Source organism: Sinomicrobium oceani (assembly GCF_900119185.1).
GTDB lineage: Bacteria > Bacteroidota > Bacteroidia > Flavobacteriales > Flavobacteriaceae > Sinomicrobium > Sinomicrobium oceani.
In genome coordinates, this window is record NZ_FPJE01000020.1 from 1 (window position 1) to 57,671 (window position 57,671).

Sequence of the window (57,671 nt, forward strand, 5' to 3'; positions counted from 1 at the left end):
TGGCCTCTACTTCATAAGAGGTCAGCTGGTAACGTTGAAAAAAAGCGATGTACTTGCTTACGGTATTACGGGAGATCCCCAACTGGGAACTGATCCGGCGCTTACTGACCCCGGCACTGTATAACTTGAATATCTTTTTTACTTTTCGCATTTCTATTTGTTTGTTGGCCATAATCTTTTTAACAAAAAAAGACTATTGCGCACACTTCAAATAGAATCGATTTTTAGTGGTTCACTTTCATCCGTTTTAGGTGGTTCACTTTCACCCGCTGTGCTATGCTCACTTTCACCCGTTTTTAGTGGTATACTATATCCGTTTTTTGCAAACAGATCAAGGATTATGAGGGACGTTTGTCATACGCCAGGGATTTATTGTCGACCCGGCAAATCGATCCTTTGGATTACCGGGATATGAAGTCGGATTACGGGGAGGAGATCAGCAAACTCGAAGGCAATTTGGCCAGAATAAGTAATGAAACAGAAGATGTGGAAGGATTGCTTAACGAAGGCATTGACGAGCTGTTAAAACTCAATAATTGCTTTAAACACGGGGGCTGGGAAGAATCCCGGAGCCTGATCGGTTCGATTTACCCTGAAAATCTGACATTTGACGGATTTTCATTTCGAACCGCAAGGGTTAACGATGTAGTAGATATTATCTACCACATTAACAGCATATTACCTCCAAATAAAAACGGGACAAAAATGGATTTTTCCACTTTGTCCCGTCAAGTGACCTCGGCAGGATTCAAACCTGCAACCTTCTGAGCCGTAATCAGATGCGCTATTCAGTTGCGCCACGAGGCCTTTTTGCGGGTGCAAATATATTCTTTTTTATATGGCATACAAAGAAAAAACGATGAAAATTATTCTGATGCCCGTTAACTTTAAAATACACTGGCTGTTACGTGTCAAAAAAAATATACGATTCTCAATCGCGTTACAAATTTATGGAATTATCCGTAATTTGTATGGCATAAATGAAAAACGTTAAAAATGAAGTTTGGAAAAGTAGATCATCCGGAAACCGTAGATTTTTCTTTCCCCGAAGACCATCCCGCAACCGCGGGGGTGTTGGCCGGTAATAATAAAGGAAAGCCTGCTAAAATCTATGTCGGTTGTGCCAAATGGAACCGTCAGGATCTGAAAAACTTTTACCCGAGAGGAACCAAAGACGAGCTGGCTTACTACGCGACCCAATTTAATGCTATTGAAATGAATGCGACCTTCTACAGGAATTTCCCGCCGTCGCAATTTGATTCATGGTATGAGAAAGTGCCGGAAAATTTCCGTTTTTTTCCGAAGGTAAACCAGATGGTGAGTCATATGAAAAGATTGCTCGACGTTAAGGGCCCGGTAGACGAATACCTGGATGGCGTGGTGCATCTGAAAGAAAAACTGGGAACTGTCTTTTTGCAGATGCACAACAATTTTGCCCCCAAGAATTTTGACAGGGTAGTGAGCTTTGTCGAATACTGGCCGAAGGAAGTGCCGCTTGCCCTGGAGTTCCGGCATACCGATTGGTTCAACGATACCAGGGTTTCCGAAGAACTGTATCATCTGCTCGAAGAGAATGCTATGGCCAATATCATTGTCGATACTGCCGGAAGAAGAGATCTCATGCACATGAGACTGACCAATAATGAAGCTTTTGTGCGGTACGTAGGTGCAAATCACGTGAGCGATTATGACAGGCTTGACGACTGGGTCGGAAGATTGAAAAAATGGGTAGATGAAGGCCTGGAGCATATTCACTTTTTTGTACATCAGAATCTGGAGAATGCCTCCCCTTTGTTATCGGCTTACCTGATCGGGAAACTCAATGAAGAACTGGGGAGTAGCCTGATTATTCCGCATACGCTGGTCGATGCACAGCAAAAGCTGTTTTAAAGTTCTTTTATAAATTTCGCGTCATTGCAGGGATGAAATGCGATAAAAATTAGGTTAAACTATTGCGAAGTACAATCAGGTATGTTAACTTTGTAATCAGATGTATTGTTATTTGCAGGTATGAGTGATATTACAGAAATTGTTGATTCTCTTGAGAATAGGGTTAGCAGATTGCTTCACAAAATGGAGATTTTGAAGCAGGCTAATCTTAAACTTACGGAAGAATTGGCAGATTCCGCAAAGGTCATAAGGGAAAAAGAGTCCGTTATAACCGGGTGGGAAGAGAAATATAATGCACTCAAACTGGCTAATGCAATGTTGGGCAGTAATGAAAGCAAAACTGAAACTAAGCTTAAGATAAATACTTTAATACGGGAGATCGATAGCTGTATAGCACAACTCTCGGAATAATACTCTGTAAAAACCGTGTATGGATAAGCTCAGAATAAAGATTTCGATAGCAGATCGCGTCTATCCGCTTACCATAGACCCCGACCAGGAAGAAGGGTTGCGAAAAGCGGCAAAGAGTATTGAAGGGCTTGTAAAACAGTTTGAACAGAATTATGCCGTTAGGGACAAACAGGATGTGCTGGCCATGTGTGCCTTACAGTTTGCCTCGCGGCTGGAACAGGAAAGTATAAATGAAGAAAGAGGAGACGAAGAAGTAAAAGAACGTCTTGAGGCGTTAAACGAACTGCTTCAATCCAAACTTAGTTCATAAAAACGAAGTTCTTTAAATAACATAAAGGTACTGCCTACATTGGTGTAATTGTTTGATAAACTCAACGCTATTCAATTAGAAAGGGTGAGTCTCGGTTGTAAAAGCATGCCGTTTCCGGTTTTTCCGGATGAACGGATCCTTGATCAGCCGGTTAACCCTAAACTTGTTTTTTGGGAGTTTATACATAACCCTTGCCGATGTAGGCTTTTTTTTTAAAAGCGAAAACAAGATGGATACAACTATGATTATTGTTGCGGGTATAATTGGCGTGGCCCTGGGGTTTTTCATCGCCAAAATTATGGAAAAGAAAAACGCCTCTAAAATATTGGCAGGAGCCAAAAGAGAAGCGACATCCATTGTAAAGGAGGCCAAAACAGAAGGAGAGAGTATAAAAAAAGATAAGATATTCCAGGCCAAGGAAAAGTTTCTGGAGTTAAAGGCAGAACACGAGAAAGTCATTGTAGCAAAAGACAAGAAGATTGCCGAAATAGAAAAGAGAACACGCGATAAAGAGGCACAGGTAACGGGTGAACTGACCCGAAATAAAAAACTCAACGATGAACTCGAAACTAAACTGAAGGATTATGAGTACAGGGTGGAGATCCTGGACAAAAAGCAGGCAGAGGTAGAGAAGCTTCACAAGAGCCAGGTAAAGCAACTCGAGATCATATCCGGACTGCCGGCAGAAGAGGCAAAAAGCCAGCTTATAGAATCGCTGAGAGCTGATGCCAGAAGCGATGCTATGAGCTATGTGCAGAATACACTGGAAGAAGCCAAGCTTACCGCGCAGCAGGAGGCCAAAAAGGTCATCATCAATACCATACAGCGTATAGGTACGGAAGAAGCGGTAGAAAACTGTGTTTCCGTGTTCAACCTGGAGTCCGACGATATCAAAGGTAGGATCATCGGCCGGGAAGGACGTAATATACGCGCTTTGGAATCCGCTACGGGCGTAGAGATCATCGTAGACGATACCCCGGAAGCCATCATATTGTCCTGTTTCGATTCGGTACGAAGGGAGATCGCCCGTTTGTCACTTCACAAACTGGTTACCGACGGACGGATACACCCTGCGCGTATCGAAGAAGTGGTACAGAAAACAACCAAACAGATCGAAGAGGAAATTATCGAAGTAGGGAAAAGAACGGTTATAGATCTCGGTATTCACGGACTCCATCCGGAACTGATAAAAATGGTAGGACGTATGAAGTACCGTTCTTCTTACGGACAAAACCTGTTGCAGCACTCCCGTGAAGTGGCTAAGCTGTGCGGGGTAATGGCAGCAGAACTCGGTATAAACCCTAAACTGGCGAAACGGGCAGGATTGCTTCACGATATAGGAAAAGTTCCGGAATCCGAAACCGAAATGCCGCACGCTATACTCGGTATGGAGTGGGCGGAAAAATACGGGGAGAAACCGGATGTTTGCAATGCCATAGGGGCACACCACGATGAAGTGGAGATGAAATCGCTTATAGCACCTATCGTACAGGTTTGTGATGCCATCAGCGGTGCAAGGCCCGGAGCGAGACGACAGGTATTGGATTCTTATATACAACGCCTCAAAGACCTCGAAGATATCGCATTCGGTTTCCACGGTGTCAAAAAGGCGTATGCCATACAGGCCGGTAGAGAATTACGCGTTATCGTAGAGAGCGAAAAGGTAAATGACGATAAGGCAGCAGAACTCTCTTTCGAGATTTCACAGAAGATCCAGACCGATATGACATATCCTGGACAAGTGAAAGTTACCGTGATCCGCGAAACGAGGTCGGTGAATATTGCCAAGTAAGAAGAAAAGAAGTTAAAAGATAATGAAAACGGGGCCCTGTCTTGCACAGGCCCCGTTTTGTTTTTTGTCAGCAAAGCAGGCCTTAAAGCGTATGGTGGAGGCTGAGCTGTAATTGTCCTTTGTCGACCGTATTGGTAGATTGCCGCATATATCCGGCCTGTACCCTAAGCTGATCGGTGATGCTGTATCCAAGTGCCGTATACAGGCGGTTTCTGTCGAAAATCTCTACCGTATTTCCATGGCCCGTATCTTTTTGTCCGTTGATAAAAACTTCGTTGTACAAGGCAATATAAACCGCACCCTGATCAAGGGTGGTACGGTTTACCGGGACATTCAGGAAGAGGTTATACCGGATCCTGGTCCGGAAATCCTGATTTTCAACCCATCGCTGTTCATAACGGAAACGGTGGGTCAGGTGAAACCGGTCCGCAAGTCGGTGAGGAAGCAAGGCTTCCTGGTACACCCTGCTTTCTTTACGGGTTGTACCGGAAGAACCGTAAGTGCCTGATAATACATAAGCATAACCAAGAGTAAATTTGATATTGGCTTTTTCCGGCTCGTATGTCGCTCCCCCACGTAGAAGAAGCTGCTCCAGGTCGCCTATCATATCCCAGTTCCGATATTGGAGATCTCCCTGAAGACCAAACCTGCTGTTTTGAAAGGTAGTATTCCAGAAATACATATACCATGCGCCTGTTTCGTTTTCATTGACCTGCGCAGTAGCATGGTCAGGAAATGAGAGATAAGCGATCAGAGCAAGGAAAAAGACTGTTTTTCTCATAGGTGTTTAACGTTTGTGAGTTATATGATACAGGTCAGGTGGTGGTATTGTAGGCTGTGGAAGGCAAAGCAATGCCATGCGGTTTGGACAGGAGTAATCCTGTCTACGAGCGTTGTATACAACCGCTGAAGGAAGGGGGAAAACCCGGAATCGGGGAAACGGATCTTAATCCATTTCCCTGAGTTGCGCGAGTTTTGCTTTCCATAAAGAAAGTGTTTCTTTATGTCGGTTTATATTCTTGTTGACTTCCCTGACGATAGGGTTGTTGTCATCGGCATTGATAAACTGGAGGTTGTTTTCCAGCTGACGGATTTCGCCTTTGACTTCGTCGATCTTACGACGGATGAAAATGATCTCGTTATTGATGAGGTCTTCCTGATCGGCATTGGCGAGTACTTCCAGTTTATTACCGTATTTGATAAGTTCGATGTCGCGTTTGGCAACATTTAGTTTCTTGAAGAGCGCGTCGATAATCTTGTTGAATTTCCCTTCTATATTCTTTTTAAAGTAAGGGACACGACCGTAAGAGCGCCATTCGGAAATAAAGTTTTTCACCGTTTCGATATCCTCATCGTGATTACCGGTAAGCTGGAATTTCCGCAGTCTGTCGAGCAGGGCTTCTTTGGCATTATAGGCCTCCGTTTCTTCCTGGCTGCCGTCCTGCTTATGCTTGTGAAGCCTGTCGAAATAATGGTTACAGGCCGCTTTGAACTCTTTCCATATCCGGTCCGAGTATTTGCGGGGTACATGTCCGATCTTTTTCCAGTCGGACTGTATTTTTTTCATAAGTGGAGTTACGACTTCCCATTCGTCACTATCCTTGTTTTCCTGTGCTATACGGATGAGCTCCTGTTTTTTGGCCAGGTTGTCCTGTTGGTCTTTTTTCAGGGCTTTGTAGAACTCATTCTTCCTGCGATTGAATTTTCGTACTGCTGTTTTAAAGGCTGTCCAGGTCTCTTCGTTTACTTTTCTGGGTACTCTTCCTGCATTAAAGAAGGCTTCCCGGAGTGCTTCCATCTCCTTGATCTGTCTTTGCCATTGGCTATGAGCGTCGATCTCGTTGTTTGCAATATCATTGATTTTCGCAATTATTTCTTCTTTTCTCACGAGATTCTGCTCATGGATCTCATCCATGTTCCTGAAATAATCCTGCCTTCTTTCATGGATGGCCCTTGTAGCTTCGCTGAAACGGTTCCATACGTCTTCCCGGTGTTCGCGGTCTACCGGACCGATTTCTTCCTTCCAGATTTTGTGCAGGGACTGCAACTCCCGGAATGCCGTATTGATGTCGGGTATTTCTGCCAGTTCTTCCGCTCTTGCTATCAGCTTCTCCTTTTCTTCCAGGTTGTGTTTGAAGTCGAGATCCCTGAGGTCGCGGTTGATATCGAGAAAATCGTAGAAACGCTCCACATGGTGCTGGTAAGTGCGCCATACGTCATTGTAGTTCATACGGGGGATAGGCCCCGCTACTTTCCAGCGTTCCTGCAGCTCTTTGAAATGTTTGTAGGTGGTATTGATGTCCTCTTCCACATTGATAAGCCCCTTGAGCTCCTCTATGATCTCCTGTCGTTTGGAGAGGTTGTTCTTCAGGTTCTGCTCCAGGTTTTTGTAGTAGGCATTACGCTTTTCCCTGTATTCGCCATAAACCTTGTTGAATTTCTGTTTTACAGGACTGGTGTAACGAAAATCTATTTCATTTCCACCATCGTTAAGAAATTCTTCCTTCTTTTCTTCGAGCAGTTCCTGGTACTTCAGGTCAAATTCGTATTTAATACCGTCAACATGTTCTTTTATCGCCTGGATTTTTTCGTTTTTAATGAGTTTTTCCAGTTCGTTGACCAGTTTGTCCATATTCATGGCGTGATAGTCCAGTACCGGGATAGAATGCCGTTTTACATTGTCCTCGTCTTCGGCATCTTCGGCATTGGATTCGTCTATCTCGTTGAGAACCTCCGCATCGTTTACCTCCACGGCATCCGGGCTTGCCTGGCCTGCTGTCTCCTCCGTCTTGTTTTCCGCCGCTGTTTCGGGAGTAGTCGTCTGCTCTACGGCAATTTCTTTATCTCCTTCGATATGGTCGGAAGCATCATTCTCCTCTGCATGGTGCAGGTTGCTGTCTTTTTGGTCTAACATCTTAAAAATGTTTAGGGTTCATCATCACTTTAGAACGTGAAAGATACTAACAACTCTCAAAATAGCAAAACTTTTAAAGCTTTTAGAAACCCCTAAAGGTAAAATACAGGCATGTTTTTTAGGGAAACGATGATTTGGATAGGAGGAGCTCCTGGGGTGTCATTAATGGGGTACCAGGTTCATGGGTTAATGAGAAGTGAAACTCCGGAATAACGGAGCAACTCCGTAACTCCACAGACCAAATAACTCAAGAACCAACCACAGTAGCCCGAGCTCAGCGTTTTCAGCCTTTATCTTAATTTCGTGTGCTTTGTGTTACCCTTTACCTCGGAGGGGTATTCCAGATCTCCCAGGCTTTCTCGGCCTGAAAACGAAGCATCTGCAATCCGTTACTGGTAGTTGCTCCTTTTTCCTTGCCTGCTTTCAGAAACGAGGTTTCTGCCGGGTTGTAAATAAGGTCATACAGCAGGTGTTCCGGTCCTATAAGATCATAGGGGAGCTGCGGTCTGTCTTCGACGTTCGGAAAAGTTCCCAGGGGCGTACAGTTGATGATCACCGTATGAGACCTCATGATCTTTTCGTCGAGGTCGTAATAAGAAAACTGTCCTTCTTCCGGTTTACGCGAAACAAAAGTATAGGCAATACCCAGTTCTCTAAGACTGAATGCAATAGCTTTTGAGGCTCCTCCCGTACCGAGGATCAGTGCTTTCCGGTGGTCTTTTCGCAATAAAGGTTGTAAGGAAGCCTGGAAACCGTAATAATCGGTATTGTATCCTGTGAGTTTATCCTTTTCGATCTTAATGACATTGACAGCACCGATCTCTTTCGCTTTGTTGCTCAGTCCCGAGAGGTACGGTATAACAGCCTCCTTGTAGGGAATAGTGACATTACAGCCCATAAGATCGGGGTGTTCCCGGAGGGTCTCCGGAAATTCACGGATATCCTGAAGGTCAAAATTGACATAGGTATGATCCGTCAGTTGTAATTTTTCAAATTTTTCCCGGAAATAAACCTGGGAGAAGGAATACGATATGTTTTTTCCGATAAGTCCGAATAGTGGCATATATTCTTTTTTTGTTCAGAGCCCTGCCGGAGCGGCATTGGTGTTTAAGGGCCGTTTAGCAAAAAGTTTAGGTGTTGATCCTTTTAGTGTACCTCCCGTACCATTCCAGAGCAAGTACGATCAAGACTCCAAATATAATAAAACCTATGGCACCCCAGGTCTCGGGGGAAGAAAAATCGGGAATATATCTTTCGTAGTTCTGTATAATACGGTGCCCTTCACTGTCCAGGATATAGCTGCCGTTTTCGTGCATCCTGTACATCGTTTTTTTCCAGGGCCAAACGACCCCGAGCGATCCCGTAATAAAACCTATGATAATAGCCGTAGTTATATTTCTGAAATGTTTGAGAACGTAGCTCAGTAAATGGGAGAGGGTTACAAGTCCGGTCGCCGATCCGAGGGTGAATACGGCGAGTATCGTAAGAATGTTCAGCCGTTCCTGGTTTTGCAGGAAGGAGAAATCGCCCCGGAATATTTCGGCCATGGTATCGTACAGTGCATTAACCGAATCGACGAGCAACAGTACGTAATTTCCCAGCAGGATGAGTATAAAAGAGCCGGAGAGCCCGGGGAGTGTCATCCCGGAAACACTGATAATCCCGCACAGAAAGACGAAGAACAGGTTGGTGTTTTCCCTTGCCGGACTCAGGAAACTGATCGATATCCCGGCGATAAGCCCTATAACGGCCGATATCACGGTTTTGCGATTCCAGGAAAACCCCCGGGAGATGTAGTAGATCGACCCGATGATCATTCCGAAAAAGGCAGCCCAGACATAGAGTTCTTTCCGGGCAATAAAATAATCGAGTATCCGGGAAACGCTGAAATAGCTGACCAGCATACCGAAAATAAGAAGCCCCAGAAATTTTCCGTTGATATAGCGGTAAAATGACCTGAACCTCCCGTTAATGAGAAGTTTAAAGGCCTTCAGGTTAACTTTTTGAAGCGAATAGATAAATTCCTCGTAAAATCCGGCTACAAAAGCTACAATACCACCGGATACGCCGGGCACCTTGTTGGCGGCCCCCATAGCGAGTCCTTTGATGACCAGAAAGATCTGGTCGCCTGGTGTTCTGTAGCTGTTCATTAGCTTTTCTGAGCTTTTACGGCAATTTTTTCCAATAAATATATGGTAAAAAACCCTGCCAGTGCAAGTAGACATGCAATAAGCAGCTGGCTGTCTCCGTCGACATGGAAAGGAGAGATACTGCGCTGCAGTACGGGTACTTCCTGCTGGTGTGAGTTGATACGCCAGGTCAGGGTTTCTTTCCAGGGCCATATCTTGTTGAGTGACCCGATCATAAAACCGGTGAGCAGCGCAAGAGTGGTGTTTTTATGATGTTTGAACATCCAGTGGAGCGCTCCCGAAAAAACCTTAATGCCCAGCAAGGCTCCAATGCCAAAAACGGCAAGTTTGGAGAATGCCTGCCCCAGTACCTGCATATTTCCTTCAAACAAGCCTTCCCGTAACTGATTGATCGTGTTGATAACAATCTCGTACGAACCCATAAGCAACAGGATAAATGCTCCGGAAATTCCAGGCAGGATCATGGCAATGATGGCAATGAAACCCGAAAGGAAAAGATAGGTGTAACCATCGGGGGAAGATACCGGATGTGCAACGGTGATGTAATAGGATACGATACCACCCAGTACTGCCGCTATGATTACTTTTGCCGACCAGCGGGTAATTTGTTTTCCTATAAAATAGATACTGGCGATAACCAGTCCGAAAAAAAACGACCATACGGCGATGGGATGAGTGTCGAGTAACCAGCTTATGAATCGTGCCAGGGAAAATATACTGATAGCGATCCCGGTGACGAGTGCCAGCAGGAAATTCCCGTTAATACTGGTCCACATGGCTCTGAAGCCACTTTTTTTCCATAGTTTAAGTGAGGAAAAGCTGATATTGTTGATAGATTGTATCAGCTCCTCGTATATCCCGGAAATAAATGCTATAGTTCCCCCCGAAACGCCGGGGACGACATCGGCGGCTCCCATAGCCATTCCTTTAAGAGTGATGATCAGGTAATCCAGTAGCCTTCTTTGCATGTGCTGTTCTTTGACGAACAAAAATAGGTAATTTTAAATAGAAGCCTTTTTAAAATCTGTTATAAAATTCTTAACGGTCTTACTGTCAAATACCGATGGGAAGAGCTCTTCCAGGATAATCTGTTCGTCGTAGTTATCGGTAAGTGCATTTTTCAGATGCGAACGTCCTTTACGGTAATCGGACAGGGTAAAATAGAGGCCTGCGATACGGTATTCCAGACATGCTTCCTTCGGATAAAATTCCAGGGCCTGCAACATCACGTGTACTGCATTTTCGAATTCCCCTATTTTTACGAGGATGTCACACCATGAAGTCCAGGTCTGGAGCTCGTAATTTCCGAGTTCTATGGTTTTCTGGTACGAGATGTCCGCTTCCTCGTAGAGATGCAGCTGTTTGTTGATCTCCGCACATCGCTTCCAGTAAGCGATGTTCTCACTGTCGATATTAAGAGCCTTGTTGATATAATACTTGGCTTTCTGGTAATTGAATTGTTTCAGGTAAAAATCGGTAATAGCTATCCAGCCCTTATCCAGCAGAGGGTCTTCATGGACGGTTTTGTAATAATACTGCTTGGCAATATTGTCATTACCGAGTTTTTCGTGACATTTTCCTATGCGCAGGTATGCAAAAGAGGTGGGGTCGTCCAGGCCGAGGGTAAGCTCGTAGTTGGCTATGGCTTCATTGTAGCGGCCGAGTTTTTCCAGTACTTTTCCTTTTTCCAGGTAAGCCCCTATGAACGTGTCGTCCGAAATGATGGCAAAATCAAAAGCGGCAAGGGCCTCCTTCAGCATTTTTTTATGAAAGTACTGTTTTCCTGCCTGGTGCCAGCCCACTTCACTGTACGGGTTACGTTCCAGGTAAGTGTTCAGGTATGAAATGGCTCCGTCGTGATCTTCGAGAAAATCAAAACAGTAAATAATATTGTAAAGCGCCGGGTAGTCTTCCGGGTCTTCGTCGAGACATTTTATAAAACAATCCTTGGCCTCGGCATACTGATCCAGAAAAAGGTGCTCCATACCGATCAGCGAATATACATCGGCACTGTCGTCCGTATACACCAGGGCCTCCTTAAGAAGCTCGATAGCCATGACGTGATTGTCCTTTTTGGAGTATATATTGGCCCGTTGTATGTAAATCTCTTCGTTGGACGTTTCTATCAGGGCGAGTTCGTCGAGCATTTTTTCTGCCACGTCAAACCTGTTTTCGAAGATCAGGACTTCGATATGCAGCAGTTTTAACGTCGTGGAAGAGGTGTGCTGTTCCAGTCCGATCTGTATGGCCTTTTTGGCCAGAGCCACTTTCCCCATATCGAGATAGTGGTGAATAATGTCCTCAAAATCATCCGCATCAAAAAAATAAACATCATTTGTTTTGAGCATGGACTCGAATTTCGAAATGGGAAAGTTTCGGTCTTCGTTAGAACTAAATGGCATAAGCATGCTTTTTTAGGATTCCACGTTAATAAATTTAGGAGTTGTGGTTTTTATTTCCAGCAAATTCCTCTATATGTTATCAACAAAGTAGTTAACATTAATCGTGCCATTGCTCCAGGAGCTCCAGGATAATGGCACATCCTTCCCGGATTTCACTTTCGGAAATGGTCAGGGGAGGGGTGATGCGCACTGCATCGGGCTCAAACAACAGCCAGAACAGTAACAGACCTCTTTTCAGCGACTCCAGGATGATGTAATTGGCAACATCGGCGTTTTTAACCATAATGGCAAGCATCAGCCCTTTGCCCCGGACCTCACGGATAAGCGGATGCGTGAGCAATGTACGAAAAAGGTTCTCTTTTTCCAGGGTCTCCTGTATAAGCCGGGTTTCCGTCACTTCGCGTAAGGTAGCCAGGCAGGCTGCTGCAATAACCGGATTTCCGCCGAAGGTCGTGACATGCCCCAGCTTAGGCCGGTCCTTGAGTTGTGACATCATGGCAGCAGATGCAGTAAAAGCACCGACGGGCATACCGCCACCCATGCCTTTTCCCATAACGAGGATATCGGGTACGATGCCGAAGTGTTCAAAACCGAAGAGTTTTCCCGTACGTCCGTATCCCGGTTGTATTTCGTCGAGTATAAGCAGGGTACCTGTCGCATCGCAGCGATTCCTTACCTTTTGAAGGTAATTGTCGTGTGGAAGAATAAACCCTGCCCCGCCCTGAATGGTTTCGAGCAATACAGCGGCTGTTTTCTCCGTGATTTTCTCCAGATCCTTTTCGTTGTTGAAGGTTATAAAACGGCTGCCGGGAATCAGGGGACGGAAGGCTTGTCTGCGCTCCTCATGTCCCATAACGCTCATCGAGCCCTGGGTGTTGCCGTGGTATGCGTTTGCGGCAGCTATGATCTCTGCCCGTCCCGTCACTTTTTTGGCCAGTTTCAGGGCTCCTTCTATGGCTTCCGTGCCGGAATTGACCAGGTAGGTGGTCTCCAACGGATCGGGAAGCATGGATGCCAGTAAACGGGTAAGTTCGACGGCGGGTTTCTGGATAAACTCTCCGTAGACCATAACGTGCATATACGTTTCGGCCTGTTGTTTTACCGCTTCGACGACCCTGGGGTGGCTGTGTCCGAGCGTGTTTGCCGATACACCGGCTACAAAATCCAGGTGTGGCTTTCCCGAGGTGTCATAAATATAGCTCCCTTTGGCATGCGATACTTCCATAGCCAGGGGATGCGGTGAGGTCTGTGCCTGGTAATTAAAAAAATCCTGTTTCATCATGGGCTTTCCTTGTTCGTCTTCGTCCTTCTAACGGCCCGTTCCCGCAGGCGTTTCTTTAGGTGCAGGGGGAACTTCTTTCTTTTCCGGAAGTATGGAATCGGTTTCCCTTACGGGAGCGATGCTGTCTGTCTTTACTTCCGGTATACTGTCATGCAGAGGAACTGCCGGTGTTAATGTGTCTCTTATGCCGGTACTGTCCGCAGGCTGTAGGATACTGTCTGTTTTTTCTCCCGGAGGGGGCAGTGTCAGAGAGTCTTTGGTTTTGTCTGTCGGAGCAATACGGTCCCGTAGACTGTCTTTTACGATCAGGCTGTCCGAAGTCTCTTTCGCGTCAGTCCGGATGCTGTCCGAAACCTTAGAGGGAGGGGGAACTGACTCTCGTGGTGGCAGGGTTGCTCCTTCGGTATCGAGGGCCTTTCGGTATTCTTCTTCTTCGGCTTCAATGTCAATAGGATTGTCGATTCCCCGTATTTTAACGAGCTCGACATTATTGTCATCCGCATCGAAAATATCATCTTTGGTCCGGATCATCTCATCGCCATACCAGACAAATCCACGGAGTTTCCGGGCATTTTCCGGAAGCTCGGCCTCCGGGTATAATACCGCATCGGGATTGATAAAGTAGGAGATATCCTGAATTTCACTGTTCTCGAGGGTAAACTGGATATTACCGCTTACATGCTTGTCGATACCGATGAGGTCGTTATTGTCATTACGGGTATAGTAAATGGATTCCGCGTTCTTGATGATGTCCACCACCCTGAGTTCGTTTTCCTCGAAATAGCCCAGCAGTTCTTTCCCTTTGATCTGATTATAACCGTTTTTGGAAAGGGAATCTTTCTGTATGACGAAAGCATTGTCCCAGACCCGGAGGGAATCCAGTTTTTCCGTTTCGGGATTGGATAGCAGGTTGATGCTATCGCCTGTCATTTGTGTTTCCCCCGACCATAATATGGGGCGGGTGATGAGTTGGGTGACCCCTGTTTTCTGGTTGGAGTGTATGGAGTCGCATTTTCCGCTGAGGTCCGATTTATAAAAACGGGCTTCCCGGAAGGCGCGGATAATACGGTTTTCCGGTTTACCCGTGACCATAAGGGTGTCTCCGTGGATGTATATGGAGTCCTGTTCGACCAGGTTGACCGCAACAGCCCTTTTAGTGATAAAAACAGAGTCTTTTTCTTTAAAAACCTCCGCATAATGGCCCTTGACGATCCCTTTGTTGACCGTATCGGTGATCTTGATGTTGTTCGTGGCCGAAGCAAAATTTTTCAACTGATTGAAATACAGGCTATCCCCGTTGATAATGCGGTTGTTGTAATCCACCCTGGAATTTTTAACGAAGTAGCCTTCTTCTTCTTCGGTCTTATAAAAACCTCTTTCGCAATAGATGGTATAATCTTCTCCGATTATGGTAGAGGGGCCGAACATATAGGCGTGTTTGGTGGTGGTGTAATAATCGAGACGCAGGGAATGCAGGTCGTATTCCGGGTTATCGATCTTAACATTTGTTATAAACTTACATTTTTTAGGGATGAGGTAATAGCGCCCTTCCTTACTGGTAAGTACGTTGGAGGAGTCCTTCACCGTACCGAACGAATTGTAATATGCCTCTTGTATGTTTCGGTCAAAGTAGAGCGTGTCCGTAGTAAGCGTTGCATCTGGGTTTTGTAGAACTACATTTTCTATGGCAATAGCAAGCTTTGTGTTTCCGTCGTATTCTAAATATTCGCTATTCATCTGAAGTGTATCGCCCTGTTGCAGGAATACGTTACCAAAGGCTTTCAGGAGGTTTTCTTTCTGGTAGAATACGGCAAGGTCGCACCAGAGATCAATCCCTTCGTGTTCAAATTGTACCTGCCTGTCGTCCCTGCTGAAAATAGAGGCTCCGGGATACTTTTCTTCATTCTGGTTGTATTCCCCGCTGTATATGATATTGATCTTCTTTTTCTTTTCCTGGGCGTTGAGGGCCAGGGTAAGCAAAGTCATAAGACCGACAATTATGTTCTTGAAAGCTACCGGCACGTCGTGAAATTTGTTTCAAAAATAGTTTTTTTGAACAAGGAAATTGCGGATTTAAGAGGAATTTAATAGAGGTAGGTGATATATTCCGGGTTGCAGGGTACAGGTGCCGGGATATAGGGCCTGCCTGTTGCAACCTGCAACCCGGAATCGTAAATCTACCTGTAGATCGTCTGGGTCCTGTCCGGACCTACGGAAACGATCTTCACAGGCACTTCCAGGTTCTCTTCCAGGAAGGTAATGTAATCCTGGAGCTCTTTAGGAAGCTGTTCTGCCGAAGTCAGTCCGGTAAGGTCCTGATCCCATCCTTTAAGTTCGGTATACATCGGAGTTACATTCTCTTCTTCTATAGAAAAAGGCATGTGCTCCGTAATTTTTCCTTTGTATTTATATGCCGTACATACTTTCAGGGTCTCGAAATTGGAAAGTACGTCGGCTTTCATCATCATCAGTTGTGTAACGCCGTTTACCTGTACGGCATATTTCAGTGCAACGAGGTCGAGCCACCCGCAACGACGAGGTCGTCCGGTAACTGCTCCGAACTCATTACCTATTTTAGCCATGCGTACACCGTCCTCATCGAACAGTTCGGTAGGGAAGGGGCCGCTGCCCACACGGGTCGTATATGCTTTGAATATCCCGAAAACCTCACCGATACGGTTAGGTGCTATACCGAGCCCGGTACATGCCCCTGCAGCCGTAGTGTTGGAAGAAGTAACGAAAGGATAAGTACCGAAGTCGATATCGAGCAGGGAACCCTGTGCGCCTTCCGCCAGGATTTTCCTGTTTTCTTTCAGTGAACTGTTCAGGAATTCTTCACTGTCGATAAAGGTGAGTTCTTTAAGTGTTTTAACGGCTTCGAAGAATTCCGCTTCCATTTCCGGCAGGTTGTACTGCAGATCTACTTCGTAATGACGGATCATATTCTCGTGCTTTTCCACCAGTGCACGGTACTGGGTTTCGAAAGTATCCAGCTCCAGGTCACCAACGCGAAGACCGTTCCGTCCCGTTTTATCCATATACGTAGGACCGATACCTTTAAGGGTAGATCCGATCTTGGCTTTGCCCTTGGCAGTTTCCGAGGCCGCGTCGAGAAGACGGTGTGTCGGGAGTATGAGATGTGCCTTTCTCGAAAGGATAAGCTTACTCTTGTAATCGATGTCAAATTGTTTCAGACCTTCGAGCTCTTTGACCAGCACGACCGGGTCTATGACCACACCGTTGCCTATGACATTGATGGCATTGGGATGGAAGATACCTGAAGGAATGGTGCGTAAAACGTGTTTGATCCCGTCAAACTCCAGGGTATGCCCTGCATTGGGACCACCCTGAAAACGGGCTATAATATCATAATCTTTGGTGAGGACATCTACAATCTTGCCTTTTCCTTCGTCTCCCCACTGGAGTCCGAGTAGTAAATCTACTGCCATGGTCTTGTTCGTGTTTATCTGATCTTTCGTTAATACAATATGGCGACTTCCGTCAGAAAAATAATGTGCTGTCCGGTAAAACCGAAAAGCCTGACAGGAAGCCTTAGGTCTTTATTATACGTTCGGGTATTATGATTTCTCCTCTTCTTTTTCCTTGGTAGCGTAAAAATAAAGGGAGTGATTGTGTATCTTGATATTAAAAACTTCTTCTATCGTCTGTTTGATAGACTGGATACGGGGATCGCAGAATTCCATCACCTCCCCGGTATCGGTAAGGATCACATGGTCGTGTTGCCTGTCAAAATACGATTTCTCGTAATGTGCCTGGTTTTGTCCGAACTGGTGTTTCCTGGCCAGCCCGCATTCCAGAAGTAATTCTATGGTATTGTACAGGGTGGCCCGGCTCACCCGGTAATTCTTGTTTTTCATTTTAATGTACAGTGATTCGATATCAAAGTGATCCTCACTGTCATATATCTCCTGGAGAATGGCATAACGCTCCGGTGTTTTCCTGTGACCGTTGTCTTCCAGAAAACGGGTGAAGACGTTCTTTACGATCTCCTGATTCTTCTTGTTGATTGTTTCATTTGTCATAACAAAGGACATCAAAAAATTAACACGCAAACTTACATATTTTTTTTCCGTTCCCGCAACATTTTCAGCATTCCGGAAAATTCGTAAGCTATTGGTATAAAATGTTTAAAGTGCAAAATCCGCCTGCTTATAACGTTTTTGCGTCAAATTGTAGGATAATAAACGATCCGCATAATACCGTACAAAATAAATATATCCGGAACACTTTGCCCCGGATTATCCGTTGTACAAAGATACGTAAAGATTTTGGTTTGAGATCATCCCTTTTTTACACACCTGTTAACGATACCGGGAGGACATAAACGACTTACAGTCTCGACACCTTGTCGATACCGTTTACTTTCTTCAGGTTTTCTATGAGTTTCCGCAGAATGGTATTGTTTTTTACTACAACGGTGATTTTACCGGAAAATATGCCGTCGTTGGTGTCGAAATTGATGTTTTTCATGTTGACGTGCATATTGTTGGAGATCACTTTGGTAACGTTGTTTACCAGTCCCATGTTGTCTATTCCGGACAGGCTGAGCATGGCTACGAATTCCTGTTGTGTGGAGTCTACCCATTTGGCCGAAATAATACGGTAGGCGTAATTGGATTGCAGTGCTATGGCATTCGGACAGTCCTTTTTGTGTACTTTGATACCCTCGTTGACCGTGATAAAACCAAAAACGTCATCACCGGGGATGGGGTTGCAGCAATTGGCCAGTTTATAGCTCAGCTTTTCCTCTTCCTTTCCGAAGACCAGCATATCGTATTTGGCGGTAACTTCTTCCTTGTGCAATTCTTCCTGCGGTGGGGCCGAAGGGGTTTTGCGCATCCGGTTCTTGAAGAAGTTGATAAAAGTATTGGTACGTGACGCCGCGAAGTTCTTGAGCATCTGGTTGTCGATCGTACCGATACCTACCCGGAAAAACAGGTCGAGACTGGTTTTTAGCTTGAAATACACGACCAGTTCGTTGACGACTTTTTCGCTCAGGGTTATTTTGAGATGTTTCAGTTTTCGGCGCAGGAGTTCCTTGCCCTCTTCGCCGATCTGTTTCTTATCTTCTTTGAGCGAAGTCTTTATTTTGGCCCTTGCCCTTGCCGTAGTGGCGTAATCGAGCCAGTTGGCATTGGGTTTGGAATGATCGGAGGTGATGATCTCCACCTGGTCCCCGCTTTTCAGTTCATAACTCAAAGGCACCAGTTTACTGTTTACACGGGCGCCGCGGGTATGCATACCTACTTCGGTGTGAATGTTAAACGCAAAATCGAGTGCGGTAGCCCCTTTGGGAAGCGATTTGAGTTCTCCCTTGGGCGTAAAGACAAAAATCTCTTTGGAGTACAGGTTAAGCTTGAACTCTTCCACAAAATCCACGGCATTCGCATTGGGGTTTTCGAGCGCTTCCTGTAACCTGTTGAGCCAGATCTCTATACCCTGTTCTTTCTGGTCGCCATGCTTGTATTTAAAGTGTGCCGCATATCCTTTTTCGGCAATTTCGTGCATGCGTTCGCTTCGGATCTGTACTTCGACCCAGCGTCCCTTAGGCCCCATAACCGTGATGTGCAGCGCTTCATACCCGGTAGATTTGGGAGAAGATATCCAGTCGCGAAGACGAACGGGATTGGGACGGAAATGATCGGTAACTATGGAATATATTTTCCAGGCGAGAAACTTCTCATTTGCCGCATCGGATTTATAGATGATCCGGATGGCAAACTTGTCATACACCTCGTCATAACTTACGTTCTGGACTTTCATCTTTCTTCGGATCGAGAAAATAGATTTTGGCCTTCCCTTGATCTGGTAATTCAGTCCTTCCTTGTCCAGGCTCTCCCGGATAACATCCGAAAATGAAGTGATATAGGCTTTCTGATCTTCTTTACTCTCTTCGACTTTACTGAGGATATCGTTATACACATCCGGTTCGGTATATTTCAGTCCCAGGTCTTCCAGCTCTGTTTTTATATTGTACAGGCCTATCCGGTGGGCCAGCGGAGCATAAATATACAGGGTTTCGGAGGCTATTTTTACCTGCTTGTGTTCCGGCATGGATTCCATGGTCTGCATATTGTGCAGCCGGTCTGCGATCTTAATGATGATTACCCGGGCATCATCGTTCAGTGTGAGCAGCATTTTCCGGAAGTTCTCCGCCTGAAGGGATATATCCTTCTCTTTGCTCAGGTGAGAGATCTTGGTCAGTCCGTCTACGATAACCGCTACGGTTTTCCCGAACATTTCTTCGATATTATCCAGGGAGTATTCCGTATCCTCAACCACATCATGAAGCAGTGCTGCGGCGATAGAAGTCGCATCCAGCCCGATTTCCGAAGCCACGATCTTGGCTACCGCTATAGGGTGGAAAATATAAGCTTCCCCGCTTTTACGCCGCTGGTCTTTATGAGCATCAACAGCCGTGTCAAAAGCTTTACGGATGAGTTTTTTGTCCTCATCACTAAGCGTCTGGTAGCTGATGCGCAGCAACTCTTTATATTGCTTGGCAATTTCTTTGTTTTCTTTTTCCGTATCGATCACTACAGCCATACAAGCACTTTCTTTTATCGGTTACAAGGTTTATCTACAGCCTGCTTTCCTGTTGAGGTCCCGGGAAGTGCGGCGGCTATACATAAAGTTAATAAAACTTTATAAATAATCTGCAAATATCATGCCTTTAATCGCAGATCATCCTTTGCGAAGGTTCTGTACACGTTGCAGGAGGGTAGGGTGGGAATAATGCATCTTTACGTAAGCCGGATGCGGGGTGAGATTACTCAGGTTCCCGGCCGACAGTTTTTTAAGAGCGGAGATCAGCGGTTCGGCACCGAAGCTCTCCCGGGCGTAGTCATCCGCCTGGTATTCGAATACTCTGGAGCAGTAATTCATAATAAAACCGGTCAGTTCCGAAATGGGGCTGTAGAGTATCCCGAAGGCGATCAGCCCGATATGAAAACTGCGTTCCGGTACCCCGAGCGCGTATGACAGTTCGGGGATCTGTATGCATAGCGAAAGTATGTAAAGAGTGATCCCCGTAAGGAAAAGAGAGGTCCCCATAGTAAACAGTATGTGTTTTTTCTTATAGTGGCCTACTTCATGGGCCAGTACGGCGACGATCTCATCGGTTTCCAGGTCATTGATCAGGGTATCGTAGAGCGTGATCCTTTTTTGTGATCCGAAACCGGAAAAATAGGCATTGGCCTTGGTAGAGCGTTTGGAACCGTCGATGACAAAGATATTGTCGAGGGTAAACCCTGCGGCAGCAGCATATTTTTCGATAGCGGAACGAAGTTCGCCTTCCTCAAGGGGCGTCTGTTTGTTGAAAACAGGGACAATGAGTTTGCTGTAGAACATATTGGTGAACACGGTAAACACGGCAACTGCAATCCAGGCATAGATCCAGAAGTCAGGTCCGGCGATGTCGTAAAACCAGATGATAAGTGCCAGTATCCCGCCACCAAGAAGCCCACCTATAAGCCACCCCTTTAGTTTGTCGAGAAGGAAAGTTTTTACGGAAGTTTTGTTGAACCCGAATTTTTCCTCGATCACAAAGGTATGGTAATACGCAAACGGGGTGGTAAGGATGTCAGAGGCCAGGAATATGATTCCGAAGAAAAGCAGGGCAATACCGATCTCGTTGTCCGTGATGCTCCGGGCTATACGGTCGACATAGGCAAAACCGTCCAGAAAAAAGAAGGCCAGGGTAAGCAGCAGGGAAAAAGCGGCCGACAGCCTGGAAAAATTATAGTTTGCTTTTTTGTACGCCTGGGATTCGAGGTATTTTTTATCGCTGTAGATATCACGGAGTATTCCGGGAACAGCATCGTTAAAATGCCGTGCATTCAGGTAGTCGATACACTGGTCTATGACAAAGTCGAGGACCAGGATACCTATAATGATATAAAACAGTGTGGCGGGAGTCATGTGTTTGTTAGGTTTTATCCCCGATCGTTACGCAACTGCGGGTTATGGAAGGTGCCGGAAAGAAACAGCTTCACCGGGATCGGGATATTGTTGTACAGCTATAAAAATTGTCGTTGTCTTTTGGCTTCGAAGATGAGGATGGCGGCACTGACCGAAACATTCATCGAGTCGATTTCTCCCTGCATGGGAATAATAATATTCTGGTCCGAATTGTCCAGCCAGGCAGCACTGAGTCCTGTGGCTTCCGTACCTACTATGAGGGCAGTGGCACCTGTGTAATCGCAGGTATGATAGGGTACCGATGCGGTAAGTGCGGCACCGTATATGCCTACATCGTGCTTACGCAGAAAAGCAATGACTTCTGCTGTAGTTCCCGTAGCGATATTTCTTGTAAAGAGACAGCCTACGCTCGACCGGATGATATTGGGATTATACAGGTCGGTTTTCGGATTGGCAATAATAACCGCATCGGCATCAGCCGCATCGGCCGTACGGAGGAGAGCTCCGATATTTCCCGGTTTTTCCGGGGCCTCGGCTACGAGGATCAACGGATTTTTCCGGGGCATAGGAAGCGCATCGAGGTGGTGTTCCCTGCCTTCGGCAATAGCGAGGGTCCCTTCTGTGGTTTCGCGGTAAGCGAGTTTCCTGTAGACATCCCCGGACAGCGCTATGAGCTCGGGGGGAGTCTGGAGACCAGTACACTGCTCCCGGATAGTTTCGGCAGTACAGATGGTATCGTCAAAAAGAACGGACCGGATAATATAGCCGCCTTTTATGGCCAGCGACAGTTCTCTCCGGCCTTCTATAATAAATAATCCCGAGCTTTTACGGGCCCTGGATTTTTCTTTGAGCTGGATGATCTGTTTTACCAATGGATTCTGAACGCTGCTTATTGTTTTCAAGTCCGGATGTTTTAAAGGCAAAAATACAAATCTTACGCTTACCCGAACTATAAATAAACAGGGCCGTCTTTCGGATAAAAAAGACGGCCCCGGGTGTGTACTACACAAACATTGGCTATTGTCCGGCCTCGTATTTGCCCATGTAGCGTTTCCATAATTGGGTCTGGTGTGATTCCAGGCTTATTTCCCGGCCTTGTATGTAGGCATGGGGTATACTATTTGTGCGCATGTCCAGGGCATCCCCTTCGGAGATAAACAAGGTCGCATCTTTCCCGGTTTCCAGGGTTCCCGCAAAAGCATCGATACCCAGTATACGGGCATTATTCCCGGTAATAAGCTGTACCGCTTTTTCCTTGTCCAGTCCGTAAGCCGCAAAAGTACCGGCATAGAAGGGCAGGTTCCTCGTATTCATACGCTCCATGGCCCCGCTCATTTCAAGGCCTACCAGTACGCCTTTGTCCGACAGCATTTTGGCCAGCAGGTACGGTTGTTTTACATTGTCATCTTCTCCCGAAGGCAGCCTGTGGGGTCTGCTCAGAATGACGGGAACATCGTTTTCGACCAGCAGGTCGGCAACCTTCCAGGCTTCGTTTCCACCGACGACAACCATGTGCCGAATACCGTTTGTTTTGGCAAAGCGGACTACATCGGCGATTTCCTTTTCGCCGTCTACATTGACATAAAGTTTCTGAGAGCCATCGAACAATCCGGAAACAGCCTGGTAAGGAAGGTTTTCGGGAGATTTCGGGCCGCTCAGATACGTTTTGGCCCCGCTGATAAAAGTCCTGATCTCCCCGATCTCTTTTTCGTAATCTTTATTGGGAACAAATTCACTCGGTCCGCTGAAGCCCCATCCTTTAGACCGGAAAGCACTGGGCCAGTGCAGGTGAATACCGTCGTCGGTCTTTATGGCTGCATCTTCCCAGTTCCAGGCATCGAGCTGAACGACCGAGGATGTCCCGGATATCAGTCCGCCTCGTGGCGCTACCTGGGCCATGAGGATCCCATTGGGGCGACAGCTTTCCACAACCTTGGATTCGCTGTTATAAGCTACAATACTCCGAACGTGGGGGATGAGGTCGCCCGTGTCCGACTGGTCGTTACTGGCGCGTACCGCATCGACCTCTACAAGGCCGAGTGTGGAATTTGCTGCTATAAATCCGGGGTAAACGTGTTTTCCCGAAGCATCGATAACCCGGTCGTATGCACCTGTCGTAACCCCGGAAAGTGGTCCGGCATAGGTGATTTTTCCGTCTTTGAAGCCTATGGCACTGTTATTTATGGTACTTCCGTTACCTATATGTGCAACTGCACCGGTGATCAGTACGGAGGCTGTCTGTCTGGGGGCCGGGGTCTGTTGGGCTATGCCCCAGGTACCTGTCAAAAGGGCTGCACCGCAGAGTATATTTTTGAGTTTTAACATGATCTTTCTTTTAAGGGATAAACATTAAATTCCGTACACTTCGGTATCGCAGTGGAAATGCTTTTCGTCGGTCTTCTTCGGGGCCTGGGTTTTCATTCCCTTGTTTTTGGCTTCGATCATCTGGTTGATCAGCGTGTTGCGTTCCTGTGCGATATTCGCCTGCATTTGTTTCATGGTTTCGTAATCGTAGTACGGCACGCCTTCGATCAGTGTTTTTTCGGCGATCGCGTAGATGGATAACGGATGATCGCTCCAGAGCACCACATCGGCATCTTTACCTTCTTTGATGCTTCCTACCCGGTGATCGAGGTGAAGCATTCTGGCCGGGTTGATCGTCACCATTTTCCACGCTTCCTCTTCCGAAACCCCACCGTATTTCACGGTTTTCGCAGCCTCCTGGTTCAACCGGCGCGACATTTCCGCGTCGTCGGAATTGATAGCGACATTCAGTCCCTGACTGTGCATAATGGCCGCATTATACGGAATGGCATCGTTGACCTCAAACTTATACGCCCACCAGTCCGAAAAGGTAGAGGCCCCTACCACACCGTGCGCTTTCATTTTGTCTGCTACCTTGTAACCTTCGAGGATATGGGTAAAAGTGTTTACCGGGAAATCGAATCTTTCCGTGACTTTCATCAGCATATTGATCTCACTTTGTACATAGGAGTGGCAGGAAATAAAGCGTTCTTTGTTAATGATTTCGGCCAGCGTCTCCATTTCGTAATCAAAACGATAGGGCTTTCCGCTTTTCTTAAGGGCATCGTATTCTTTGGCACGCTGGAAATAGTCCATATACACCTGTTCCACACCCATACGGGACTGCGGGAAACGTACGGTCTGAAGATCTCCCCAGTTCGATTGCTTGACGTTTTCCCCGAGCGCAAACTTGATGAACTTCGGGGAATTCTTATAGATGAGTTCCGCTGCGGGAAGTCCCCATTTGAGTTTTATAATGGCAGATCGCCCGCCTATGGGATTTGCAGAACCGTGAAGGATCTGTATGGAAGTGACCCCTCCGGAAAGGTTGCGGTAGATATTGATGTCGTCCGCATCAATGACATCTTCCATAAGCACTTCTGCCGAAGAGTTGTGCCCGGCTTCGTTGATGGAGGCGGCTGCAATATGGGAGTGCTCATCGATGATTCCTGCGGTGAGGTGTTTGCCGGCGGCATCGATAACACGGGCTCCTCCTGCGGAAAGGTCTTTGCCGATCCGTGCTATTTTTCCGTTTTTGATCAGGACGTCGGTATTTTCGAGGATTCCTGCATCTTCACTGGTCCATACGGTAGCATTTTTGAACAGTATATTTTCCTGTTTCGGAAGTTCCGGAAATCCGTAAGCCTTGTTAGGGTAAGTGACTGCGGCTGTCTCCGGAAGGAATTTTTCTTCCTTTGCCGTGTCTTTGCTCTCCTTGTGGCCCGCTGTCCTGGTCGCTGTCCAGCTTCCTTCGGTGCCGTTGCCGCGTACTGTTTTTCCCCCGAATTTTTCCGGGGTAGCGACCAGTCCGCTCAGCCTCAGGAAACCGTCTTTGCCGCTATCCGGTGCAAAAAAGAGATTAAACCATCCGTTCTGATAGGTGAGTTTGCTGCCGATTTTTTCCGTGCCGGCAGTAAGTTCGGGTTTGGGCGATGCAGCTTCCCCGGTCATAGTCAGGGTATATGTTGTACCTCCGGCATTCAGGGTGTATGTTCCGCGGATATCCTTGATGTCCATGTCCTCCATAATATGCCGGGCACCCAGCACCCAGTTTTCGTACAGTATACTTTCCTTGTCAAAAAGATCTCCCGACGTGATGAGGAAGTTGGCATAACTCCCGGTTTTAAGGTTCCCGATATCGCTTTTTCCCAGAAGTCCGGCCGGAATTGTGGTGAGGGCTTCCAGGGCTTTGGTCTTTTCCAGCCCGTAATCGACAGCCCGTATGAGATTGGTTTTAAAGTTATCCGTTTTCTCCAGTCCGGATAAGGTCAGGGCAAAGGGTATCCCGTTTTTGGCCAGCGCTGCCGGGTTTCCCGGGGCCTGGTTCCAGAGCCGCATATCGGCCAGGGAGACTTTGGAGGCCTGGTACGGATCGGTAACGTCGTATGCATCCGGAAAACCGAGCGGGAGGATATAGCTTGCCCCGGTGGCTTTGATCTCACGGATACGCTGGTATTCGTCGCCACCGCCTTTGATAATATAGGTAAGGCCAAACTCTTTTGCGATCTTAGCAGCACGAAGATCGTTCTGATAGCTGCCTGCGTCGAAGATCTGAGGAAGCCCCTTATGGGCATTGAGGGCCTCCAGGGCAAAATCCCTGTTTTCGGCATGTCCGCCGGCATACCATTCGGCATCCTTATACATCTGACGGATCAGGGCCATGGCCCCCATCAGTGACGTAGGATAGTTTTGTGCGGAGGCTACACTTTTTACAAAAGAAAGGTGTTGTGCCGCCTTTTCATCCAGGATACGCATGTCGTAACGGTCGGTAGAGTCCAGGGCAACCAGTACGCTGGTACCTCGTACGATCCCGTCGGCAACGTGAGTATTCACGGTCCCGAAACCGGCCTGTAACAGTTTTTTGGCTTCGTTACTGTCGAAAGCGAAGGCATCGAAAGCATTTTTGTCCGGCATGATATGATCGTTCCAGTAAAAGCCTTTTCGCGAGGCATCGTATTGCGGAGAGCGTCTTCCGCGGCCCTGACGTGCCGGCTTCTTTACACCGAATTCACTGTGTATATCTATAAACGACGGGTAAATGTGTTTACCCTGCAGGTCTATCACAAGACTATGGGCAGGTACGGAAACCTTCCGGCCTGCAGCGATGACTTTGCCGCGTTGTATCAGCAGGGTTCCGTTATCGATAATTTGAGTGGGGGTGACATAAATCTTTGCATTGGTAAATGCGGTGTAATGATGGTCCGTGGTTTTGACACCGTCATTTTTAGGGAAGTATTCCTGGGCATAAAAGGTAAACGAGCACAGAAATACCAGTAGTAAAACGGGTAGCCTTTTTCTCATAACTTATTTGAATTAACGTTAGTAGGCTTAAAGTTAATACAACTGTTAAAAAGCATCCGTTTGTTAAGTAAAATTTAACTTTTGATTGTCAAACTATAAAAGCACAGTCGTCTTTATTCCTTTTTCTTTACTAAGAGGAGGAATTTGTTTCGACAGGCTCCGGAGGGAATGAGAAACAGCAGTTACAGGGGATGTTCTTTGTGATAGTTAACAAGGAGTGCTACCACATAGCTGTAGGTACGGATACCATCGGCCTGGTTATTGGCTTTGAGATAGGCGTTGAACGTATTTTTAAACAAGGGTTCGGCCGGGTTCTCGTAGGTACTCCAGAAAAGGGCAACTTCTTCGTAATTGCTGAGAATGCCCGGGTGTATTTTAGCTTTGAGGTCGGCAAAACGGTCTTTGTCCCTCCGGAAGACTTCGTTGAGACAGTACCGGAGCATATAGGCATAGCCCGAAAAGCGAAAGTAGGGATCGTCGTGTGCCGTTGCGGCGAGGTACCCCACGAAATTGGCTTCGTTTTCGGCGGAAAAACCGATCTGGTGGGCTTCTTCATGACAGGTGATAAGCGGGTAACGGTAGTCGAGGCGCAGACTGTTTACCTGGGCCTCGTTGGTAAACGGGTTCAGGTAACCGCTGTATCCCATATAGGTAAGCGGCAGGGAGATCAGCGAACTTTTTATACTCGGTGGTGTGTAGGATAGTCCGGGATATCCGGTAGCCAGGCGGGCATAGCCCGATACCGACATCTCGTAGATATCCTGCCGTGTGTACGGAAGCTGTACGGCAAGAGAGTCGTTTCCGGTAATTTCCTTTTGCAGTGTATTGGTCCGGGTAATGAGTTTTTCTGTAAAATCGACCAGTTCTCCGGTAGAATAGGTATTTCCGATACCCAGTGTTGTGTGAATAGGGGGGCGGTAATAGTTCATGCCCCAGAACAGGTGAAAGGTGAAATACAGCATGGCGATGACAACCAGGATCTCGCGGAAGAAAAACCAGGGACGCCGGCGCAGTAACCTGATATTGCATATAAAAAACCGGATGATAAAAATCCCGGCAAGCATATAAAGAATATCACCTACCGAAAAAGGGATCCATCCCAGGGTGTAACGGCAGGCTTTAGCTATCAGGGGGTAGATCCCGTTGCTGTAATACTGCGCTACGAAATCCGGTACCCGCGCCAGCAGTTTTACGACTATAATCTGGGGAATGACGGACAGGGCAAGTATGGTCTTCATTTTGTCGGACATGGGATAAAAATAGGGAAATAAATGCTTTGATACCGATAAATGTCATAAATTCGGAGGTACGGTCATTTGAAGAATACCCGGGCCGGTTCTTCCGGATACTTCTTGTTAATAATCGGCTAAGGATTTAAAAGTTTCTGTAGTTTTGTAACAAACAAAAAGAGAAAATATGAGTTCAGAGATAAGATCCCTGGAGCCCGTTGCGGTCTGGAACCGTTTTGCGGACCTCAACGCAGTGCCCAGGGCTTCGAAAAAAGAAGAACAGGTCATTCGTTTTATGCTGGAGTTCGGGGAAAAGCTCGGACTGGAAACGATAAAGGATCATACCGGGAATGTCATTATCCGCAAACCGGCCACTCCGGGCATGGAAAACCGGAAAATGGTGATCCTGCAGTCACATCTCGATATGGTTCATCAGAAGAACGAAGAAACCGATTTTGATTTTGAGACCCAGGGTATCCGTATGTATTCGGACGGTGATTGGGTGAAGGCAGAGGGCACTACACTCGGTGCCGATAACGGGTTGGGAGTGGCAGCTATTATGGCCGTACTGGAAAGTACCGACATCGCCCATCCTGCTATCGAAGCCCTGTTTACCATAGACGAAGAAACCGGGATGACCGGTGCCCAGGGACTCGAACCGGGATTGCTCAAAGGAGAGATACTGCTCAACCTCGATACCGAGGAAGATGATGAGATCGGTATAGGGTGTGCAGGTGGTGTCGATGTCACGGCAGAACGCGACTATAAGGAAGAAGAAGTACCTGTGGAAACAGTCGCTTTCCGGATTACGGTAAAAGGCCTGCAGGGTGGTCACAGCGGTATGGATATCCATAAAGGACTGGGCAATGCCAATAAGATCATGAACCGTCTGCTTTTTGACGGCTTCGAAAATTACGGTTTGCGTGTGGCTTCGCTCGAAGGGGGCGGTTTGCGAAATGCCATCCCCCGCGAAAGCTCGGCAGTGGTTGTGGTCGATAAAATTCACAAGGATGCTTTTGTCTTTGAATTCGGAGAGCAGGAACGCGATATCAAACACGAATTACAGACTATGGAACCTTCCCTTGAGATCATGGCAAAACCGGTAGACCTGCCGGAAAAGGTTATGGAACTCGGCGTGCAGGAGGGGATAACCAAGGCCATATATGCCGCGCATAACGGGGTGTACCGTATGAGTGCCGATATGATAGGACTTACGGAAACTTCCAATAATATAGCCCGGGTAGCTATTAAAGACGGTAAAATAAAAATTTCCTGCCTTACCCGTTCGTCCGTAGACAGCTCCAAGACAGACCTGGCCAATGCCCTGCGTGCTGCTTTTGAACTGGCGGGATGTGAGGTGACGTGCTCGGGGAGTTACCCGGGATGGCAGCCGGACCTCGATTCGCCGGTACTCAAAGTGTTGCGGGCCAAATATGAAAAACTCTTCGGGGAAAAGCCCGAAGTAGCAGCGTGTCATGCCGGACTGGAATGCGGGATCATCGGTCAGAACTATCCCAAAATGGATATGATCAGCTTCGGGCCTACCATTCGTGGAGCACATTCACCCGATGAAAGGGCCAGTATCGTTTCGGTACAGAAGTTCTGGAAGTTTCTCAAAGAAATACTGAAAGACATTCCCGTTAAAGAATAATCACCGAAAAAGGGGAAAGCATGGTGTGTGGTCACGATGATTTCCCCTTTCTTCCCCAAAAAATATTCCGGATCTTATAAAAACCCGTGCAGTGAACCTCATCAAGACGTATACGGATGTCAACCCATCGGATAGCCGGATGAATTTCCGTATCCGTACCATGGAAGCTATCTATGATGAAAACAGGGGGCAGCCCGACGAACCCCACCGGCACGATTATTATATTATCATGCTGGTCCGGAAAGGAAAAGGCACGCATGATATAGATTTTACCACCTACCCGCTGACGGACAAACAGGTTTATTTTATCAGTCCCGGACAGGTACACCGGATGGAGGAACAGAAAAGGTCATCCGGGTATGTCATTACCTTTTCCACAAGGTTTATGACCGAGAACCAGATCGATCCCTGTTTTATTGACGATATCAATCTTTTTAAGGACTACGGAGAAGCGCCGCCCTTACCGTTGTCCGACCTACAACTGGAACAACTTTCGGGGTATTGCAGGCAAATGGAGGAATGGAGCGAAAAACAGATGAAGTTCCGCGCTCAGGGAATCGGTTCCCTGTTACGGCTTTTTCTCATTTCCTGTAATAATCTCTGTACGCTCCATGGCGGAAATCCCCAGGAACTTCAGGGAGGCGGCACCTTACTGAGAGCTTATAAACAATTGGTGGAAACACACTACACCAGGTGGCACCTGGTATCTCAGTATGCCGAATCCCTTCATGTAACCCCCGATCATCTCAACCGTACCGTAAAAGCCCTGATCGGAAAAACAGCGAAAGAATACCTGCAGTCCCGTATTACCACGGCAGCAAGGCGGATGCTCTATTTTTCCGGACAGCCCCAGAAAGAGATCGCGTATGCCCTCGGGTTTTCCGAGCCCGCACATTTCAGCAGTTTTTTCAAGAAATGTACGGGAATATCGCCTTCAGACTTTCGGAAATAACCTCCATATCGTATTTTTATAAGTCTTCCCCGTATTCTTGTATTTCCCCGTACCGGTATGGTTCGGAACTTTGTATAGAACAAAAAAGGAGTATTATTATGAAAACTATAATGCACAGCGCAAATACGAGAGGACATGCAGATCACGGATGGTTGAATGCACATCACAGTTTCAGTTTCGCCGGGTACTACAATCCGGACAGGATGAATTTCGGAGTACTTCGCGTACTGAACGATGATATCGTGAGCGGAGGTATGGGATTCGGGATGCACCCGCATGATAATATGGAAATTATCACAATCCCCCTGCGTGGTGACCTGGAACACAAGGACAGTATGGGTAACGTGGGACGTATCAAGAACGGGGAAATACAGGTGATGAGTGCCGGAACAGGAGTTTTTCACAGCGAATATAACCCGAACAAGGACCAGGATACCAACTTGTTGCAGATATGGTTGTTCCCGAATAAGCGGAATGTAGAACCGAGGTATGATGAAATATCCATAGCCGATTACCACAAGAAAAACGAATTGTATCAGGTCGTATCCCCCGATCCGGACGACCAGGGAGCATGGATTCATCAGGATGCCTGGTTTTTCCTGGGAGACTTTGACAAGGGAGCCAGGACCGATTATACCTTACGCAAAGAAGGCAACGGTGTATATCTTTTTGTATTGGAGGGAAGCGTTCTTGTCAACGGTCAATCGCTGGAGAAGAGAGATGCTGTCGGGGTATCGGAAACCGATACCATCGCCGTAGAAGCTGCGGAAGATACCCGGTTTCTCCTGATGGATGTGCCGATGAGCACATAATTGGCTTTTCGGCGGGAAAAGCGTGCGAAGTTTATTATATTTATACAAATCATCTTACTTATCGAATCATGGGAGAAATAAAGCATTTGCACAATGATACCAAAGGCGCCTTCGTTTATAAGGTAGATAAAAAGCGTCTTGGGGAAATGACGTACGTCATGGCCGGAGATCATAAAATGATCATAGAGCACACAGGGGTCGATGCGTCCCTGAAAGGACAAGGTGTCGGTAAAAAATTACTGGAAACACTGGTGAATTACACCAGGGAAAAAGACATCAAAGTGGTGCCTTTATGTCCTTTTGCCAATGCGATGTTCAAAAAAGTAACCGAATGGCAGGATGTCCTTGCCTGAATCTGAAAAACGCAGACCATGTCCAATACCGATCTGATTATAGAAGAGAGAAGCCGGGATATCGGAGATTTCCTGGTAGGGCGGCTTATTCCGTTCCGTAAAAAACGTATGGTAGGCCCCTTTATATTTATAGACCACATGGGGCCCGAAAAGCTGGGGCCCGAAAAATATATGGATGTAGACCAGCATCCCCACATCGGACTGGCTACACTGACCTATCTGCTGGAAGGGGAGATTATGCATGAGGATAGTATAGGAACAACACAGCGCATTCGTCCGGGTTCGGTGAACCTCATGGTGGCCGGAAAAGGAGTAACGCATACCGAACGGACTCCCGACGATCTCCGCGGAGGGCACGAATATACCATGCACGGGTACCAGATCTGGATCGCCCTTCCCAAAAACCTGGAAAACATGGAGCCTGAATTCTACCATATATCCAAAGACGAACTTCCGTCCTGGGAAGAGGACGGGGCCGCATTTACCCTGGTAGCCGGTGAAGGTTTCGGAAGACAATCTCCGGTGCCCTCGTATTCCGATCTTTTTATGGTTTCGGTACGGGCGGAAGAAGATTTTTCGCTCGACGTGGCAGGTAACCTCAAAGGTGAGATCGGTATCTGTATCGTGGAAGGGGGCGTGGACGCCTGTGGTCAGCAGGTGGAAGCCGGTAATATGTTGGTGTCCAAACTGGAGGGGCAATGTGCCTTAAAAGTCAGGAAAGGATCACATCTGTTGCTTTTCGGAGGAGAACCGTTTGAGGAAGAACGGCATATTTACTGGAATTTTGTATCCTCCCAAAAAGAGACGATAGAAAAAGCAAAAGAAAACTGGAGGGAAAAACGATTTCCCAAAGTGGAAGGCGATGAAACCTATGTTCCGCTTCCGAAATAAATATTTACGGAAAACCACAGGCTTGCCCGGAACCGGGCAACCGGACCGAAGAAAAAGTAAATAGTTGAATCATAAAAATAAAATCATGGAAACAACAAAAAAAGTAACGTGGAGTATCGACCCCGCACATTCCGAAGTACAATTTAAAGTAAAACACCTGGTGATATCAACCGTAACCGGGCAGTTTACCTCTTTTTCCGGCGGATTGGAGACCGGGGGAGAAGGGTTTGAAAATGCCAAAGCCTTTTTTGAAGCTGATGTGGACAGTATATCCACCAACAACAAGGACCGTGACGAACATCTGAAATCCGAAGAGTTTTTTGATGCGGCAAACCATCCCAAAGTTACCTTTGTCTCCACGGCCTTTAAAAAGACGGGAGAGGATACTTACGAGATTACGGGAGATATGACCATGAGAGGAAAGACCAGGGCTGTCGTACTCAAAGCGGAGCACGGCGGAATCATGGTAGACCCTTACGGAAATACCAAGGCCGGCTTTGAAGTCACCGGGAAACTAAACCGTAAAGACTTCGGACTGGAATGGAACGGTGTTACCGAAACCGGGGGGATCGTAGTAGGCGATGAAGTGAAACTGCTCCTGAACCTGCAATACGCCAAAAATTAAATAAAGGTTAAAATATGACGGGGGTGTTTTTCACCCCCTTTTTTTTGGTACCTTTAACACGCTCCTGATACACGGGATTTTTTTGCATAGTATTCTTTTACCGATGCTTTCCCGTTGTATGTCTTATCACTTTATTCTTTTTTCCTGAAGTTTTCAGGATGATGTATAGTACAAACTTAAATTACACAAGCCCAAATGAAAAAAATACTTTTGATTACCGGTGATTTTGCGGAAGATTATGAAACCATGGTGCCCTACCAGATGTTGCTTATGGTGGGTTATGAGGTTCATGCGGTTTGTCCTGACAAGAAAAAGGGAGATTCGGTAAAAACGGCGATCCACGATTTCGAAGGAGATCAGACCTATACCGAAAAACCGGGCCATAACTTTCAGTTGAGCTACACTTTCGATGAGGTAAAACCGGAAAACTATGCCGGGCTCGTCGTTGTTGGAGGACGTGCTCCGGAATACCTCCGGCTGAACAAGCAGGTGATCGGTATCGTAAAATACTTTTTTGAAAAAGACCTCCCCGTAGCAGCTATGTGCCACGGGATACAGATACTCACCACAGCAGGTGTCGTATCGGGAAGAACACTGACAGCTTACCCGGCCGTCGGGCCGGAAGTTACCATAGCAGGCGGTACGTACAAGGAGGTGCCCCCGACGGAATCTGTAGTAGACGGAAATCTCGTAACATCACCGGCATGGCCGGGACATCCTTCCTTTATAAGGGAGTTCCTGAAATTGCTCGGTGCGAAGATCGCTTTGTAAACGTTATTTTTATTTAATTCTGTTACGGTCCGGATAAACGGCTTTCCTGTCGCTATTTATCCGGACTTTTTTTGAGAAATAACCCTGTTCGGGCTATACGACCTTATTCCGATTAATTTTTTTTATCTTCTTTTTTGAAGTATCTTGTCTTATCAATAGCAGCCATAGTATATGCGTAGTCTACTCGTACCTTATAGCCTTATAGTGTGTTTCCTGTTGGGGGGGACCAAAATCAATGCACAGCACGCCGACCTACCCCGCGGGGTTATTACGGATTCCGTACCCATAGCGGAAAGCGAAGGGTATAATTATGCGCTCTACCTCCCCGAAAACTATACGACAGCACGGAAGTGGCCGGTTGTTTTTGTTTTCGATATAGAAGGCAAAGGAGAGAAGGCTCTTGAGGTTTTCCGGCAAGCACCCGGTAGCAGGAATTTTATACTGATAGGTGCCAATAATGTAGAAAATACGACCTATGAATCCAATTTTTACACGGCCAAGCGTCTTTTCGATGCGGTGCTGGATAAATTTTCCATAGACCGGGCGAGAATTTATCTGGCCGGTTTTGGCGGAGGAGGCCGGCTGGCAACGGCCATAGCATCTATATCCAGGGATGTGGATGGTGTTATTGCGTGTGGAGCGGCCCTGCCCGGTAACCGCAATTACCAACCGGAGAAAAATGATTTCATTTTTATCGGAATGGTCGGTGATGAAGACGGAAATTACAGGGAAATGACCGGCACAGTAAACAGCCTGAAAAGCAAAAAATTCGAATCGGGCCTTCTTGTTTATGAAGGCGATTCGTTCTATCCGCCAGGCGAAAGTATAGATAAAGCCCTGAGAATGCTTATTCTAAAATCTATAGCCCGCGGCGCTGTTCCGGAAGGAACACAAATTGTGGATTCGTTGCTGAAGGTGGATATGGACTTTAATCGAATGACAGAGCGGAGAGGGCGGTCGTTATATGCTTTTGAAGATGTGGAACAGCTAAAAGAGGATTACGGGAACTATGTGGATAAAAATGTCTTCAGGGAACGAAAAAAGGAGATCCGGAAGACCGGGCAGTTCCGCAAGCAGCGCAACGACAATTATGGTGTGGAAGAAGAAGAAAGCTATATGCTGTCCGATTATCTTTCTTTCCTGTCTGCCGATCTGTCCAAAGGCGATATAGCACAGCTGCCGGCGTGGGAGGAGGAGATTAAAAAACTCGAAAAGATGGAGAAAGGAGATAATCTGGCAAGACAAAAAATGGCGAGCAGAACAAAAAATCTTCTGGAGTCGGGTATACGGGAAGTAATCCCCGCCCTGGACACGACCAATACCGACCAGATGCTTTTTGCCAATGCTTTTATGGTGCTGCTCAACCCGGATCATGAGGATGCCTATCTCGAAGTGCTCCGGTACAGTGTGAAAAAAGGCGAATACGGCATGGCACTGTTCTATCTCGAACAATTGTTGAAACAGGGCTTCAGGGATGTCGCCAGGCTGAATGCCATGGATGATATTGCCTTATTGCGCATATTGCCGGAATACAGCGATATTCTCGAAGAAAACGGACTGAAAACGCTGTATTGATCGGATCTGACTAAAGGATGGTTTTAATGTTTTCCGGCGGACGGCCTATCACGGCCTTTTTACCTGAAATAACGATCGGACGTTCTATCAGTTTCGGATGGGCGATCATGGCTTTTACGAGCTCACCATCCGAAAGCTCCTTATCTTTGTACTGCTCTTTCCAGATGCTTTCGTTCTTACGGACCAGGTCTATGGGGGAGATTCCCAGTAGTGCAATGATGTCTTTCAGTTCTTTTTCCGAAGGAACGTCTTCGAGATATTTTACGATCTCAAAGTCTTTTCCGGATTCTTCCAATATGGCCAATCCCTGTCGGGACTTGCTGCAACGTGGGTTGTGAAATATCTTGATCATTTTTTCTGGTTTTGAGATTAACAAACTGTTTACCGTGTTCCTCGATGCCGGAAGAGGGCGAACCGGTGGCCCGCCCTTTCGTTATCCGGTCAGGATTATTCTTCCTCCTTCTGGCCCATCATCATGAGATAAGCTTTGAGGAAAGGATCGATCTCCCCGTTCATCACACCATCTACATCGGTACTCTCTTTGGCAGTTCTTACGTCCTTCACCAGCTTGTAGGGATGCATGACGTAGTTCCGTATCTGTGAGCCCCATTCGATCTTCATTTTTCCGGCTTCGATCTCGGCCCTTTTCTCCTGTCTTTTCTTCAGTTCTATTTCATAGAGCTGTGATTTGAGGAGTTGCATGGCCTTGGTCTTATTATCCAGCTGCGACCGGGTTTCGGAGTTTTCGATGACGATACCGGTAGGGTGGTGGCGCAAACGTACGGCCGTTTCCACCTTGTTGACATTCTGCCCGCCCGCACCGCTGGAGCGCATGGTCTCGAAGGTAATGTCCGCCGGGTTGATATCGATCTCTATACTGTCGTCGGCCAGGGGGTACACATAGACCGAGGCAAAGGAGGTATGCCGTTTGGCATTACTGTCAAAAGGCGATATCCGTACAAGCCGATGCACGCCGTTTTCACCTTTCAGCCATCCGAAAGCGTATTCGCCTTCGATCTCCAGGGTAACGGTCTTGATCCCCGCAACATCACCCGCCTGGTAGTTGAGCTCCCTGATCTTGTATTTCTGGGATTCTGCCCACATCAGGTACATCCGCATCAGCATGGAAGCCCAGTCGCAACTTTCTGTTCCGCCTGCACCGGCCGTGATCTGTAATACGGCACTCATGGAATCGCCTTCTTCCGAAAGCATGTTTTTAAATTCCAGGTGCTCCAGAAGGTCGATCGTACTTTTGTACTGCGCTTCGACTTCTTCGGCTTCCGATTCTCCTTCCCTGTAAAATTCGTACAGGACTTCCAGATCGGCAGCGAGCGCTTTTGCTTCTTCATAGCCTTCAACCCACTTTTTCTTGCTGCGGAGCGACTGCATCAGGGCTTCGGCTTCCTTGGGATTGTTCCAGAAATCGGGGGCAAAGGTTTTTTCTTCTTCGTTTTGTATTTCAATGCGTTTGGCATCGATGTCAAAGATACCTCCTTAACGCGCCAAGGCGTTCCATAAGGCTTTTCACCTGTTCTGTTGTAACCATAAATTATGAGTCTGTTCCTGCCCTGAACGGACAGGGCGGTTTTCAGGCAAAAATACTATTTACGCGGAGCAGTAAAAATTATTTATCATAAATTTATAGTCTAAACCAACGACCTGCATGAAAAAGACCATACTCTTCGCCCTGCTGCTCTCGGCAGGTGTGATGTACGCACAATTTCCCGACAAAAAGAAAGACCTGAAAAAATTTACCGGCTATTTCGATTTCTATTATGACGATGAGGAAGGAAAGATATACCTGGAAGTTGATAAGACAGATACCGAATTTCTCTATGTCTATTCCCTCAGTCAGGGGGTGGGCAGTAACGATATCGGCCTGGACCGCGGGCAGCTCGGGAACGAACAGGTCGTCTACTTCAGGAAGGAAGGGAACAAACTGCTGCTCGTTCAACCCAATATGAAATACCGGGCAGTGACAGAAAACAATACCGAAAAACGTTCGGTAGAAGAGGCCTTTGCCAAATCGGTATTGTTCGGTTTTGATATCAAAGCCAGGCAAAAAGACAGTTATATCATCGATTTTACCGATTTTTTGCTGCGCGATGCTCACGGCGTGGCCGCCAGGCTGAAACAGAAAAAGCAGGGTACGTATAAGCTGGACAAGGGCAGAAGTGCCCTGGCTATGGAGCGAACCAAATCGTTTCCCGAAAACTCCGAGTTCGAAGCTTTACTGACCTTCGAAGGAGAGCCCCGGGGTAAGGAAATACGCGCTGTGGTTCCGGATGCCAGGCTCGTTTCGGTCGTGCAGCATCATTCTTTCGTGGCTTTACCGGATGACGGGTACACCCCGAGAATGTTTATTCCGGGTAGTGGCCTGAATTTTATTTCGTTTTACGATTACGCTTCCCCTGTTTTTGAGCCTATGCTCAAGATGTATATCGCCCGGCACCGCCTTCGGAAAAAGGACCCGGAGTCACCTGTTAGTGAAGCCGTAAAGCCGATAGTGTATTATCTCGATCCCGGAACCCCGGAACCCGTGCGCGCTGCGCTTCTCGAAGGCGGGCGGTGGTGGAACCAGGCTTTTGAAAGTGCCGGATATAAAAATGCCTTCCGGATGGAAATACTTCCCGAAGATGCCGATCCGATGGACGTGAGGTATAATGTAGTACAGTGGGTACACCGTTCCACGCGGGGATGGAGTTACGGAGCCAGTGTACGTGATCCGCGTACCGGGGAGATCATCAAAGGGCATGTGAGCCTGGGGAGCCTGCGTATCCGCCAGGATTTCCTCATCGCCCAGGCCCTGATGAACAAACCTTTCGAAACACGGGACGATAATCATGAAGCCATGCTCGGTATGGCCCTGGCCCGGATACGCCAGTTGTCGGCGCATGAAATAGGACATACCCTGGGATTTGCCCATAATTTTTCGGCCAGTATCAGTGACAGGGCTTCCGTGATGGATTATCCGCATCCGCTGATTACCCTTAAAAACGGACAACCCGACCTTTCCGGGGCCTATGCCGCCGGAATAGGGGCCTGGGACAAGGTTACCGTTGCTTATGCATATTCCGATTTTAAGCTGGGAACGGACGAAAAAGCAGCACTTCGTGAGATCCTCAAAAAGGCCCGCCAACAGGGATTGCGGTATATTTCCGATGCCGATGCACGTGCACCGGGCGGGGCCCATGCCTATGCCCATTTGTGGGACAGCGGGAAAGACCCGGCCACGGAACTGGACCGTATGTTAGAGGTAAGAGCTGTTGCTATCCGGAACTTTTCGGCCGATAATATACGGGAAGGTGAAGCTTATTCTGTACTGGAAGACGTATTTGCACCCCTGTACTTCTTACATCGTTACCAGGCCGAAGCAGCTACCAAGGTGATCGGGGGGCTCGATTATAACTATGCCGTAAAGGGTGACGGACAAATGGTCACCAAAACGGTTGATAAGGCGATGCAGGAAAAAGCACTGGCTGCCGTATTGAAGACGCTTTCTGCCGAAACCCTTGCCATCCCGAAGGACAAACTGGAGTTGTTTCCACCCCGGGCAAAAGGATATCCGCGTACCCGGGAATCTTTTTCCGGAAAAACAGGGGTCGCTTTTGATGCCCTCGGTGCCGCAGAAACTGCTGCCGATTTTACGCTGTCCTTGCTGTTGCACCCGGAACGGGCCTCGCGACTGGTACAACAAAAGGCGCTTCACGCGGAGTTGCCCGGGCTGGAGGAAGTGCTGGATGCATTGTGGAAAGCCACTTTCAGAAAAAAGTTTAAGGACCCTTACCTGGACGAAGTCCGGCAGATGATCAATTTTCGGGTACTTTATTACCTGATGTATCTGGCGAATACCGCAAATGCCTATCCGCAGGTCAATGCCATCGCTATGGATAGACTTACGGCTATACGCGAATGGTTTTCGGGGCGAACCGGGATGTATGAAGCCGAATTAGCAGAGCGAATAGACCGTTTTATGGAAAGGCCTGAGACCTTTGAGGAACTTCCGGTATCCGAAATACCCGACGGTTCCCCGATAGGAACGGACTGTACGGATTAATTGCGGAAAGTTTCCGACGGGAATACCACCACACTTTCATGGCCGTCTTTACCGACGGCAGCTACGCCGAAATAGAAATTATCCACAACAACCCCTTCGAGGGTAAAATGGTCGGTATCGCCTACAAAACGACTGAATTCCCATTGTGGCGAGGTGGTGTAACGCCAGTATATGATGTAACCTTTTACGTCGGGGTCATCGACTTTGTCCCATTGGAGTTTTACGGCTGCTTCCACGCCTCCTCCTATGGCTACCCTGGCAGGCGCGGGGGGTGCCCATGCAAGAGCAGCCAGGTTGATCGCATTGACTGCGGTGAGTTTGCGGGCATAGCCGAAGTTTACGCCTGCTACGACATCGCCGTAAGCGATACCGTTTTCGGTACGGATATCCTGGTGTTGTCTGTTGTAGTTTTCATGGGCTTCCATAATACGAACCCCGGCATACCCCAGGTCGTTGAAGGGACGATGGTGCCCTCCGCGGCCGAAACGGTCCAGGCGGTAGACCATCATGGGGTTCATTTCGGGCATATATGTTTTTACGGTTTTATGAATATAGCGGGCGAGTTGCCTGGAGATACCATCCACTTCGCCACCGTAAAAGCGCCGCCTTTTTCGTTGTTCTTCGGTTTCCGTGGGCGGAACCGGCTCGGAAAAGATACGGAATGTACGGTTGTCGATGATACCGTCCACCCCTTCGATATTACCAATCATGTCGTTGTTGAAAATCCCGACAATATCCCATTGATGTTCTCTGGCGTATTCCGCAAGTCCCTGACCTCCGAAAAGTCCCTGCTCTTCTCCGGAGAGGCCCACATACACAATGCTGCTCTCAAACCGGTATCCGGACAGTACTCTTGCCGCTTCTATGGTTCCGGCCATACCGCTGGCATTGTCGTTGGCCCCGGGAGCATCGGTAGTAAAGTCGGTAGCATCGGAAGCCCTGGAATCGATGTCCCCGCTCATGATGATATACCGGTTCGGGTACCTGCTGCCTTTCTGAACGGCTACTACATTGACCACCCATGCTTTATGCGGAATGCGGCTGCCATCCCCGGGTGTGACGAGGTCTTTCTGGTAAAATACGTCCAGGCAACCGTTACATCCTTCGGATATCTTGTCGAATTCGTTTTTAATCCATCGTCTTGCCGCACCTATACCCCGGGTTTCGGAAACGGTATCGCTAAAGGTGTTGCGCGTACCGAAACCTGCGAGTGTCCGGATATCCTTTTCTATTCTTTCGGCAGATATACGGTTTGTAATATCATAGATCCGGGTATCGGTTTGTCCGGAGACCAGAACAAAAGAAAATATAAGGATCAGGGATAATTGAATTTTCATAGGGTTGTATTTGGTTTTTGTGAAAATCGGTTTGTTTATACTGAGAATACCTGAAAAGGCATCTTTTCAGGCCTTCTAAGATACTAAATATAACCCGTTGTGCATTGTTTACGTCATGTTAATAGCGTCTCGAAACATTTCCTGCTGTCCGTAAAAATCCTTCGACAGGGCTCAGGATGACGTCTTTCTAACTATAATGCACAACGGGTTAAATATAGAAAAAACTTTGGTGCGAAACCGCAGCCCCTGTATATGGAGCGAATTTCTATCGGTATCTTAGACCGTGTTCCGGGAACGGACTAAAGGGGTTTTTTCATCCGGAAGTTGCGGAGTTCGATGCCATGCAACTCAACGGTTTGTGCGCTGACCACCCGGAATCCCTGTTGTTCAAAGAAAGGCCGGGCCGTTTTGCTCACATTGGCAGTGATTTCGGACGCCTGGTTTTTACGGGCTTCATTTTCGGTGAACCCGTAAAGCACCCGGGCAATACCCATACGCTGAAAGTCGCGATGCACAAACAGAAGATCGATATGATTGTTATTTTGCAGGGTACAAAAACCGACAATTTTTTTCCGGTACACGGCAATACTTATGTATGATGTAGCCGGGATCTCTTTCCAGCGTTTTTTATTCCGGATACCCGAAGCCCAGGCTTTGCATTGCGCTTCGGTATAATCTCTGCGACCTACGGAAAGTATGGTGTCGGAGAACAATTGCTGCATTTCGGGAATATCGTCCGGCGTCCCCGGTCTAAATACGATGTCGGGAATCATAAGCAGTGCGATAAAAAACGGGCATGCCTGTACGTTGTCTTATGAGGTATGCCCGATGATACGGTGACTAAAGTCCGGGGTTGAGGTCCGGAACTTCCTTATTTTTTCTTCTGAACCGGTGCCGGGAGTAGCCTGGTAGAGACTTCCCCGAACCCTATCCGCACGTTTTCGTTGCTGCAGTATCCTTTCATGGTAACGGTGTCTCCGTCTTCGATAAAACTCCTTTCCGAACCGTCTTTCATCCGCAGGGGTTTTTTGCCTCCCCAGCTGAGTTCCAGCATAGAACCATAGCTGTCCGGTGTAGCGCCGGAAATGGTGCCACTTCCCATCATGTCCCCGGAGATCACGTTACAACCGTTTACCGTATGGTGGGCGAGTTGTTGTGCCATGGTCCAGTACATATATTTGAAGTTACTCCTGGAAACAATAACGGATTCGCCGTTTTCCGGAGTGAGGCTTACTTCCAGGTGAATGTCGAAACTCTTTTTGCCCTCGTACTGCAGGTATGGCAGCGGGTCGGGTTCTTGTTTCGGGCCTTGTACACGGAAGGGTTCGAGAGCATCCATGGTAACGATCCATGGCGAAATGGAAGAGGCGAAATTCTTGGCCAGGAAAGGTCCGAGCGGTACGTATTCCCATTTCTGGATATCGCGTGCACTCCAGTCGTTAAAAAGCACCATCCCGAAAATATAGTCTTCCGCTTCATCAACGGGTATAGGCTCCCCCAACTGATTGGCATCCGTAGTGATGAAAGCCATTTCCAGTTCGAAATCCACCCGTTGCGAGGGGCCGAAAACCGGCGTGTCTTCACCCGGTGGCAGGGTTTGTCCCAAAGGACGTCGTACGGGGATACCGGAAGGGACGATAGACGAACTTCTTCCGTGATACCCTACCGGGATATGCAGCCAGTTGGGCAAAAGGGCATGGTCCGGATCGCGGAACATCTTTCCTACATTGGTCGCATGTTCCTTACTGCTGTAAAAATCCGTATAATCCCCGATCTGTACCGGGAGCTGCATTTCGATCTCATCCATGGTGAAGAGCACTATGCGTTTGTGTTCTTCGTTACCCTGTAATTTGGGGTTGTTTATATCGAATAACTCGGCGATACGGTTACGCACCAGTCGCCAGGTTTTTTTTCCGTCAGATATAAAGTCGTTCAGGCTGTCCTGTAAAAAAATGTCGTCTGTAAGCGGAATGCCCTCAAAATAACCGAGCTGATGCAGGGCCCCGAGGTCTATAGCCGTATTTCCTATCCGGGTTCCGATCGTAATAACATCGTCCCGGGTGAGAAAAACACCGAAAGGGATGTTCTGTATAGGGAAGTCAGAATCCTTGTCCACCTGAATCCAGGATTTTCTCTGCGGGTCGTTCGCGGTGATAGGCATAATAAAATTGTTAATTTATGTTTGATAAAATTGTACTCAAAGATATTATTTTCGACCAATTTACCGAATGTATTTGTTATTTTTGGCATTTCTTTGAGAAAGTTGTTTCGAACGTGGCGGATTAACCGTAAAATCCTGTTTTCACGGACGGAAAGCCAGGTGCTACCGGCCTGCACAGCGTAGCGGGAAACAACGCCACCGGACACAGATTATTGAACTTTGAACTTAAAAATAATGCAACGAGACGAACAGATTTTTGAACTGATTGAAGCCGAAAAGGAGCGCCAGTTACACGGGCTGGAACTGATAGCATCGGAAAACTTTGTAAGCGAGCAGGTTATGGAAGCAGCCGGTTCGGTACTGACCAATAAGTACGCAGAAGGGTATCCCGGAAAGCGGTATTATGGCGGATGCGAAGTTGTAGATGAGGTAGAAAATGTAGCTATCGAAAGAGCCAAGGCCCTGTTTGGTGCGGAGTGGGTAAATGTACAGCCGCACAGCGGGTCCCAGGCCAACACTGCAGTATATCACGCCTGTTTGAATCCGGGTGATAAAATCCTCGGTTTCGACCTGTCTCACGGCGGACACCTTACACACGGATCTCCCGTAAACTTTTCCGGAAAGCTGTACAACCCTGTATTCTACGGGGTGGATGAAGAAACCGGAATGCTCAATTACGATAAGATCCAGGACATAGCGAAGAAGGAGCAGCCTAAACTTATCATTGCCGGGGCTTCCGCATATTCCAGGGACATCGACTTTAAGCGTTTTCGCCAGATTGCAGACAGCGTTGGCGCTGTACTGTTTGCCGATATCTCGCATCCTGCGGGGCTTATTGCCAAAGGGATACTCAGCGATCCTATTCCGCATTGTCATATCGTAACGACCACAACCCATAAAACGCTTCGCGGTCCGAGAGGAGGTATGATCATGATGGGGAAAGATTTCGAGAACCCGTTTGGGATTACCCTCAAAAACGGAAAACCGAGAATGATGTCTTCATTGCTGGACAGTGCCGTATTCCCGGGGAACCAGGGTGGTCCGCTGGAACATATTATTGCCGCCAAAGCCGTAGCTTACGGAGAAGCGCTCACCGATGAGTTTCTGCACTATGCACTGCAGGTCAGGAAAAATGCACAGACCATGGCCAAACTTTTTGTAGAAAAAGGATATAAGGTCATCAGCGGAGGTACGGATAACCACATGATGCTGATCGATCTGCGAAACAAGGATATTTCCGGTAAAGAAGCCGAAGAGGCACTGGTAAAAGCCGATATCACGGTAAACAAGAATATGGTTCCGTTTGACGATAAATCTCCTTTCGTAACTTCCGGTATCCGCATCGGAGCTTCTGCCATTACCACAAGAGGACTGAAAGAAGAGGAGGTAAAAACGGTTGTGGAGCTGATCGATGAAGTGATCACTAACCATACGGACGATGCCGTTCTCGAAAGCGTAAAAGAAAAAGTAAACGACCTGATGAAGACCCGGCCATTGTTTCAATGATAACCGGTTGTATGATGTTATAAAAAAAGAAGCCTCTGACGGGGGCTTCTTTTTTTATGTGATATGAGCGTTGTGTACGCGTATATGGTGTTGATACTTAGTTTTTTACTTTTCTTTGAACTTTAAATTATCGTGAATTTCCGGTTTTCCGGAAATATTTTCTTGTTTTTTATGGTGATTATATCTAATATTACAGTCCCGAATTTAACATGATTTTTAACTTCTTTTATGGTGTTGTACTCAGATCTGTTATTAACCTGATAAAAAGTGCCGGTGAAATAAAAATTACTTTTTTAACCTCCTCCTGATTACATAAAACCTGTATGTTTTACAGGTACCTGAAAATTCCCCCACCAAATATTTTTAAGCCTTTACCGTATAAGGGGTAAGGAGATACGTCTATGCCTGTCTCCGGGCACAGGTCTTTTCTCTCCCCCCGGTTTAAGGAACAGTATTATCGTATACAAACATTCGGATGGTATTACAGTACCTTACGATGTGTTTTGTGATATGGGTTTATTTTTCGATTTGATGCTTTGAACCAAAATAAAACAGTAGAATGATGAAAAAAATATTTTTCTTATTTTTTGTAATCCCCTTTTTGTCGTTAGGGCAGTCCAACACCTTTCCCGCTACCGGAAATGTCGGAATCGGGGTAGAGACCCCTACGGGAAAACTCGATATAGCGGGGTTGACCTATCTCAAGGGAGCACCCTCCTATTCGGTAATCGCAGAACAGTTAAGGATAGGGAGAAGAGACCAGAATATTCGTTACCATTCGCTTTATTCGTTTCACGGAGGAGCCGGACATACCAATTACCTGCAGTTTCGTGTACATACCGGTAATACAGAAGACCTGGAAGAACAGGTAAAGGTTATGACGCTTAACGGAGATGGTAATGTAGGTATAGGAACGGAAGCCCCGGATCATAAATTGGATGTAATGGGAATTATTAAGTCCAATACAGGTATAATAGTGTCCAATCCGGATTCCCGGTCATCCAGAGTGACCCTGGATTGGTTGAATGATGTAGCTCGTATTCGGATAGGAGGAAGTGGGAATGGAGCAGGTAATGGTTTGGATATTCAGTCTCAGGGGGATAAAAGCCTGATGCGCTTGCTTCAAAATGGTAATGTCGGGATCGGAACAATTACCCCGGATTCCAGGTTATCCGTAAACGGTGTAGTGCATAGCAAAGAAGTAAAGGTAGACCTCAATGGCTGGAGCGACTTTGTTTTTAAAAAGGACTATGCGTTGCCCACGCTGGAAGAAGTGGAACAGCATATCCTGGAAAAGGGGCACCTCAGGGATATTCCCAGTGCGGAAGAAGTTTCGGAGAACGGCATCTTACTGGGAGAGATGGATGCGAAGCTGTTGCAGAAGATCGAGGAACTGACCCTGTATATCATCAGTCTGCATAAGAAGATGGAGCAGCAACAGCAGGAGATAGATAAACTTAAAAATAAATAATATGAGAGTATTATTATTTTTTGTAGTACTGGGATTGTTCCGGTTTTCCGCCGGTGCACAGAATACTTTTCCCGCTTCGGGAAATGTTGGGATAGGGTTGACTTCTCCTGCTTATAATCTCGATATAAGGACGGACCACCCCATTTTTCAGATGTTGGAAAACGGGTCCGGAGGAAGAAGAAGACTGATCTTTAATGTAGGGGAAAATAATGAGATCAGGATTGTATCTTCCTATGGGAATTCCGGGAATTACCCGTTGACCTTCCGTTTCGGCGGTAGCGTCGGGGAAGTTATGCGGCTGGCAACAAATGGTAATATAGGGATAGGGACCACCAACCCGCAAAGTAAACTGGATATATACGGAAGAGGAGACGGGGCTTCCTTGCTGAGGTTCACCACCGATCGAAGCTGGGAGTTTATACAGTCGGGTGCCGATGTGACAGCAAGCCTGGTTTTAAGGTCGGTTTATAACAGTAAATCTTTTCGCATTCAATCTTCGGGAGGTACGAATAATGCCAGTTTCCGTACACATGATAACCCTGCGGACAACAGGATTTATTTTTTAACCCAAGGTGGCAGGTTGGGCATAGGAACAGCCAGTCCTGATGCCGAGCTGACAGTCAAAGGAAAAATACATACGCAGGAGATCAAAGTAGACCTGGCAGGGGGTGTGGCACCGGACTATGTTTTTGAGGAGGGCTACGATCTGCGTTCGCTGGAAGAAGTACGGGAATATATCGGCAAGAACGGACACCTGCCCGGAATACCTTCTGCCACGACCATGGAAACCGAAGGTATAGACCTCAAAGCGATGAACCTGAAGTTGCTGGAAAAGATCGAGGAACTGACCCTGTATACCTTACAACAGGAGGAAGATCTTCAGCGGAAAGATGAGAAGATCAATGACCTGGAAGACCGGTTGAACATTTTGGAAAAACTAATATATCACAAAAACTAATAACGATTCTATTGATGAAAAAATTACTACTTCCCCTTACTGTTTTGGCTTTAATTTTAAGTGTTTGTGCGTTGGGATGGTCTTTGTATTCCAGGCCGGAGCTGGTGTATGTCGATGTCAATAAACTACTTGACGGTTATAAACGATCTGAAACAGAGCGGGAAAAATTCAAGGAGAAAGCCGCCTTGCTCAAGGCCAATATAGACAGCCTGGTCACCGGTTGGCAGAAAGAACTGAAAAACTACGAAAAAGAACGGGAGACTATGAGCGCCAGGGAGCTGAAGCTGAAGCAGGAACTTCTTTCCAATAAGCAACAGCAGGTCAATAATTACCAGCAGGCCATTCAGCGGCAAATACAGGAAGAAGATCAGAAGATGACACAGACCGTTATCAACGATATCAATGACTATGTCAAAGATTTCGGAAAACGGAAAGGCTATCGTATTATTTTCGGAGCGAGCGGGAGCGGAAACATTATGTATGCTTCTGATGCTGCCGATCTCACCGAAGAAATCCTCGACGGTTTAAACAGGGAATATGAGGGTAAATAAGTACGGCACCATAGTCCTCTTATGGCTATTGTTATCCTGTGGGCCTCCTGCTTTTGATGGCGAAGAAGATTTGCTGGCTTACATCCGGGAGCCCCGGCATGGATACCTGCATCAGAAGACGGTGAACGATATCGATTTTTCACTGCTGTACAAACCTACCGATCTCATGGCTGCGGGAGAATTATCGGTAGAATCTGCTCCGGCAGGGATAGATTCTTTGCGGCACAGGTACGGGCAGTATATGTATTTTGTTTTGTCCATGTCCGCAAAAAACAGGGAACTTCTCAACCATGTCGCAGGAGATCGTAGCCGGTTTGGCGCCATGGTCAATGCCTTATCCTTTTATATGGATCGGAATGTACATTGTTTTACCCCGGAAAAAGACACCTTGCCTATGATCGATTTTATTTATCCGAGGATGTATGGCATGAGCCGCAGTACGGATATCCTGCTGGTGTATCCCCGCGATAAAAAATATCTCCGGGGCGAATATCTCGATATCAGCGTTGCAGATCTCGGATTTCGTACGGGGGAGGTGAAGTTCAGAATAGCTACCGAAGTCATACATCACGAACCACAATTAAAAATTAACGAATGAAGACCTATTACGTACTCTTGCTTATGATCTTTTCTATGGCTGCCCAGGCCCAGTTGAAACCTACGCATATATTTCTCAGTACGGGAGAAAAAATGGTGGTAAAAGGAAAACTCAGGAGAGATGTGTTTATATATAAAAGATATGACGGGGATAAGAGAAAGAAGATCGGTTTCGATGAGATAGATCATGTCGATATCTTCGAAACGAAAGATAGTATTACCAGGTACAGACGCATCCGTGTTCAGGATGAGGAGAAGCCCGTGGTCGTCCAGGAAGTGAAAACCGGAAAGGTAAACCTGTATATGGCCTCATTCGGAGTGAGAACCGCGATGCCCATGTCTTCGGCAGGAGGTTTTGGAGGTTTTGGCATTCCTATGACTTACGATATAGAGAATTATTACCTGAGAAGGGAAGGGGAAAAGAAGGCTGTACATCTTGGGGCTAACAAGTTGTTCACAAATAATTTCAGGGAAGCCGCCTCTGATTATTTTAAAGACTGTCCGCCGCTGGTAGAGAAAATACAGCAAAAAACGTTTAAAAAACGGCATCTCAAAGAAATTGTCAGATTTTATAATACGGAATGCCGATAACAACTTTTTGAAGTTACCTGAAAATCATTAATAACCTGAAGTCCGTTAACGGACCGGAATATAATCCTGTAGTTGTTTTTACCAGCGATGAAATGATCCGGAATTTGTCGTACGGATCACAGGAAAGAGGCTTAATACGGATATAAAGGAGCTTCTGACGCATAGCAGAAGCATCGGAGATGCTACCTGCGTCAGCCCCCACAACTACAAACTAAAAAACCAAAACATGAAAAGATTAAAACGTTCGCACCGGGTCATAGCACTTTTCCTGGTCTTTAGCATGTTGCCTGCTCTGGTGCCCTACAATATGTTGCAAGCTTCCGGAAACGGACCGACAGCTCCGGAAGCTACCGGATTTGAGCCCGTTGACGCTACTGATATGGTCAACCTGATGACCGGCGATTTATCTTATGTGTTACCGCTGTTGAATGTGCCCTCTCCGGAGGGCGGATACCCCCTGGCCCTGGCGTACCACGCCGGTATCGCCATGGACCAGGAGGCCTCCTGGGTGGGATTGGGCTGGAGCCTAAACCCGGGGGCTATCAACCGATCGGTAAACGGGTATCCTGATGATTATAATGCTTCTTTGCTGACGGAATATTTTTATGATCAGGGGGGGAGAAAAGATATGTATTCCTTGTCTCTGGGGTTTACCAGTAAAGCAGGCGTATCCGTAGGACTCGGCTTATCGTGGGGAAGTAATCGCAGTCTTGGTGGCTATGTGAGTGTGGGATATGGTCTGGATATAGGACCCAACGCAAATGCTCGCATAGGAACAAACGGCATAGGAGTCGGAGGTGGTTATACCGTAAATGGAGGGTTGTCAGCAGATTTTAATGCTCATACTTCAAATGGCTTAGGAGGTTCTGTAGGGCTTAATAACGGAGAGGGTTTTGAAGTGGGACTTTCTTCTTCCGGAACACTTAGTATTTATCAAACTTCTGGTAACCAGTCCATAGGGATGAGTATGTCTTCAAAAGGTATGGGAGTTTTTATGGGAAGTAAAAATACTCATAGTACTAATGTGATACAGGGAGTAGGTGTTGGTTTAAGAATGTCTTTCAACAATACGATGAGTATGGGAGACTATACTGTCGAAAGCAGTGGATGGGCTATCCCGGTAACAATACCCACTCCGATCGGCATTTTCAGTCTTTCATTCGGAAAACAGCGGATGAAATATTACCTCAACAAAAAGGTGTATAATTATGTAAACGGACCATTGTTTTTTAATGAAATGATTAAAAATGAAGAAATCTATAAAGTTGAAATATTAGTGGGTTCAATCGATATGGGTTTTGCAATTTATCCTGTAGGCTTTGCCTCTACTTATGAAGAGGGAGTTCAAATGGCTATTGATGCGGGAGCCTATGAGGATGCTTATCGTGTTACAAAAATAAGAACAGATGAGGCATTTATGGATATTTATGAAGTTCCTATAAAAGGTAAGGAAATTTCCAGGAAGGGAGAACTGGAATTTAATAATCCGGTATTTCCCGCTTATGATAATTATAATGTACAGGCCCAGGGAATATCGGGAAGCATGTCGTCCAGGTTATTTGAAAACGGAGTGTTGTATGGGCTTTCAAATAAAGAAAATGATCAGGGATATCAGCTAAAACATGCTTTAGACGGATTTTCATCCCGGTTTCCTGATCATGCCCGTTTTGATGGTAAGCCCTATTTCTATATCGATAATGAGATCAGTACATATCTCGAGGTGAAAAATGCCAGTTTTAATTCCGGGACTATGCATTCCGATATATTGGACTATTATTCGACGGGAGTTAAGAACCTTCCCGAGAACAGAAGGGTCAATAGTAATTTTATCGAGTATTTCACGAACAGGGAAATCCGGGAAAACCCTGTGGATGTATTGAAAAAAGGATTCTTACACCCACTGGCTTCCGGTTTTTCCAGGATGAACTATCCTTCTGATGGGATAGGAGCTTTTAAAATCACAGCTCCGGATGGAAAGACCTATCATTATTCGCTCCCGGTATACAATCACGAAATTGTAACCCGGACTTTCGGAGTGGTAAAGAACAATGCTGCCGAAGCAAAATCTTATTTTGAAAAACGTCAACTCGAACCTTATGCCACGCACTGGCTGCTAACCGCAGTGACCGGTCCTGATTTTGTGGACACCAATGGTAATGGTATGGCAGACCAGGGGGATTACGGCTATTGGGTAGCTTTTGAATACGGAAAATGGTCGGAAGCATTCGGCTGGAAAACGCCTTATGGAACAAGTTACCTGGAAGACGACAGTGACCCGGGGGTAAAGACCTATATTCGCGGACGAAAGGAAGTATATTATCTCAACAAGGTAATAACCCGCACACATAAAGCCTTATTTATAAAGGAAGAGCGAAAAGACGCCGGGTCTTCAAGATGGGCTTATAATTCGGTAGCTCATAAAGAAGAGCAACAGAGCCAGAGTAACTATGTGAACCGGTTTACCCTTCCGAGACAGAATTCGTTGCGGTTGAGCAAGATTATCCTGGTAAAGAATCCGCATGACGTATACACGCAGCCTGCAAACTCCAGGCCTTCCTCCTCGGTTGAAGTTTTGTATAACGATTCCTCCAAACCGGCACAGAATGCAGAATACAATTTATGGAAAAATGTCCTGGATATAGACGATGACTGGCAGGCCGTAATGGACAAAGCCGTCAAAGTAATTGATTTTGCGTATGATTACAGCCTTGCTGAAAATGCCCCGGATGCCTCACCTATTAGCGGACGATCTGCTTTGAGGGGGGTACAATTCAGGGGTAAAAAAGGAGCTTTGGTGATTCCCCCGTATCGTTTTGCGTATTACGATGGCTATGGCGATTTTAATATAGAAGATAAGGACGAATTCGGATATTATGGAGCCGATAACAAATGGTGTTCTCTAAAAACGGTAATTACGCCGCAAGGGGGACAAATGCACATAGTATATGAAGGACACAACATAAAACCGGCTTTCGTTTCTTCGGTACGTTTTACCAGGGGAGCATCCGCAAATTATAAAATATCCAAGATCAATGCTGTGACTTATCGTATAGAGTCGGGGGAAAATGTAGGGATACAACCGGGGGATCAGCTTTCTTTCAAATATAGCAAGGTATGTGAGTGGGAAGATCAGGGAAACTGTGGAGGTCCATGTGGGTATGAAACCGAACATTGTGATTTTGAGGCTATGGCAACGGTTACATCACGGGATGGCAATAACAAATTTACACTATCCATACCAGCTAACGAATGTAGCTATATCGACCAGAATTTCAATTGCGACCTCACTACGGAGACATTCTCTGCCGAATTTAAACTCACCGATGCCCTGGAAAACCTCGGTGGAATTCGTGTACGTGAAATTATTACATCAGACGGGACAGGCCGGACGTATAATACAACATACCGGTATGGGAAAAATGAGAATGGTGTAGGGTATATCTCTTACCTGCCTTATGCTCCCGAATTACAGCAGGAGCTGCCGTACAGTGCGGAGCTGCCTGCACCCAAAGTGATGTATGACCAGGTAAGTGTGGAGTTTCCGGATGGCCGGAAAAACCGATACTATTATTCGGTAATGAAGGAGAAAGATCCCGAAGAGATTAAATACGAAGACTTTTATGAGATTTCGAAAACGGCTTCGGATATCAATAATACAGCAAAAGGAGTAGATGTCAATGTAAGTACCTTTACCATAAAGGACAACCTTTCGGCGCTGGGCAGACTGGAAGCTGTAGAAGTATTGAACAAATACGGGCAGCAGCTGAGTAAAATAGAAAATGAGTATTACGATCCCGGAACAACACCGGGTGTAGCCGGAGTTACCCAGGAATCATATCAAAGCTATAAGATCGTAGACTACAAACAAAATACCGGCAGCCGTAAAGATAAGTGGCTGATCAATTCTTCGTCGCGTATCCGGTACCCGAATGTGCTAAAATCATCTGCAGAGTACAGGAACGGACATGTTTTCCGAACGGTATATAAAGATATGGATCCGGTTACCGGGGTGTTCAGGGAAGCCGAAACCACTTCTGCTTCGGGTGAGCAACTCGTATCCCGTGCAGTTCCTGCATATATACGTTATCCTGAAATGGGGAGTATGGTTCACAGCAACACGAATAAAAACATGCTTACCCAAATCGCGGAGACCTATAGTTATATCAGGGAACAAGGAGGGGCCAAAAAGTATATGGGAGCCGGAATTACCACCTGGAAACCCGAACAGTACGATTATACGATTTACACCGGGCCGCCCCACGCACCTGTATCGACGGGTGCCTCTGCCGATGTTTGGAGAAAACATAAAAGCTATACCTGGGACGGGGCCTTGGATAATGACGGTACACTTGCGACGGAGCCTGGGAATTTTATATGGTCTTCTCCTTCGGCTACACAGCCTGCCGGATGGAAACTGCTTTCGGAGATCACCCTGTACGACAACTTTTCGAATGTACTGGAAGTTAAAGATATCAATGGTAACAAAGCCGCAACGAAAAGGGGAGATGGGTCTTCTAAAGTTTTTGCTACCGGCAATACAGCCTTTAACACCATGTTCTATTCCGGATTGGAAGAAGGAACAGGAACTACGATTGCAGAAGGCGTGACGCGGGATGCCACAGCGGTTATTACATCGTCCAGGGCACATACCGGTAGCCGTTCTGTACAGGTAGCTTCCGGTGTTAAAGCCTTTAAGGTAAAACCTGGTCAGGGTGGTACCTACCGTGTTTCGGTCTGGGCACATACTTCCGGTTATACCGGGGCGCGTGTGGTTTCGGGAGGACAAAATTATACCTATCATCAGGACGAATTGGTCCGGGCCGGTGATTGGGTACAACTCAATTTTGACATAGCAGTGAACGCAGGTACAGAGGTGGCCCTGACTTCTGCTTCCGGGACCGTGTATTTTGATGATTTCAGGATACACCCCGTAAGTGCCGGGATGTCTTCTTATGTATATAATGAGGATGATGAACTTACATATATTCTGGGGCCAAACAATATGGGAGCCAGGTATGTGTATGATGCCGGGGGGAGGTTAAAAGAAACCTATACGGAAATTGCGGATACAGAAAACTTAACAGGAGGGTATAAACTAACTTCAGAAGTTGCATATAATTATGCAAGAATAGAGGATAGCCCTTACGTACCTTTAAAAGTAGAATTGTGGGAAGAAGGCACCTACCCAAGCCATAAGGCAGTGATGCGTGCCTCCGGAGGAAGCGGACAATATGAATATCGCTGGTCTATGCAGTGTGGTTCTTATGCAAGTAAATATGGTAATTGGACTTCTTCACAGTCATTAATTCTTTTAAACAACTGCTCGGATAGGGTGTACGTTAGATGTGAGGTTAGGGATCTCAGGTCGGATGAAATCAAGAATGATGCAAGAACATATAAGGTTGAAAATCAGCTTTAAGTTTACTGAGATAAATTCTATTAAGACAATATGCAATGAAATATACAATCATTATAAAGACATTGATATTCATATTTTTCTGTTTTTCCGTTTATAGCGGAAATACCCAGTCGTATTCCATCGGAAGAATCGGAGGATCCGCAGGCACTGCGAATAATGGAGACCGCGCGAACTACGTAGTTTACAAAAACGGTACAATTATGAGCAGCGGATATATGAATGATATAGAATGGAGAGTTTCAGGAGGACAGATTGTGGGAGGAACCAGCAGTTCAAGCCTCACTGTATTATGGAATGGAGATGTTCGTAATTGCAGAATAAATATATTATTTAAAGATGTTCAGGCGGGTGGATATTATAGTGCATCGCTAAGCGTTACTGTTGAAGGAACATCACCGGACAGACCGCCTTATCCAAAAATTCAATCCAGGGATTGTGGTGAAGTTATAATAGCTTACGAGGGAACTCCGTTAAGGGGAACTAACTGGTATTGGCAGGGAAAAAACCCCGATGGCGAGAATACTAACCTTGGGTATGGAAAGACATTCAGTGCCAGTGATGGCAATGGAAGATATTATTTGCGAGCAAAAAATAGTTTTGGGTGGAGTAAGACTTCAAGTTACATAGATGTTGAAATAACCGATACCCCTCAAATACCGGATATGCCCGGCATTAACATGATAAACAACGGGGAAAGTGTTGTTTTGACTAAGGGTACTCCTCCAAATGGAGTCGAATGGTATTGGCAGGAATCTGAGAATGGAGAAAGTACCGATAGCAGTGAGTCCAGCATAACCCTTACCACCGGAACCGTATATTATATTAAAGCAAGGAGTATAAGCCTAAATTGCTGGAGTGCTGCAAGGAGAATTAACTATACACTTAGAAATCCGGATTTAGATCCTTATGATGTTTTGGAGACGGATAGAAATTGGATGTCTTCAGTATCTTATGATATTACAGGAGTTATAAAAGAAAATTCCATAAGATATGCCAATGCTTTGGGAAACACAGAACAAATTCAGCATGTAGATATAAAAACTGCTAAACTATGGACTACTCATACATTGTATGATAAAGAGGGAAGAGCAACCTTTCAGACTACGGGGGCTCCTTTGGATGCATTAAAATCGAGTACATTTCAATTTCGTAATGATTTCATACGAAAAAGCAACGGCAGCAATTATAGTACTGCCGATTTTGAAACCAATCCGGAAAATCCTGCCGCGGTTGGTAACCAGCCCGGGACCTTAGGCTGGTATTACAGTGAAAACAATACTTCGGAACCCTACCAGGATATAACCGCTTATCCTTTTTCGAGGATGATATTCAGCGACCTTAATCCCGGAGCAGTGTTGAAACATGTAGGCGGAAATAAGGTCAACGGAACATGGCCGCAGTCTTATGTATTCAGTATGCAGACCTCCGGCGAACTCGCACAAAGCGCAGCTTTCGGAGAGGGCAGGTATGCTACGGTAAAAACAATAAAAACGGTAAGCAGGGATGTACATGGTGTGGAAAATGTCATTTTTACGGATACCGATGGTAAGACCCTGGCTGCTGCAAGAAGCGGGGGAGGCAGTGCGCGGAATATGAATATAAAAATCGGGGCACAGGGCTATGTGGATATCCATGTACCTGCCGGGACAACAGGTTTTACAGTGAACAGGCCATCCGGAGTACAGACCTCGGTATATGATCTTATTACGGAGAACCAGGTAACTACAGCCACCACATCACTTCCCAACGGGTTTTATCGTGTTGCAGTCACTGATGTGGATAATTACAATCCTGCGACCCCCGTGCAGGTTACATACAAAGAAAATTATTACGATTATGCGTTAAACGAATACGATAAGGCAGGACATCTGATCGCCTCTTATCAACCCTACGGGAATACGAAATCTGTCAAACCTAAGACCACTTTCAAATATGATGCCCTGGGACAATTGATATATACGAATAGTCCGGATGAGGGAGAGGCCTGGTTTAAATATCGCAGGGATGGCCAGATACGATATTCCCAAAATAGTAAACAAAAAGCGGAAGGAGAGTTTTCCTATACCAATTATGATAACCTGGCCAGGCCTGTAGAAAGCGGAGTACTGGTAAGCACGGCTTTTAATAATGCCGACCCGGATGCCTCCCTGCCCGCCGGAACCAAAAAAGAACAGCAGTTTACGGTTTACGATGCCGGGGAGAGCATTAGTGTGGGCAGTGGTGCCAGGAAACAGGCTTTTGCAGCCGGTAATGTGGCCAGAACCTATAACGACCATACGACCACCTGGTACAGTTACGATATCTACGGCCGTGTAAACTGGATCGTACAGGATATCCCCGGAATAGGTAAAAAGACCATAGATTACGAATATCACCCGGTAAGCGGACTGGTAAGCCAGGTGGTTTACCAGAAGGATGTAGGTGCCGAACGCTTTATACACCGGTACACATACGACAAGACCGACCGGCTGATCAAGGTGGAAACCTCTGTTAACGGCAGTACGTATACTACCCGTGCTACCTATAGTTATTATGAGAACGGGGCCCTGAAACGGACAGAACTGGGCAACAAACTGCAGGGCTTGGACTATGTTTACAATATTTCCGGGCAGTTAAAGAGTATCAATCACCCTGCCTTGAGTGCTGCCAAAGATCCCGGGGCGGACGGTAATGATATTTTCGGTATGACGCTGGACTATCACCGCAATGATTATATGCGTAATATCGACGGCTTAAGTCCGGCTACCTATGGGAACGATCGCCTGGACGGGAATATCAAGGGGGTCCGTTGGAACAATAAATACCAACCGCTTACCGGTGCGGAAAATGCCTATAATTATACCTATGACCGGAATAACTGGTTGGCAGCAGCTACCTATGGACAATATGCCGAATCTTTCGGCTCGGATATAGAGGCAGATATTACTTCTGCGGCAGTGACCGGGAGTGGAGAGACCCTTCCCCTGGAAGCTACCGGCAGTATTACTTTAAAGCCCGGTTTTCATGCCAAAGCGGGGAGCACTTTTACAGCCAGGATCGTCAAGGTAGATGGTTTTGCAGAAAATGCCAAAGGCGATTATAAGGTCACATTAACCTACGATGCCAACGGTAATATACAAACCCTGGAGCGGAACCAAAATACTGTAGGCAGCAGTAATGCGATGGACAAGCTGACGTATAATTACAGCAATAGCAAACCCAACCGTCTGGACCATGTAAAAGACGCCGTAACTGCAGGCACCGGGGCCGATGATATCAAAGGGCAGGCCAGCGGGAATTATGTATATAATACGATCGGGCAGTTGACAGAAAATAAGGAGGAAAATGTTAAGTACCGGTACACTGCTTCCGGCCTCGTAAGTGAGGTATTGAAAAATAATGTACCTTTGGTTAAGTTCTTTTACAACGACCGCGGTCACCGGGTAAAAAAGGAAAGCTATACCAGCGGTAGCCTTGCTAAAACCGAATATTACGTCAGGGATGCTTCCGGGAGTGTTATGGCCATTTACCAGGGGACTTCGGCAAAGGAATATCCCATTTACGGAGCAAGTCGTCTTGGTGTGTATTTTAAAACCGGTAATACAGCTGTCTACCAGTTAACGGACCATTTGGGGAATGTAAGGGCATTGGTACAGGAAAGTGGGACACTGGCGGGGGCTACGGATTATTACCCCGGCGGGATGGCAATGCCTGCAAGAAAATTATCGGATGCCGAAGGTTACCGATATGGTTATCAGGGAGATTTTG

44 protein-coding genes, 1 tRNA gene and 1 other RNA gene (1 of these 46 running past the window's edge) are annotated in these 57,671 nt (G+C 46.7%); 23 read left to right on the forward strand and 23 right to left on the reverse strand.

What is annotated here, in order from left to right:
* Positions 1-172, reverse strand: a 172-nt coding sequence (locus BT112_RS22120; RefSeq protein ID WP_217652410.1) for a helix-turn-helix domain-containing protein, incomplete at its 3' end; no start/stop codon positions are given.
* Between the two features lie 239 nt (positions 173-411).
* On the opposite strand from BT112_RS22120, the gene BT112_RS16160 reads away from it, so the two are divergent.
* The gene (locus BT112_RS16160) at positions 412-768 is read left to right on the forward strand and encodes a hypothetical protein (RefSeq protein ID WP_217652407.1); all 357 of its coding nucleotides are present in this window, start codon (positions 412-414) and stop codon (positions 766-768) included.
* Here the strand turns inward: BT112_RS16160 and BT112_RS16165 are convergent.
* Positions 734-807, reverse strand: a tRNA-Arg gene (locus tag BT112_RS16165). The two genes, BT112_RS16160 and BT112_RS16165, sit on opposite strands and share 35 nt — an antisense overlap.
* Positions 808-996: 189 nt before the next feature.
* On the opposite strand from BT112_RS16165, the gene BT112_RS16170 reads away from it, so the two are divergent.
* The 5 genes from BT112_RS16170 (at position 997) to rny (ending at position 4,403) form a co-directional block, all read left to right on the forward strand.
* The gene (locus BT112_RS16170) at positions 997-1,890 is read left to right on the forward strand and encodes a DUF72 domain-containing protein (protein WP_072318427.1); all 894 of its coding nucleotides are present in this window, start codon (positions 997-999) and stop codon (positions 1,888-1,890) included.
* A gap of 120 nt (positions 1,891-2,010) precedes the next feature.
* Positions 2,011-2,301, forward strand: a complete 291-nt coding sequence (locus BT112_RS16175; RefSeq protein WP_072318428.1) for a hypothetical protein — start codon at positions 2,011-2,013, stop codon at positions 2,299-2,301.
* Positions 2,302-2,320: 19 nt separating this feature from the next.
* Entirely contained in the window at positions 2,321-2,611 is a 291-nt protein-coding gene (locus BT112_RS16180; RefSeq protein ID WP_072318429.1) for a cell division protein ZapA, read from the forward strand.
* A gap of 59 nt (positions 2,612-2,670) precedes the next feature.
* Positions 2,671-2,791, forward strand: a non-coding RNA gene (gene ssrS / locus BT112_RS16185) — 6S RNA.
* Between the two features lie 49 nt (positions 2,792-2,840).
* Complete coding sequence (gene rny / locus BT112_RS16190) at positions 2,841-4,403, forward strand: ribonuclease Y (RefSeq protein WP_072318475.1); 1,563 nt, start codon at positions 2,841-2,843, stop codon at positions 4,401-4,403.
* Positions 4,404-4,485: 82 nt separating this feature from the next.
* Here the strand turns inward: rny and BT112_RS16195 are convergent, their stop codons facing one another.
* From BT112_RS16195 to BT112_RS16270, 16 genes are all read right to left on the reverse strand, one after another.
* Positions 4,486-5,184, reverse strand: a complete 699-nt coding sequence (locus BT112_RS16195; protein WP_072318430.1) for a DUF2490 domain-containing protein — start codon at positions 5,182-5,184, stop codon at positions 4,486-4,488.
* Positions 5,185-5,349: 165 nt separating this feature from the next.
* Entirely contained in the window at positions 5,350-7,317 is a 1,968-nt protein-coding gene (locus tag BT112_RS16200; protein WP_072318431.1) for a DUF349 domain-containing protein, read from the reverse strand.
* A gap of 322 nt (positions 7,318-7,639) precedes the next feature.
* Positions 7,640-8,380 (reverse strand): shikimate dehydrogenase family protein, encoded by a 741-nt coding sequence (locus BT112_RS16205; protein WP_072318432.1) that lies wholly within the window; start codon positions 8,378-8,380, stop codon positions 7,640-7,642.
* Positions 8,381-8,447: 67 nt separating this feature from the next.
* The gene (locus tag BT112_RS16210; protein WP_072318433.1) at positions 8,448-9,467 is read right to left on the reverse strand and encodes a DUF368 domain-containing protein; all 1,020 of its coding nucleotides are present in this window, start codon (positions 9,465-9,467) and stop codon (positions 8,448-8,450) included.
* Complete coding sequence (locus BT112_RS16215; RefSeq protein WP_072318476.1) at positions 9,467-10,435, reverse strand: DUF368 domain-containing protein; 969 nt, start codon at positions 10,433-10,435, stop codon at positions 9,467-9,469. The genes BT112_RS16210 and BT112_RS16215 overlap by 1 nt, the downstream gene beginning before the upstream one ends.
* Positions 10,436-10,468: 33 nt before the next feature.
* On the reverse strand, positions 10,469-11,869 hold the full coding sequence (locus BT112_RS16220; RefSeq protein WP_072318434.1) for a tetratricopeptide repeat protein: 1,401 nt from the start codon (positions 11,867-11,869) through the stop codon (positions 10,469-10,471).
* Positions 11,870-11,966: 97 nt separating this feature from the next.
* Positions 11,967-13,148: an aspartate aminotransferase family protein gene (locus tag BT112_RS16225; RefSeq protein WP_072318477.1), complete on the reverse strand. Its 1,182-nt coding sequence runs from the start codon at positions 13,146-13,148 to the stop codon at positions 11,967-11,969.
* A gap of 30 nt (positions 13,149-13,178) precedes the next feature.
* Positions 13,179-15,137 (reverse strand): OstA-like protein, encoded by a 1,959-nt coding sequence (locus BT112_RS16230; RefSeq protein WP_083564970.1) that lies wholly within the window; start codon positions 15,135-15,137, stop codon positions 13,179-13,181.
* 191 nt (positions 15,138-15,328) lie between these two features.
* Positions 15,329-16,600, reverse strand: coding sequence for an adenylosuccinate synthase (locus tag BT112_RS16235; RefSeq protein ID WP_072318436.1), 1,272 nt, complete (start codon positions 16,598-16,600; stop codon positions 15,329-15,331).
* Between the two features lie 129 nt (positions 16,601-16,729).
* On the reverse strand, positions 16,730-17,194 hold the full coding sequence (locus tag BT112_RS16240; RefSeq protein ID WP_072318478.1) for a Fur family transcriptional regulator: 465 nt from the start codon (positions 17,192-17,194) through the stop codon (positions 16,730-16,732).
* 307 nt (positions 17,195-17,501) lie between these two features.
* A complete protein-coding gene (locus BT112_RS16245) occupies positions 17,502-19,718 on the reverse strand; it encodes a RelA/SpoT family protein (RefSeq protein ID WP_072318437.1) in 2,217 nt (738 codons plus the stop codon).
* Positions 19,719-19,856: 138 nt separating this feature from the next.
* Positions 19,857-21,092 (reverse strand): M48 family metallopeptidase, encoded by a 1,236-nt coding sequence (locus tag BT112_RS16250; RefSeq protein WP_072318438.1) that lies wholly within the window; start codon positions 21,090-21,092, stop codon positions 19,857-19,859.
* Between the two features lie 98 nt (positions 21,093-21,190).
* Positions 21,191-21,994: a TrmH family RNA methyltransferase gene (locus BT112_RS16255; protein WP_072318439.1), complete on the reverse strand. Its 804-nt coding sequence runs from the start codon at positions 21,992-21,994 to the stop codon at positions 21,191-21,193.
* Between the two features lie 115 nt (positions 21,995-22,109).
* Positions 22,110-23,417: an amidohydrolase family protein gene (locus BT112_RS16260; protein WP_072318440.1), complete on the reverse strand. Its 1,308-nt coding sequence runs from the start codon at positions 23,415-23,417 to the stop codon at positions 22,110-22,112.
* A 24-nt stretch (positions 23,418-23,441) separates the two neighbouring features.
* Positions 23,442-26,417 (reverse strand): amidohydrolase family protein, encoded by a 2,976-nt coding sequence (locus BT112_RS16265; RefSeq protein ID WP_072318441.1) that lies wholly within the window; start codon positions 26,415-26,417, stop codon positions 23,442-23,444.
* Positions 26,418-26,599: 182 nt separating this feature from the next.
* On the reverse strand, positions 26,600-27,655 hold the full coding sequence (locus BT112_RS16270; RefSeq protein WP_245777057.1) for a DUF3810 domain-containing protein: 1,056 nt from the start codon (positions 27,653-27,655) through the stop codon (positions 26,600-26,602).
* A 178-nt stretch (positions 27,656-27,833) separates the two neighbouring features.
* Between BT112_RS16270 and BT112_RS16275 the strand changes: the two genes are divergently transcribed.
* From BT112_RS16275 to BT112_RS16310, 8 genes are all read left to right on the forward strand, one after another.
* Entirely contained in the window at positions 27,834-29,297 is a 1,464-nt protein-coding gene (locus BT112_RS16275; RefSeq protein ID WP_072318443.1) for an aminoacyl-histidine dipeptidase, read from the forward strand.
* A gap of 91 nt (positions 29,298-29,388) precedes the next feature.
* Positions 29,389-30,249, forward strand: a complete 861-nt coding sequence (locus tag BT112_RS16280) for a helix-turn-helix domain-containing protein (RefSeq protein ID WP_083564968.1) — start codon at positions 29,389-29,391, stop codon at positions 30,247-30,249.
* A 98-nt stretch (positions 30,250-30,347) separates the two neighbouring features.
* Positions 30,348-31,061 carry a pirin family protein gene (locus BT112_RS16285; RefSeq protein WP_072318444.1) on the forward strand — a complete coding sequence of 238 codons (714 nt, stop codon included), beginning with the start codon at positions 30,348-30,350 and terminating at the stop codon, positions 31,059-31,061.
* Between the two features lie 68 nt (positions 31,062-31,129).
* Complete coding sequence (locus BT112_RS16290) at positions 31,130-31,414, forward strand: GNAT family N-acetyltransferase (RefSeq protein ID WP_072318445.1); 285 nt, start codon at positions 31,130-31,132, stop codon at positions 31,412-31,414.
* An 18-nt stretch (positions 31,415-31,432) separates the two neighbouring features.
* Complete coding sequence (locus BT112_RS16295; protein ID WP_072318446.1) at positions 31,433-32,305, forward strand: pirin family protein; 873 nt, start codon at positions 31,433-31,435, stop codon at positions 32,303-32,305.
* 85 nt (positions 32,306-32,390) lie between these two features.
* Complete coding sequence (locus BT112_RS16300) at positions 32,391-32,930, forward strand: YceI family protein (RefSeq protein WP_072318480.1); 540 nt, start codon at positions 32,391-32,393, stop codon at positions 32,928-32,930.
* 195 nt (positions 32,931-33,125) lie between these two features.
* The gene (locus tag BT112_RS16305) at positions 33,126-33,701 is read left to right on the forward strand and encodes a DJ-1/PfpI family protein (protein ID WP_072318447.1); all 576 of its coding nucleotides are present in this window, start codon (positions 33,126-33,128) and stop codon (positions 33,699-33,701) included.
* 171 nt (positions 33,702-33,872) lie between these two features.
* Complete coding sequence (locus tag BT112_RS16310) at positions 33,873-35,276, forward strand: acetylxylan esterase (protein WP_139276274.1); 1,404 nt, start codon at positions 33,873-33,875, stop codon at positions 35,274-35,276.
* A 10-nt stretch (positions 35,277-35,286) separates the two neighbouring features.
* Here the strand turns inward: BT112_RS16310 and arsC are convergent, their stop codons facing one another.
* Positions 35,287-35,628, reverse strand: coding sequence for an arsenate reductase (glutaredoxin) (arsC, locus tag BT112_RS16315; protein WP_072318448.1), 342 nt, complete (start codon positions 35,626-35,628; stop codon positions 35,287-35,289).
* Positions 35,629-35,723: 95 nt separating this feature from the next.
* A protein-coding gene (prfB, locus tag BT112_RS16320; RefSeq protein ID WP_139276276.1) for a peptide chain release factor 2 occupies positions 35,724-36,822 on the reverse strand; the annotation gives its coding sequence in 2 pieces (ribosomal slippage) (positions 35,724-36,758 and positions 36,760-36,822; 1,098 coding nt in all).
* Between the two features lie 117 nt (positions 36,823-36,939).
* Here prfB and BT112_RS16325 point away from each other — a divergent pair.
* A complete protein-coding gene (locus BT112_RS16325; RefSeq protein ID WP_072318450.1) occupies positions 36,940-39,333 on the forward strand; it encodes a zinc-dependent metalloprotease in 2,394 nt (797 codons plus the stop codon).
* Here the strand turns inward: BT112_RS16325 and BT112_RS16330 are convergent.
* From BT112_RS16330 to fahA, 3 genes are all read right to left on the reverse strand, one after another.
* Positions 39,330-40,670, reverse strand: coding sequence for a M28 family peptidase (locus BT112_RS16330; protein WP_072318451.1), 1,341 nt, complete (start codon positions 40,668-40,670; stop codon positions 39,330-39,332). The two genes, BT112_RS16325 and BT112_RS16330, sit on opposite strands and share 4 nt — an antisense overlap.
* A 299-nt stretch (positions 40,671-40,969) precedes the next feature.
* The gene (locus BT112_RS16335; protein ID WP_072318452.1) at positions 40,970-41,443 is read right to left on the reverse strand and encodes a GNAT family N-acetyltransferase; all 474 of its coding nucleotides are present in this window, start codon (positions 41,441-41,443) and stop codon (positions 40,970-40,972) included.
* Positions 41,444-41,541: 98 nt separating this feature from the next.
* Positions 41,542-42,831: a fumarylacetoacetase gene (gene fahA, locus BT112_RS16340; RefSeq protein ID WP_072318453.1), complete on the reverse strand. Its 1,290-nt coding sequence runs from the start codon at positions 42,829-42,831 to the stop codon at positions 41,542-41,544.
* Between the two features lie 234 nt (positions 42,832-43,065).
* Between fahA and glyA the strand changes: the two genes are divergently transcribed.
* From glyA to BT112_RS16380, 8 genes are all read left to right on the forward strand, one after another.
* Positions 43,066-44,337: a serine hydroxymethyltransferase gene (gene glyA, locus BT112_RS16345; RefSeq protein WP_072318454.1), complete on the forward strand. Its 1,272-nt coding sequence runs from the start codon at positions 43,066-43,068 to the stop codon at positions 44,335-44,337.
* A gap of 562 nt (positions 44,338-44,899) precedes the next feature.
* Positions 44,900-45,808 carry a hypothetical protein gene (locus BT112_RS16350; RefSeq protein ID WP_072318455.1) on the forward strand — a complete coding sequence of 303 codons (909 nt, stop codon included), beginning with the start codon at positions 44,900-44,902 and terminating at the stop codon, positions 45,806-45,808.
* 1 nt (position 45,809) lies between these two features.
* Positions 45,810-46,766 carry a tail fiber protein gene (locus BT112_RS16355; RefSeq protein WP_072318456.1) on the forward strand — a complete coding sequence of 319 codons (957 nt, stop codon included), beginning with the start codon at positions 45,810-45,812 and terminating at the stop codon, positions 46,764-46,766.
* A 14-nt stretch (positions 46,767-46,780) separates the two neighbouring features.
* Positions 46,781-47,317 carry an OmpH/Skp family outer membrane protein gene (locus tag BT112_RS16360; RefSeq protein ID WP_072318457.1) on the forward strand — a complete coding sequence of 179 codons (537 nt, stop codon included), beginning with the start codon at positions 46,781-46,783 and terminating at the stop codon, positions 47,315-47,317.
* A complete protein-coding gene (locus BT112_RS16365) occupies positions 47,304-47,915 on the forward strand; it encodes a hypothetical protein (protein ID WP_072318458.1) in 612 nt (203 codons plus the stop codon). The genes BT112_RS16360 and BT112_RS16365 overlap by 14 nt, the downstream gene beginning before the upstream one ends.
* Entirely contained in the window at positions 47,912-48,505 is a 594-nt protein-coding gene (locus BT112_RS16370) for a hypothetical protein (protein WP_072318459.1), read from the forward strand. Before BT112_RS16365 ends, BT112_RS16370 begins: the two co-directional genes overlap by 4 nt.
* 226 nt (positions 48,506-48,731) lie before the next feature.
* On the forward strand, positions 48,732-53,924 hold the full coding sequence (locus tag BT112_RS16375; RefSeq protein WP_072318460.1) for an RHS repeat domain-containing protein: 5,193 nt from the start codon (positions 48,732-48,734) through the stop codon (positions 53,922-53,924).
* Positions 53,925-54,124: 200 nt separating this feature from the next.
* Positions 54,125-57,671 carry the 5' portion of an RHS repeat domain-containing protein gene (locus BT112_RS16380; protein WP_139276278.1) on the forward strand. 797 nt of this gene lie beyond the right edge of the window, so only the first 3,547 of its 4,344 coding nucleotides appear in the window; the start codon lies at positions 54,125-54,127; its stop codon lies off the right edge, out of view.

Bases quoted from the DNA above. Each gene is read 5' to 3' on its own strand.
- BT112_RS16160 (WP_217652407.1), top strand. From the start codon at position 412: ATGAAGTCGGATTACGGGGAGGAGATCAGCAAACTCGAAGGCAATTTG.
- BT112_RS16350 (WP_072318455.1), top strand. From the start codon at position 44,900: ATGAAAAAAATATTTTTCTTATTTTTTGTAATCCCCTTTTTGTCGTTA.
- BT112_RS16295 (WP_072318446.1), top strand. From the start codon at position 31,433: ATGTCCAATACCGATCTGATTATAGAAGAGAGAAGCCGGGATATCGGA.
- BT112_RS16290 (WP_072318445.1), top strand. From the start codon at position 31,130: ATGGGAGAAATAAAGCATTTGCACAATGATACCAAAGGCGCCTTCGTT.
- BT112_RS16325 (WP_072318450.1), top strand. From the start codon at position 36,940: ATGAAAAAGACCATACTCTTCGCCCTGCTGCTCTCGGCAGGTGTGATG.
- BT112_RS16245 (WP_072318437.1), bottom strand. From the start codon at position 19,718: ATGGCTGTAGTGATCGATACGGAAAAAGAAAACAAAGAAATTGCCAAG.
- BT112_RS16335 (WP_072318452.1), bottom strand. From the start codon at position 41,443: ATGATTCCCGACATCGTATTTAGACCGGGGACGCCGGACGATATTCCC.
- BT112_RS16205 (WP_072318432.1), bottom strand. From the start codon at position 8,380: ATGCCACTATTCGGACTTATCGGAAAAAACATATCGTATTCCTTCTCC.
- BT112_RS16300 (WP_072318480.1), top strand. From the start codon at position 32,391: ATGGAAACAACAAAAAAAGTAACGTGGAGTATCGACCCCGCACATTCC.
- BT112_RS16230 (WP_083564970.1), bottom strand. From the start codon at position 15,137: ATGACTTTGCTTACCCTGGCCCTCAACGCCCAGGAAAAGAAAAAGAAG.
- BT112_RS16235 (WP_072318436.1), bottom strand. From the start codon at position 16,600: ATGGCAGTAGATTTACTACTCGGACTCCAGTGGGGAGACGAAGGAAAA.
- glyA (WP_072318454.1), top strand. From the start codon at position 43,066: ATGCAACGAGACGAACAGATTTTTGAACTGATTGAAGCCGAAAAGGAG.
- fahA (WP_072318453.1), bottom strand. From the start codon at position 42,831: ATGCCTATCACCGCGAACGACCCGCAGAGAAAATCCTGGATTCAGGTG.
- BT112_RS16180 (WP_072318429.1), top strand. From the start codon at position 2,321: ATGGATAAGCTCAGAATAAAGATTTCGATAGCAGATCGCGTCTATCCG.
- BT112_RS16260 (WP_072318440.1), bottom strand. From the start codon at position 23,417: ATGTTAAAACTCAAAAATATACTCTGCGGTGCAGCCCTTTTGACAGGT.
- arsC (WP_072318448.1), bottom strand. From the start codon at position 35,628: ATGATCAAGATATTTCACAACCCACGTTGCAGCAAGTCCCGACAGGGA.
- BT112_RS16370 (WP_072318459.1), top strand. From the start codon at position 47,912: ATGAAGACCTATTACGTACTCTTGCTTATGATCTTTTCTATGGCTGCC.
- BT112_RS16225 (WP_072318477.1), bottom strand. From the start codon at position 13,148: ATGAAACAGGATTTTTTTAATTACCAGGCACAGACCTCACCGCATCCC.
- BT112_RS16310 (WP_139276274.1), top strand. From the start codon at position 33,873: ATGCGTAGTCTACTCGTACCTTATAGCCTTATAGTGTGTTTCCTGTTG.
- BT112_RS16355 (WP_072318456.1), top strand. From the start codon at position 45,810: ATGAGAGTATTATTATTTTTTGTAGTACTGGGATTGTTCCGGTTTTCC.
- BT112_RS16240 (WP_072318478.1), bottom strand. From the start codon at position 17,194: ATGACAAATGAAACAATCAACAAGAAGAATCAGGAGATCGTAAAGAAC.
- BT112_RS16365 (WP_072318458.1), top strand. From the start codon at position 47,304: ATGAGGGTAAATAAGTACGGCACCATAGTCCTCTTATGGCTATTGTTA.
- BT112_RS16285 (WP_072318444.1), top strand. From the start codon at position 30,348: ATGAAAACTATAATGCACAGCGCAAATACGAGAGGACATGCAGATCAC.
- BT112_RS16275 (WP_072318443.1), top strand. From the start codon at position 27,834: ATGAGTTCAGAGATAAGATCCCTGGAGCCCGTTGCGGTCTGGAACCGT.
- BT112_RS16375 (WP_072318460.1), top strand. From the start codon at position 48,732: ATGAAAAGATTAAAACGTTCGCACCGGGTCATAGCACTTTTCCTGGTC.
- BT112_RS16270 (WP_245777057.1), bottom strand. From the start codon at position 27,655: ATGAAGACCATACTTGCCCTGTCCGTCATTCCCCAGATTATAGTCGTA.
- BT112_RS16330 (WP_072318451.1), bottom strand. From the start codon at position 40,670: ATGAAAATTCAATTATCCCTGATCCTTATATTTTCTTTTGTTCTGGTC.
- BT112_RS16250 (WP_072318438.1), bottom strand. From the start codon at position 21,092: ATGACTCCCGCCACACTGTTTTATATCATTATAGGTATCCTGGTCCTC.
- BT112_RS16170 (WP_072318427.1), top strand. From the start codon at position 997: ATGAAGTTTGGAAAAGTAGATCATCCGGAAACCGTAGATTTTTCTTTC.
- BT112_RS16305 (WP_072318447.1), top strand. From the start codon at position 33,126: ATGAAAAAAATACTTTTGATTACCGGTGATTTTGCGGAAGATTATGAA.
- BT112_RS16175 (WP_072318428.1), top strand. From the start codon at position 2,011: ATGAGTGATATTACAGAAATTGTTGATTCTCTTGAGAATAGGGTTAGC.
- rny (WP_072318475.1), top strand. From the start codon at position 2,841: ATGGATACAACTATGATTATTGTTGCGGGTATAATTGGCGTGGCCCTG.
- BT112_RS16195 (WP_072318430.1), bottom strand. From the start codon at position 5,184: ATGAGAAAAACAGTCTTTTTCCTTGCTCTGATCGCTTATCTCTCATTT.
- BT112_RS16215 (WP_072318476.1), bottom strand. From the start codon at position 10,435: ATGCAAAGAAGGCTACTGGATTACCTGATCATCACTCTTAAAGGAATG.
- BT112_RS16210 (WP_072318433.1), bottom strand. From the start codon at position 9,467: ATGAACAGCTACAGAACACCAGGCGACCAGATCTTTCTGGTCATCAAA.
- BT112_RS16265 (WP_072318441.1), bottom strand. From the start codon at position 26,417: ATGAGAAAAAGGCTACCCGTTTTACTACTGGTATTTCTGTGCTCGTTT.
- BT112_RS16220 (WP_072318434.1), bottom strand. From the start codon at position 11,869: ATGCCATTTAGTTCTAACGAAGACCGAAACTTTCCCATTTCGAAATTC.
- BT112_RS16200 (WP_072318431.1), bottom strand. From the start codon at position 7,317: ATGTTAGACCAAAAAGACAGCAACCTGCACCATGCAGAGGAGAATGAT.
- BT112_RS16360 (WP_072318457.1), top strand. From the start codon at position 46,781: ATGAAAAAATTACTACTTCCCCTTACTGTTTTGGCTTTAATTTTAAGT.